Source organism: Bacillus sp. cl96 (assembly GCF_900100505.1).
Classification (GTDB): domain Bacteria; phylum Bacillota; class Bacilli; order Bacillales; family Bacillaceae_G; genus Bacillus_A; species Bacillus_A cereus.
This window is the reverse complement of record NZ_FNDM01000002.1, coordinates 337,898-394,942: the sequence shown is the minus strand read 5'-3', so window position 1 is coordinate 394,942 and position 57,045 is coordinate 337,898. Positions and strand designations below refer to the sequence as shown.

Genomic DNA, 57,045 nt, shown 5'->3' with positions numbered 1-57,045 from the left:
TTAAACGTCTTCTTTCTTTTTCAGCTTCTCGCTTCTCTTTAGACTGCACTTTCTTTTCTTGTTTATGCAATTCATAAGATAAACTAATCGCCTCTTGCGCCTTAGTAAAACGTTTAATATTTATTTCTTTTGCTGCTTGTCGTATGATACGCTTTATGTTTTTAGGACGCTGTTTTTCTTTAACTTCTACACCACATTTTGCAAAGTGCTGAAAATGCTCTAAAAGTGAACCATTCACAAACATAAGCACTTCTTCATCTGACGGTTCCGCCCCAAAAATATACCTCGCCCCATACAATTTCCCTTGTTCTTTACATGTAATGATTCCAACAAAAAATTGGCCATCGTGATATACTGTCAAATCCATTGACAGCCCCTCCTTTAAAAGATTAGAAATACAGGACATCCCGGAGGGGAAGGTTACTGACATGAAATCATGCGTCTGGACTACCAACCAGAACTGTGTTTTTGTATTTCTTTCACTATGATTATATCTTTTTTTCCATAATCTTCATATATTCAGCAATCATTTTTTTATGCGATCCTACAATATAGTCAGGTAGTTCTGTTACTGAAAAGAATTTAAGCTGAACTGCTTCTTCTTTATTCATAACAAAATCCCCTTCGTATTCGTCTGTATAATAGGCGGTTGTTACAGATTGAAATTCATCACCGTTTGCTAATTTTGTAAAGTAGTTCGCTCCAGAAAATACATTGATTAGTCGCAAGTTCTTCACTTTTATTCCTGTCTCTTCATATACTTCACGATAAGCTGTTTCTTCTGGTGATTCACTAAGCTCCATTAGCCCGCCAGGTAGCCCCCATTTTCCGTACGGCTCTGTCCGCTGCTGCAATAAAACATATCCATTTTCATTTATAATGAGTACAACAGCACCAACTAAAATTAAAGGGCGATGACCAACTATTTTTCGTAATTCTTCTACATATCCCACCGTATCGCCTCCTTTTTCGTTGTCCACACTATTGTATCATATGTTCGAAACGACAAAATGCGTATATTTTTCATTTTTTTAACAAAATATTTATTTTATGTGATTCATCTACTGTAGCTAACATAATAGATTCCACTTCTGTACTCTCCTCTAGAAATTCTCTCGCCCAAGCTTCTGTTTTTCCTAATAATGCAAGAACATCTTTCTGTATCCTCCCATCCTTTACTAATACAAAAGAAACTGGAGATTTTTTTCCCGCCACTTTAAGATCAAGCCGCGAAACTGCTTCATATTCTGGATACCGAAATATAGAAACGACACCGTTTGCTTCCCATAATGCTAATTTAATCGTTTGAATATCGCTCACATTTCGCATACGAAGTTCCGAAAACAAATATTCCACGGTAATTCTCGCCTTTTTCAAATTGCTAAAATCAATGGAACCATTATGTATAAGAATGATAGGTGCTGGCTCTAAAAAACGTCTCCATCTATCCCATTTCAGCATTAAAACTGAGCTTATAATATGAAGTACAACGAGTATGAACGTTGTAATCATCGAGCCCAGTAACCCTACTTTTTCATCAGACAATGCGTTAGAAATATTCCCACCAAGCAATAACACTAATACAACATCTAAAAAACGAAGTTGTGCGATAGACCTTTGTCCCATCGCTTTCGCAACTAATATTAAAAATATGTATGCTATAATAGCCCGAATAACCCATTCACTACTAGAAAGATGCCGTGCTCCTTCAAAAATATGCATATGCATCACTTTGCACTCCTTACCCGTCTCAAACTGCTAACCTGTTTTAGTTTGCAACGTTTATGAGCATATATGTAAAAAAGCTGGTTCGTTTAAAAACGAACCAGCTTTTTTTACTTAACTGAAAACATATATTTTTTATACGTTTTCCGTACCGATAGTATGAGCCCCATCATAATCATATTCGAGAATAAGGAACTTCCCCCATACGATAAGAAAGGTAATGCAATACCTTTTACAGGCATTAATCCAACGATCATACCGATGTTTTGGAATATTTGAACTGTTAATATACCGATCGATCCAGCGCATAATAATGTACCAAATAAATTATCAGCGGAATAACCAATAATAATTGTTCGATATAGTAGTAATAGGAACAAGAAGACAACTAAGGCTGCTACGATAAATCCACCTTCTTCGGCAATTGTAGCGAAAATAAAGTCAGTATGCTTCTCTGGGATATAGACGCTTCCTCCCCCAAACCCTTTACCTTCCATTCCTCCACTACCTACAGCTAAAATCGATTGTTGCGTTTGATAACCTTGATCTGCATTTTCAAATGGATTTAACCAACCTACAATACGCGACTGTTGGTGAGGTTTTAGTAAAGTAACTAAATTATTATAGAAAAAATCTTGATACTTAAAGAAAATAAATATTAAAGCAGATAATATGGTCAACGGAATAACTGTACATAATGCTATCAATTTCTTTTGAATACCTGACATAAATAAAATACATGCAATAGCAGCAGCATATAAGAACACCATACCTGTATCAGGTTGACTATATACAACCGCCATAGGTGGAAGTGACACTAGCATAATTTTACCTACTAGCTTTAAATCTGTTTGGAATGTCCTTGCCATATACTGTGCATTATGTTTTACTGCTATACTCGCTACTACAAGTAGCAATGCAATTTTGAAAAACTCAGACGGCTGAATTTGTCCAAATACTGGGAAAACAAACCATCTTTTTGCACCTAATTTTTCAGGTGTAAAACCTGATGGTGGTAATACTTTCAAAAGAATAAGTGAAGCAAACCCAGCAATATAAAGCGGCCAAGATAATTTTTGTAACTGATCTAAATCAATGCTTGCAACAAGAAGTAACAATACAACCCCAATTATGTAGTTAACACCTTGTTTCATAGCAAAGTTTGCAGCTCCATACTGTCCCGTTTGCTGACTGCTATATATAGCAGCTATACTCGTCACACATAGTGCACACAAAATTAAAATTAATTTTACATCTAAACTTTTTAGAAACTCGGTACTTCTTTTCATGACATCCTCCTGAAACATTGTTACGGCAAAAATAAAAAACCAGGAGTCAACATTCTTCATGTTTTGACGACTGATTACACATTATCTATAAAACACTTATATAGAATAACTCTCTTTTTCATACAATACAATATATTATACTACAGTTTCATCAGTAAGATTTGCCAAAAAAATTATTCTTTTCTTATTTTATATCCATATACCATATATCAGCAATGTATTTTCGTAAATTCCTAATACATAATCGTTTATTGTAAGATTACTGGGAAAGATATTTATACATATAGTAGGATGTAGATGAAGAAATAAGATAATAAAAAGCTCGCATAAGCGAGCTTTTTATTAATATACAGATGTATTATTTTCTGACATGTTTTCTAAAATTTCTTTAACACGCCCTAAGAACTTACCACAAATTAAACCATCAAGTACTCGGTGATCAAGTGATAAACATAAGTTAACCATGTCACGAGCACCGAACATACCATTATCCATAATTACTGGGCGCTTTACAATTGATTCAACTTGTAAAATAGCCGCTTGTGGGTAATTAATAATACCCATAGATTGAACAGAACCGAATGATCCTGTGTTATTAATTGTAAATGTTCCACCTTGCATTTCGTCTGCTTTTAACGATTTCGTACGTACTTTTCCTGCAAGTTCTGTAATTTCACGAGCGATACCTTTAATTGTTTTCTCGTCCGCTTGCTTAATTACTGGTACAAATAGTTCTTCCTCTGTTGCAACAGCGATAGAAAGGTTAATATCTTTCTTCTGAACAATTTTATCGCCAGCCCACATTGAATTAATTTGAGGATACTCTTTTAACGCTTGTGCTACTGCTTTTACGAAGAAAGCAAAGAACGTTAAGTTAAAGCCTTCACGCTTCTTAAAGTCACCTTTAATTGAGTTACGGTATGACACAAGGTTTGTCACATCTACTTCAATCATCATCCAAGCATGTGGTGCTTCATGTTTACTACGTAACATGTTTGCTGCGATTGCTTTACGCACACCTGTTACTGGAATTTCGATATCTCCAGGCATTGTAGGTACAGAAACTGGTTTCGCAGCTTCTACTTTTTGCGCTACTGGTGCTGCTTTTGGTGCTTCTGGGCGAGCTTCTACTACTGCCGCTACAGCTTCCTCTTTCTTCGCTGCACCTGCTTGCGGAATATTTCCAGATTCCACTAGCTTTAAAATATCTTTACGAGTGATACGGCCGTTTGCTCCCGTACCTTCTACTAGATCTAAATCAACGTTATGCTCACCCGCAAGTTTTAACACAGCTGGTGAAAAACGTGGTTTTCCATCAGTTGGTTGTTTTACTTTCGGTGCTTTTTCAGACGTAGCTACTTCTGCCTTTGGTTCTTCTTTCGTTTTTTCTTCAACAGCTGTTGCTGCTACTTCATCTGCGCCTTCTACTTGAATCACACAAACTACTTCACCTACAGCTAACGTATCACCTTCACCAGCGATTAACTCTTTTACAATCCCCGTGAAAGAAGATGGTACTTCAGCATTTACTTTATCAGTCATTACTTCTGCAAGCGGATCATACTTGTTTACGTGATCGCCAACATTAACGAGCCATTTACTAATTGTGCCCTCTGTAACGCTCTCCCCGAGCTGAGGCATTGTAATATTTTCTACAGCCATGTATAGTCCCCCCGATTAAAATTCCGCAAGTTCACGCATTGCTTTTTCAACTTTATCTGGATTTACCATAAAGAATTTTTCCATTGTTGGTGCATATGGCATTGCTGGAACGTCTGGACCTGCAAGACGTGCGATTGGCGCATCTAAATCAAATAGACAGTTTTCAGCAATAATTGCTGCCACTTCACTCATAATGCTTCCTTCTTTATTGTCTTCTGTTACAAGAAGAACTTTACCTGTTTTAGAAGCTGCTTCAATGATTGCTTCTTTATCTAATGGATATACAGTACGTAAATCAAGAATGTGTGCAGAGATGCCATCTTGTGCTAACTTTTCAGCCGCTTGAAGAGCAAAATGAACACATAATCCGTACGTGATAACTGTAATATCATCACCTTCACGTTTTACATCTGCTTTTCCGATTGGTAATACGTAGTCATCCTCCGGCACTTCACCTTTAATTAAACGATATGCACGTTTATGTTCGAAGAATAATACTGGATCTTCATCACGAATGGCTGCTTTTAATAAGCCTTTTGCATCATATGGTGTAGAAGGGATAACGATTTTTAAACCTGGTTGGTTTGCAAACATCGCTTCTACAGATTGTGAATGATACAATGCACCGTGAACACCCCCGCCAAATGGTGCACGAATTGTAACTGGACAAGTCCAATCATTATTAGAACGATAACGAATTTTTGCTGCCTCAGAAACAATTTGGTTTACTGCTGGCATGATGAAATCAGCAAACTGCATTTCAGCGATTGGACGCATACCATACATTGCCGCACCAATTGCTACCCCAGCAATTGCAGATTCTGCAAGCGGTGCATCAAGCGCACGATCTTCACCAAATTGATCATACAAACCGTGTGTCGCTTTAAACACGCCACCTTTTTTACCAACATCTTCTCCTAAAACGAATACTTTCTCATCGCGTTCCATTTCTTCGCGCATTGCTAATGTAATAGCATCAATATAAGACATTACAGCCATGAAACGTTCCCCCCTATTCTGCGTATACGTGCTTCAATGCATCTTCAGGTGCTGCATACGGAGCATTTTCTGCATATTCTGTTGCTTCATTTACGATATGCATAATTTCGTCTAACATTTGTTTTTCCGATTCCTCAGTTAATACACCAGCTTCTTTTAAATAAGCCGCGAATGTTATAATTGAATCTTTTTTCTTTGCTTCTTCTACTTCCTCTTTATCACGATAAACACGATCATCATCGTCACTAGAATGTGCTGTTAAACGATATGATACTGTTTCAATTAAAGTTGGGCCTTCACCACGGCGACCGCGATCTGCTGCTTCTTTTACAGCTTTATATACTGCAAGCGGATCGTTTCCGTCTATTGTATATCCAGGCATACCGTAACCAATCGCACGATCTGATACGTTTTTACATGCTAATTGTTTTTCAACTGGAATAGAGATTGCATATTTGTTATTTTCACACATAAAAATAACAGGTAGTTTGTGTACACCAGCAAAGTTTGCCCCTTCATGGAAGTCACCTTGGTTTGAAGAACCTTCTCCAAATGTAACGAACGTTACTAAATCTTTCTTCTCCATTTTTCCAGCTAATGCAATACCAACTGCATGTGGTACTTGCGTTGTTACTGGAGATGAACCTGTAACAATACGATTTTTCTTTTGACCGAAGTGACCAGGCATTTGACGACCACCAGAGTTTGGATCTCCAGCTTTCGCGAAAGCAGACAACATAAGCTCTTTAGCTGTCATACCAAATGCTAGTACAACACCCATATCACGGTAGTATGGTAATGCATAATCTTTCTCTCTATCAAGAGCGAACGCCGCTCCAACTTGTGCAGCCTCTTGTCCTTGACAAGAAATTACGAATGGAATTTTACCAGCACGGTTTAATAACCACATACGTTCGTCGATTTTACGTGCAAGTAACATCGTACGGAACATTTCTAATACTTGCTCATCACTTAAGCCAAGCTCTTCATGGCGCTTTTCTTTTACTTCTGCCATTTTTCATAACCTCCTAAATCCACATTTTTATGCGTGTAACGCTCTTCCATCTACAGCAAGTGCTGCTTCACCAATCGCCTCAGATAATGATGGATGCGGATGAATTGTATGTGCTACTTCCCAAGGTGTTGCATCAAGTACTCTTGCAAGACCCGCTTCAGAAATCATATCTGTTACATGCGGTCCAATCATATGAACACCAAGAATGTCATTTGTCTCTTCATCAACTACAAGTTTTACGAAACCATCTGATTCTCCGTATACAAGTGCTTTTCCGATTGCGCGGAATGAGAACTTACCTACTTTTAACTTATAGCCTTTTTCTTTCGCTTCTTGTTCTGTTAAACCGACAGAAGCAACTTCCGGACTGCTATATACGCATTTTGATACCATAGAGTAATCGATTGGTGTAACTTCTTTCCCTGCAATATGTTCTACTGCAGCAATTCCTTCGTGAGAAGCAACGTGAGCGAGTTGCAGGCCACCGATTACATCTCCAATTGCGTAAATATGCGATTCTTTCGTTTGATAAAACTCATTTGTTTGAATGTATCCTTTTTCCACAACGATATCTGTATTCTCTAAGCCAATATTTTGCGTATTCGCTTGTCTTCCTACAGATACAAGCATTTTTTCTGCTTTAAATTCTTTATTTTCACCGTTGTGTTCAGCTTGGATTGTTACTCCATTATCTTTTACCAATGTTTCTGGTAATACTTTTGCACCAGTTACCACTTTAATACCTTTTTTCTTGAATAGACGTTGCATTTCTTTTGAAACGTCTTGATCTTCTAGTGGTAATATCGTTTTCGCATACTCTAATACTGTAACTTCTACACCGAAGTCAGCAAGCATAGATGCCCACTCAATACCGATTACACCGCCACCAACGATAATAATCGAACTAGGAAGCGTTTCCATTTTTAGAGCATGATCTGAAGACATTACGTACTCTCCGTCTAATTCTAAACCTGGTAATGAATTTGGACGAGAACCTGTTGCAATAAGTACATTTTTTGGAATTAACATTTCATTCTCTTCTCCACTTGCAAGTTCAACTGAAATTGTCCCTGGCATCGGAGAGAAAATAGATGGGCCAAGAATACGGCCAATACCTTCAAACACATCAATTTTACCTTGTTTCATTAAATGTTGAACGCCTTTATGAAGCTGCGTTACTATCTTCTCTTTACGCTCTTGTACTTTCGCAAAGTTTAGTTCTACATTGCTTGCAATAACTCCGAACTCTTCGCTTTTTTTAGCAGTTGCATATACTTCCGCACTACGTAAAAGAGCTTTACTAGGAATACATCCTTTGTGTAAACAAGTACCACCAAGATTTTCTTTTTCGACTAGTGCAGTTTTTAACCCTAGTTGTGATGCACGAATTGCAGCAACATATCCACCAGTACCGCCGCCAACGATGACTAAATCATATTCTTTTGCCATTATCTCAACCCCTAGCTACCGTTTCTTTTTCACGTACAACGTATTCTTTTGGAGCTTCTTCTTCACGTAATACACGAAGTGCTCCTTCTGCTAACGCTTCTAACTCATCTTCGCCTGGATGTACGATAACATCTGCAATCCAGTCCACTCGCTCTTTTATTTCATCGACAAGAATTTTACTGTATGCCAGTCCACCAGTTAATACGATTGCATCGATTTTCCCGTGAAGTACAGCGCTAGCTCCGCCAATCTCTTTTGCAACTTGATATGCCATTGCTTTATAAATAAGAGTTGCTTCAGGATCACCTTTTTCAACCATTTGCTCTACTTTAATCGCATCATTTGTACCGATTAAACTTACAAGTCCACCTTGTCCGACAAGTTTTTTAATCATTTCATCACGGTAATACTCACCAGAGAAACACATTTCTACTAGTTGCCCTACTGGTACTGTACCAGCGCGCTCTGGACTAAATGGTCCTTCTCCGTTTAAACCGTTATTCACATCGATTACTCTTCCTTTTTTATGAGCACCAACTGTAATACCGCCACCCATATGTGTAACTAATAAATTTAAATCCTCGTATTTGTGATTTAACTGTTCAGCTACTTTACGAGCAACTGCTTTTTGATTTAATGCATGGAAGATACTTTTGCGTTCCATACCAGCAATGCCACTTATACGAGCAACCGGCTCCATCTCATCTACAACGACAGGATCTACAATGAATGCAGGAATGTTTAATCCAGAAGCAATTTCATATGCTAAAATGCCTCCAAGGTTTGAAGCGTGATGACCGCTAAAGCCATTTTTCAAATCTTCTAACATCGCATCGTTTACTGTATACGTACCGCCTTCGATTGGACGAAGTAATCCACCACGCCCACAAACAGCGTTTAATTTTGAAATGTTAATACCATGAGAATGTAGAACTTCTAAAATCGTTTCTTTTCGAAACTCATATTGGTCGATAATTCTCTTATATTTTCCAATCTGTTCTACGTCATGACGAATCGTTTCTTCTAGAACGGGTCTTTCATTATCAAAAACACCAATTTTTGTGGATGTACTACCTGGGTTAATAACAAGAATTCGATTTACAGACAATGTTGCTACCTCCACTAATAAATTCAAAAGGAAGTGGAAACCTCATAAGAGGTAACCACACCTTTTGTAAAAGTTATATATGAATGATTAGCGACGGCTAATAATATCGTGACCGTTGCGTAAGTAAGTGCTACGAGAATTCTTCAAGCTTGCAATGCGCTCTTCAGCTAGACGATCTGCCGCTACATAAGTTGCTATGCCATCGCGTTTTGAAATTTCGATTACTTTTGCAATCGTGTCATAAATAGACTCAACACGTTTTAGTGCACGTTCTCTATTGTATCCATATAATTCGTCTGCTACGTTAATTACGCCACCTGCATTAATTACATAATCTGGTGCGTATACAATACCCATTTCATGAATGATGTCACCATGACGATCTTCTTTTAATTGGTTATTTGCAGAACCTGCGATTACTTTTGCTTTAAGTTGTGGAATAGTTTCATCATTAACTGTTGCGCCTAGTGCACATGGTGCGTAAATATCGCATTCAACACCGTAAATTTCATTTGGTTCAACTGCTGATGCACCGAATTCTTCTACAGCACGTTGTACAGCTTCTTTATTAATATCTGTAACGATTAATTTTGCTCCTTCAGCGTGTAAATGTTTGCATAGGTGATATGCTACGTTACCAACGCCTTGAACAGCAATTACTTTTCCTTCTAAATTGTCAGTACCGAAAGCTTCTTTTGCAGCTGCTTTCATACCACGGTAAACACCGTATGCAGTTACCGGAGATGGGTTACCAGAAGAACCGAATGATGGTGAGATACCTGTTACAAAGTCAGTTTCTTCATGGATAATATCCATATCATCTACTGTTGTACCAACATCTTCAGCTGTAATGTAACGTCCGTTTAGTCCTTGGATATAACGTCCTAGTGCACGGAACATTGCTTCGCTCTTATCTTTACGAGGATCACCGATAATTACTGTTTTCGCACCACCTAAGTTTAAACCAGCTGCTGCGTTTTTGTATGTCATCCCTTTTGCAAGACGCAATGCATCTTCAATCGCCGCTTCTTCAGAATCATATGTCCACATTCTTGTTCCACCAAGAGCCGGTCCAAGTGTTGTATCATGAATTGCAATAATTGCTTTTAAACCAGATTCTTTATCTTGACAAAATACCACTTGCTCATAATCATATTTTTCTAAGTATTCGAAGATTTCTAATGTCATTGTCGTTTCCCCCTAATGTTTTACCCTTTTTGGTTTATTTTGAAGCAGTCGCAACTGCCAATGCTAATGAATATACTTTTGTTTCTGCTGAATCAGCACGAGATGTTAAAACGATCGGTGCTTTTGCGCCAGCAATCATTGCTCCTACTTTTGCATCCGCAAAGTATACGAGTGATTTATATAGCACATTTCCAGCTTCAATCGTTGGGACGAGTAAAATATCTGCCTTACCTGCTACATCACTTACTATGCCTTTATGCTCTGCTGCAATTTGTGATACTGCATTATCTAAAGCAAGTGGTCCATCAACGATACAATCTTTAATTTGTCCGCGGCGATTCATTTGTGTTAACATCGCTGCATCAATTGTCGCCTGCATCGCTGGATTCACAACTTCTACTGCTGCAATTGGTGCCACTTTTGGCAAGTCGATTCCTATTGCCCGGGCAACTTCTACAGTATTTTGTATAATAGCAGCTTTTTGTGTTACATCAGGTGCGATGTTCATCGCTGCATCTGTAACGAAAATAAGACGATCGTAATTTGGAACTTCAAATGCTGCTACATGTGAAAGTACGCTACCTTTACGTAGGCCCCACTCTTTGTTTAACACAGCCTTCAAAATATTCGCTGTTGGGATGTTCCCCTTCATAAGCACGTCTGCTTCACCATTTCTCACAGCTTTAACAGAAAGTTCTGCAGCCTCTGCACTAGACATTGCTGCAATCACTTCAACATGTTCTGAAGTTTGTAAACCATGTTCTTGTAGCATCCCCATTATTTTTTCTTGATTTCCATATAGACGAAATTGAGCTAACTGTAATTTAATTGCTTTCGCTACAGCTTCAATTACTTCATGATCTTCAGCTACTGCTACAGCTACAGTTTTTTTAGGCTGCCCTGCTGCTTGATCAATTAAGTATTCTAACTTCATATTTTGTAATCAACCCTTTCCGTCGTCCCTCGTCTATTTATAAAGCAAATACCGTGCCAACTTTTAAAAGTGGTCTTACCAATAATGAAAACGCATTCAAAATGCAGTAAAATCAATACTTTGGAAAATAACAAAAGATTCTGTCTTATTTTGTCGCTTTTTGTATACCATGCAATAAATTGCACGGTACGCAATTTATTGCATGCTATTTTTTGCATGGTCATACTTTTCTAGCTTGTAATATAAATTTCGAACGGAAATTCCTAACGCTTTTGCAGTTTGCGTTTTATTCCCATCAAATCTCTCCAAATATTCATGAATAATATTCCCTTCAAACTCTGTCACTAAATGTTCAAGTGGCTTTTCTTCTAATTCAGGTAATAAATGAGATTGCTTTGACTCCACCTGCTCTTCGTTATGTAATGGCGGTAAATGGTGTACATCAATATAGGTCTCGTTATAATTCATAAAGATAATAGCTCTTCCCAGAATATTTTCAAGTTCCCTCACATTCCCTGGCCATTCGTATGATTGTAAATATAAAATGGCTGAATCAGTGAGCCCTTCTACATTACGACCGTAATCTTGATTAATTTTTTGAATCAATCTGTCCGCAATTGTCGGTATATCTCCTTTACGTTGACGAAGAGATGGAATTTGAATTGGGATTTTATTTAATCGATAATATAAATCCTCCCTAAACTTCCCTTCTAGAATAGCCTTTTCTAAATTCACATGCGTCGCTGCAATTACTCGAACATTAATAGGTATCGCTTTCGTTCCACCAACTTTTACAATTTCTTTTTCCTGCAGTACACGAAGGAGTTTCGCTTGTGTATTTGCAGATAACTCCCCTATTTCATCTAAAAAAATACTACCGTTATTTGCTTCCTCAAAGAACCCACGTTTCCCGCCTCTTTTCGCTCCAGAAAACGCCCCTTCCTCATAACCAAATAATTCACTTTCTAACAACGTCTCCGAAATGGCCGCACAGTTTACACGGACGAACTTATTGTATTTTCGATTACTTCCATTATGGATTGCATGTGCAAACAATTCTTTACCAGTCCCAGATTCACCGCGTAACAGCACTGTTGCTGGTGTATTTGCTCCTAGCTTCGCCTGTTCGATAGCTGCCGTTGTTTCATCTGAATTCCCGACAATATCATCAAATGAATATTTCGCTTCTAATGTGCGAATAATTTGCCTTGCTCTATTCAATTCATTTGTTAACTTTTGAATTTCCGACACGTCACGGATAACGCCGACGCTTCCTTTCAATATTCCATCCACAATGACTGGTGCCACGTTTACAATTACATCGCGCTTTTTTTGCCCAATCTTCATATGTATTCCGCGCACCGCACGACGCGTTCGAAGTACTTTCATATGCATACTTTCGCCTTCTACAATATCAGTTGTAGCAGGCTTCCCAATAATATCTTCTTCTGTTAAACCCGTTAATTTCGTATATGCCGGGTTAATGACTAAACCTCTTCCTTTTTCATCCACAACCGAAATTGCTTCTTCAGATGAGTTAATAATTGCCTCTAATAGTGTTTGAATCTCCTTTAAATCTGTAACTTCTTCCGCTAAATCTACAACTTCTGTTATATCTTTAAAAATTGCAAATGCCCCTTGTACCTCTCCGCCCTCTTTTAATATCGGTATACGCGTTGTAATAATTTTCTTTCCATTCTCTAATGTTAGTTCATAATTTACTTCTATTTGTTTCGTACGTATAATGCGAAGTAATTTACTAGTTGGAATGACTTCTAAAATATATTTTCCTATCGCCTCTTCTTTTTTATATCCGATAATACGCTCTGCACTTTTATTAAAAAGACGAACTTGTCCCTCTCGATCAATTACGATCATGCCGTCATGTGTAGAATTTAAAATTAATTCTCCTTGTTGCGTTTGTTCCTCTAATCGCCCAATCAGCCCTTCCTTCTCATGCGCTAATCCTGTAACAATTTTTGCGATATCACCTGGTATAAGAAGAGTGTCTTTTTTCTTTTTTTCCAATAAAACCTTATGCACATCATCTTCACCTGTCATATCAAATATTACATCGATATGCATAGAAAGAAATGGAGTTACACTTTCTCCAATTGCAATCCCGTATTCCTTAGCAATTTGTAGTCCTTTTGCCAACGGATTTATATCAATAATCCCTATAATTTGAAATATATTCGAACTTTGTAACAGATTCAGCAGTGCGCTCCCGCCTTCACCTGCACCAACAATTAATACTTTTTGTTTCATATATCCCACTTCCTCTCGAAGTAACTCTGCAAATTTTTTCACACCTTTATCTTACTCGTTCAGCACCCTCTTGACAAACCCCCTTTCCTTATAACATCATTAAAATATACGAAATAATCTGAAAAGGAGCGTTATGTATGCAGCGTTACGTTGCTCTACTATTAGCACTCATCCCTATTTCATTAGCTGTGTTTGGTATAAAGTTAATGAGAGATACTGTATTCGGGATTCTATTTCCACCAATCTCTATACTGTGGTTACAATTTTTAATCGGCGCTCTCTGCTTCGGGCTCGGGTTTTATATCTTCGGTGGCTTCGTCTTGCACCGAGACCGTAAACGAAATAAAGTACAAGCTCGCTTTAGAAGATAGGAATGCCCCACTATTTATAAATAAAAAAATGAGACCGTTACACGCGGTCTCATTTTTTTATTGGCATTAACGTTCTGGCCGTTTCAGGGTAATCAGTAATAATCGCCGATATATTCATATCAAAATATTTACGCATAAGCGTTTCTTCATTAATTGTATAAGGGCGAACCTCTACACCACTTTCCATCGTTAGTTCGGCAATAGCATCTTGAAGGTAACGATAATTCGGATGTACTGCTGTAGCCCCCATTTTTTTCGCGTATGCCCACGGACTATGCAAACCTTCGCGATATAAAATTGCTGTTTGAATATCAGGAGCCATCATATGGCACCGTTTCATACTGTAGTGATTAAACGAAGAAAATATAACACGATCCTCTAGACTAAATTTCCGTACAAGCGTTATAACTTCTTCCTCTAAACCTCTGTATGGAATTTTATTATTTTTAAGTTCAATATTAAGTAGCAAACTCGTTTGTGCAAGCCATTCTAATACCTCTTCTAAAAGTGGTATTTTACAAAAACCTACTTTATCACCAAATTTATAACTTGCATCTAACTTGCATAAGTCCTCATATACATAATTCCGAACCGCACCTTTTCCATTTGTTGTCCGGTCCACCGTTTCATCATGAATGACGACAACTTTTCCGTCTTTCGTTAATTGAACATCAAGTTCAATTCCATCCGCTCTAAAAGACTCAGCCGCTTCAAATGAAATCATTGTATTTTCTGGGTACGTTCCAGCCGCACCACGATGTGCAAATATAAGAGTCATCCTCACTCCCCCAATCTTATGCTATACTATACGAAAAAGGAGGTACTTCTATGAGACCATTACAAATCTCTCCAGATACTGCAGTCCGCTTATCAAAAGCACTAGGTGTTCCACTTGAACAACTCATGCATATGCCGCAGCACATTTTAATTCAAAAGCTAGTTGAATTAGAAAAACAAAATAAAGACGAAGAATAATACAGTCCTGTTTTGCAGGACTTTTTATTATTTTCTATTATATCACGGATGCCTTTCCTACTAAAATCCTTTAACAGATGTACTACGATGTGATTTAGCCGTTCCTTCATCATTTAATAATGAATCACATCTTTTCTTTTTTGTTACACGTCATAAAGAAAGCAGACCATTTATTTATAAGTCCCATTACGTCCTTAAAACACGATAATAAAAAAACTAGAGAAGTCCTTTATATTATTTTTTATTGAACGTGCGGAGCATCCCCTGATTCGTATAGTTCTTTCGCTTTTTCCTCCCCGAATGTAGTTAAAATATAATGTTGCTCTTCTAACGCATCCATTGCTCTAGTTACTTTACAAACGCTATCTTCTTGAGCATCCGAGAAATAATTGTGATCTTCTACAATTTTACTAAAATCTTTTTTCGCCCATCTATCAGCAATTGCTAAAAGTTCATTTTTCTTCGTAAAGCTACTCTTATTTATAATTTCTTTTAATTTTTTAGCATTACTTTGAATCATTGGGATAGAGCCCGATTTTCGTTCTGCCACCACTTTTTGATGAGTCATGCGATGCATCGCTGTAATGACTTCGCTTTCAGTAGAATTTTCAGTAACATACACATCAACAAAGACCCCATCCACCTCTCTACCTACTATTGTTTGGTCTTCTTTTTTATCTATTTGAGCGCTCACTTCTTTATCTACTGGATTATCTGCAAGTTCTAACATTCCAAATGTAACTGCAATAGCAAGAACTCCCATAGCTGCTACTATTCCTAGCCAAGTTGAAATTTTATTTTCCATTCCCCTTCTCCCTATCTATATCTATTTTATTGCCTTATAAAAAACTCACTTACATGTAATATTACTAAAAATAGGTTTTATTTCCCATGATATCAAATAATCTCTTTTTCTCAACAAAATAAAAAGACCAACGAATTATAACATTCATTGGTCTTTCATTAAAAAGTTTATTGGCTTTAAAATTAACATCGAGCATAGCGTTCCAGCATACATCGGTTTTACTAAAACGAAAACCCATTGCTACTTCTACTCTCAGCTAGCTTTATGTTCAAGTCTCAGCTTATCCGCAACCATTGCGATAAACTCAGAGTTCGTAGGTTTTGCTTTTGACATGGATACTGTATAACCGAATAAGGACGAAATAGAATCAATATTCCCACGGCTCCAAGCTACTTCAATCGCGTGACGAATTGCGCGCTCCACACGGCTTGCTGTTGTATTATATTTCTTTGCGATATCTGGATACAATACTTTCGTAATCGATCCTAATAATTCGATATCGTTGTATACCATGGAGATTGCTTCTCGTAAATACATATATCCTTTAATATGAGCGGGTACACCAATTTCATGAATGATACTCGTAATACTCGCATCTAAGTTTTTCGGTTTTCCATCTACTGTTGTTGCTGATCGGAATGATGGTAGTGGACGTTTAATCATAGCGTTTGCTTTACCACTCACTTGACGAATATGACTCGTTAAATTCTCCATATCAAATGGTTTTAATATGAAATATGAGGCACCTAAGTCAACTGCTTTTTTCGTCACATCTTCTTGGCCAAATGCTGTCAACATAATTACGCTAGGCTGTTTTAACCTTTCAATATGTCGCATTTTCTCCAATACAGCTAAACCATCTAAGTGTGGCATAATAATGTCTAAAACGAGTACATCAGGTTGCTTATCTGTTAATAAGTTTAAACACTCTTGACCATTATAAGCAGTACCGATTACTTCCATATCATCTTGAGCGGCTACATAGCTCTCTAACATTGATACTAGTTCTTTATTATCATCCACAAGACATACTTTAATTTTCTCCACAGCTTTTCCTCCCTTACCGAATCGATTCTCCGACATGTGTATCCTTCTAGGCTACATGAATTGTTCGACAATTGTGTGAAAATTCCCTTTTAAAGTTTCTTACTTTCCGATAAAATCACAAAAAAATATGTTTATCGTTCATTTATTCCCTTTCGCAACACATTCCATCATAGAAATACAACGAAACGTTCAACCCTTTCCTTTTATTTTACAACAAAAAACACCTCTTGCGGAGCTTTTACAAAATTTCAACGAATTTTTCAACAGAAAAAGCGAGCTAATAATATATATTAGCTCGCTTTTTTCTCTTGATCATAAATATTAATTCCAGCTTGATGTAACATCCATTCAATATGAACACCATATCCTGATGTTGGATCATTTACAAATACATGTGTAACAGCACCAATTACTTTTCCATTTTGTACAATTGGACTTCCGCTCATTCCTTGTACGATACCGCCCGTTTTCGCTAATAGACGTTTATCTGTTACTTTTATTACCATACCCTTTGTGGCTGGGAATTTTTGCTGCACTGTACTAACGACTTCAATATCAAACGCTTCTACTTTATCTTGATCAATAACTGTTAATATTTTTGCCGGTCCTTCTTTTACTTGATGAGATAATGCGATAGGCATTGCTTTATCCATTATACCGTTTTTCATATTCGTATTTAATTTTCCAAAAATACCATATGGACTATTAATTGTAATATTGCCAATCACTTCACGGTCTGGTGAGAATCTTGCTAATTTCTCCCCTGGATTCCCATGACTACCTCTTTCAATTGATGTAACTGTCGAGCGCATAATTTGTCCATCTTCGACTTGAATCGGCTTTTTCGTATCATTATCAGAAATAACATGACCAAGTGCCCCATATTTCATAGAATCTGGATGAACAAATGTCATCGTTCCAATTCCAGCTGCCGAATCACGGATATACAAGCCAATTCGATAAGACGATTCACCGTTGTCTTTTTGTGGAGTTAGCTTCGTACGAATATATTTTCCATCTCTTAACAATACAAGATTAAGCGGTTCACCTGTTTCTCCACTATTATGAATAAACGGTGCTACATCACTCATTCTTTCAATTGTTTTACCATTAATTTCAGTAATCATATCTCCAATTTGTACACCTGCTGTTTCACCAGGAGATATTTTACCTTTTTCAGTTTGAATTAAATGATGGCCTACAACAAGTACACCTTTTGTATTTAATTTCACACCAATTGATTGTCCACCTGGAATCACTTTAAAATCTTTTAACACTTTCACATTTACTTTTTTTACTGGAAAACCAGCAAGCTGAAATACCATATCAGCTTCACCATTTTGATGAGAATTTACCATAAGTCCTTGTTTTTGTTCATTCGAACTCACTGTAAATACATGACGATTTGTGGATGAAGCTTTGAAAACTGGTAATGATGATATTTCTGATTGTTGTCCTTCAAAAACAACAAGTTGTTTCGGTGATGAAATAAACGTTCGAAGCGGTTTAAAACATCCAATAAAAACTAAAGAAACAAGGAGACAAAGACCTATTATTTTTCGAAATTTTTCTAATTTCAACTTGTTCACTCTCCTCGCTCCTACCCCACATTCAGCCTCTTGGCTTCACTTTTTAATCTCTCCTTGCAGTGCTTTATTTATAACCGGAAGAATTAAGAAATCGTCATTTGAGAAAAAAAGCTATCCATTACTGGATAGCCTCTGCTGTCTGTTTAAAATGATGCGCTTGCGTAAGTAATTCTTTCGCATGCTCTGTCGTTAAATCTGTGATTTCCACACCAGAAATCATTCGAGCTATTTCTGTTACTTTATCCTCCATAGTTAAAACAGTAACCGATGTAATTGTCCGATCATTCGCTACTTGTTTTCGAATAAATAAATGTGAATCTGCCATTGAAGCTACTTGAGGTAAGTGCGTAATACAAAGTACTTGCGAGTTTACTGATACTCGATAAATTTTTTCCGCAATAGCCTGTGCGACCCGGCCACTTACACCCGTATCCACTTCATCAAAAATAACAGATGCAACCCCTTGATGCTTAGAAAAAATGCTTTTTAAAGCTAAAATGATACGAGATAACTCTCCGCCAGATGCAACCTTTGAAAGTGGTTTTAGCGGCTCTCCTGGGTTCGTTGAAATATAAAATTCCACATGATCGTAACCATCCGCCGTAAGTCTTACCGGCGCACCTTCCACAAGGGGCTCTTCTACATTTCCTTCTCTCTTCATAATTCTCACTTCAAATTTCGTTTTTTCCATATATAATTCTTTTAATTCCTGATGAATTGCATTTGTAAGGTGTTCTGCAAGCTCATGACGCATATTACTTAACAACGTTGCTTCTTTCAGAATAACACTTTCTAATTCCTTCAACTGTTTCTTCGTCGTTTCAATATGAACGTCTTTATTTTCAATCGTAAAAATTTCCTGTTCAATTTTATCAGCATACGCTAAAATCTCTTCTACAGTATTTCCATATTTTCTCTTTAGCATACGAATTTCATTCAAACGTGTTTCGATTTCATCTAAACGATTTGGATCATATTCCATCATATCGAGCTTTTCTCTCAGTTGATAGGCAACCTCTTCTAATAAGTAATAGCTATTTGCAATTGAATCATGATTCTCCTGATACACTTCATCTAAATGTGTAATACTTTCCATTTGCCCCATTGCACTTCTTACATTATCTAACCCTTGTCCGTCGGCACTTAACGAACGATATGCATCACCTAACGCTTTATAAATCTTTTCAAAATTAGAAATTTGCAATCGTTCCTCAGTTAATTCATTTTCTTCATCCATCTTTAAATCCGCCTTGCGAATTTCTTCATGCTGAAATTGAATTAAATCTAAGCGATGTGCCATTTGTTGCTCATTTTCACTTAACGATTTCAATTGTTTTTTTAATTTTTCATAGTCAGCGTATACGTTTTGATATATGTCTAATTGTTTAACGATTCGATCCCCATCAAAGTGATCAAGCATAAACAGATGTCGTTCTTCATTCATTAAATCTTGCGTTTCGTGCTGTCCATGAATATCAACAAGTGTTTTCCCAATTTCTTTTAATATGCTAAGTGTAACAAGCTTCCCATTTACACGACATACACTCTTCCCGTTCGCAGCAATATCACGCTTTAAAATAATCATGCCATCTTCTATTTCTATATCTAACTCTTCTGCCTTTTCAATACATGGATGCTTCTCATCTTCAACATAAAATAGCCCTTCAATCTCAGCCTTCTCTGTTCCATATCGAACAAATTCTGCTGACCCACGGCCACCTACAAGTAAACTAATTGCATCAATAATAATCGATTTTCCGGCCCCTGTTTCACCGCTTAAAACCGTTAAACCTTTTTGAAAAGAAATATTTAATGCTTCAATAATAGCAAAGTTTCTAATCGATAATTCCGATAACAATGCCCCATTCACCTCGTTATAAAATAATCCCTTACTAAAGGATTTTCTCAGTTCTTCATTCAAATAATCATGCTATATATTTGTATGTATATACTCTTCTAACCCGCTTCATTGTACCAAACATTTGTTTTACGGGTCAATCCATCTATTTTCTAACTTTATGCAAACAAAATATTATATTACAATTGAAAATTCATATTTTTAACCAATAAAAATATCTTGTTCACTTTCCACTTTACGATGGAAAGCAAACAAGATTTTTTGTTACAACATATTTAAGAAACGATCAGAGACAACACCTGTATCGTCAGGTGTACGGCAAATAATTAAGCAAGTATCATCACCACAGATGGTTCCGATGATCTCATCCCACTCTAAATGATCAATAAGTGCTCCAAGTGAATGAGCGTTACCAGGCAATGTTTTTAGCACAAGCATATGTCCTGCCGTGTCTAATTTTACAAATGAATCCACTAGATTTCGTTTTAATTTTTGTAACGGGTTAAATCGTTGATCTGCTGGCAAGCTATATTTATAGCGCCCATCATGTAATGGCACCTTCACTAAGTGCAGTTCTTTAATATCGCGCGATACTGTTGCTTGCGTTACATTAAATCCCTCATTACGTAAAATATCAACTAATTCATCTTGTGTTTCAATTTCTTTGTTTGCAATAATTTCCCTGATTTTAATATGGCGCTGACCTTTATTCATACATTTGCACCTCACACTATCTCTTACCATAGTTTAAACATTGGTATACTTCACTTATTTATGTTAACTTATAATTCGTTTCTTGTACACAATTGTTTTTACAATCATTATACAATTACAGCAAAAAGAGGAACAACATATGTTATTCCCCTTTCCCTTTTTGTTTTAGAACTTCATGCGCTTCTGTAACAACTTGCTCTATAGAAATCGGAGAATGATTTTCGCCATTCTCACGTTCACCATGCCATTTCAGATGAATTAAAAATTCAATATTACCATCCCCACCCGTAATTGGTGAGAATGTTAAACCTTCCACATCATAGCCTTCTTTTAAAGCAAACTCGACAATCATTTCTACAACAGCTTCATGTACTTTTCTATCACGAACGATACCTTTTTTCCCAACTTGCTCTCTTCCAGCTTCAAACTGCGGTTTAATTAACGCTGCTACATCTCCGTTAGGCATAAGCATTGTTTTTAAAACTGGCAGTATAAGCTTTAATGATATAAATGAAACATCAATACTTGCAAATTGAGGTAAACCACGTTCTAAGTCTACTGGTGTCACGTAACGGAAGTTTGTTCGTTCCATTACAACAACACGCTCATCTTGACGTAATTTCCACGCTAGTTGATTGTATCCTACATCTAATGCATAAGATAATTTCGCTCCATTTTGAAGCGCGCAATCTGTAAAGCCACCAGTTGATGAACCAATATCTATCATAACTTTATCTTGTAAATCAAGATGAAATGTCTTTAATGCCTTTTCAAGTTTATAACCACCACGACTTACATACGGCATAACTTGTCCCTTCACCGTAATCTCAGTATCTTGCGAGATTTTCTCTCCTGGCTTATCAAGTCTCATCTCATTTGCATATACGAGTCCGGCCATAATGGCGCGCTTTGCTTTCTCACGCGTTTCTATAAGTCCTCGCTCTACTAATAGTACATCTACTCTTTCTTTTTTTACGCTCATTTGTTACGCCCTTTTTTGTTTTGATGGAATCATTGTATGAATACGGTCTACAACAGCATCTGTCGTTAAACCAATTTCTTCTAATAATTTTGTTACACTTCCGTGCTCTATGAAGCGATCTGGAATACCCATTCGTTCAACTAATGCACTATGGTAACCATTTTCAGATGCAAATTCAACTACTCCTGTTCCAAAACCACCGATTAAACAAGCTTCTTCAATCGTTAAAATCGGTATATTCTTTCCTAGAAGATCATGTAAATATGCTTCATCCATTGGTTTAATAAAGCGAGCATTCACTACTTTCACTGAAACCCCAGCTTTTTCAAGACGCTCAGCTGCTTCCATTGCCATTGGTATTGTCGTACCAAACGTTAAAATAGCTGCTTGTGTACCCTCTTTTAACGTCTCCCACGTACCGATTGGAATCGCCTTTAATTCTTCATCCATATGAACGCCAAGTCCATTACCGCGCGCATAACGCAATGCGATTGGTCCATCTTCATATTGCATCGCCGTATAAACTAAATGTTGACCTTCATTTTCATCTTTCGGCATCATAAGCACCATATTCGGCAAGTGACGTAAGAATGAGATATCAAATACGCCTTGATGCGTTTCACCATCTGCTCCTACTAATCCCGAACGATCTATTCCGATGAAAACATTTAAATTTTGGCGGCATATATCATGAACAACTTGGTCATATGCTCTTTGTAAAAATGTTGAATAAATCGCTAAGAATGGTTTCATTCCTTGCGTTGCCATACCTGCTGCCATTGTTGTAGCATGCTGTTCTGCAATACCTACATCAATCATACGATCTGGGAATTCTTTTTGGAATTTCTCAAGTTTTGATCCAACAGGCATTGCAGGTGTAATTGCTACGATACGCTCATCTGCTCTCGCTAGCTTAAGTACTGTTTCACTAACGACAGCACTCCATGCTGGTGCAACTTCTTTCGGCTTAACGAAGTCACCTGATTCAATTTTATAAGGTCCTGTTCCATGCCAAGTTCCAATAACGTCACTCTCAGCCGGTTTATAACCTTTTCCTTTTTTTGTAATAACGTGAACGAGTACTGGGCCTTTTGTTTTCTTTGCATATTGCAACGTTTCGAATAACTTTTCATAATCATGCCCATCGACTGGACCTAAATATGTAAAGCCTAACTCTTCGAAAAAGACACCAGATACTAGTAAATATTTAAGACTATCTTTTATTTTCTCTGCTGTCGCAGCCACTTTCCCGCCAACTGCTGGAATTTTCTTTAATATATACTCTAATTCATCTTTTACCCAGTGATATTTTCCTGCGGTACGTAAACGACCGAGCACATTATGAAGCGCACCAACGTTTGGTGCAATTGACATTTCATTATCATTCAAAATAACAATCATGTCTGTTTTTTCATGTCCAATATGGTTCAATGCCTCTAAAGCCATTCCGCCTGTTAAAGCACCATCTCCAATAATTGGTATAACATATTCTTTCGTTTTCTTTAAATCACGTGCCAGAGCCATTCCCATTGCAGCCGATAACGAAGTCGAGCTATGACCAGTTTCCCATACATCGTGCTCACTCTCACAACGTTTCGGGAAACCACATAGACCTTGATATTGCCTTAATGTGCCAAACTCTTTCGCGCGTCCAGTTAAAATTTTATGTACATAGGATTGATGTCCTACATCCCATAAAAATTTATCTTGCGGGCTATCAAATAATTTGTGCAGAGCAATTGTGAGTTCTACTACACCTAAATTAGGTGCAATATGTCCACCTGTTTGAGAGAGCTCTTCAATTAAAAACTTACGAATATCCTCACTCAATCCCTCTAGTTCACTGATAGACATATCTTTCAAAAAACTAGGGTTTTGAATTTGCGTTAGATCCACATGGATCACTCACTTTCATTTCATAATCTGTCAACATGTCAAATATTATAAAAAACATTTACACAAAACAAGAAATTCTCTTTTCTATTTTTCGTCTTGTCCCGCTATTAACCAGTCTATTGCGCCTTAATCCTATTATAAACCATATTTCTTTAGGCGATGAAAAAAATAGCCGCTAACACGAAGTGATAACGGCAATGTAATCTACATATATTTTTGCCAATAACAAGAAAAGAAAAACCTTTTCCTACATTTATATCATAAAATGATGAATGACTCAACAAATGAAAACGCTGTTATATTAGTTATTACGTTTTGCAATCAAATCGCAAATAGATAGTAAATATTCATCTTGTAATTGCAAGGAGCTAATCGCACCTTTTGCTTCTGCAATTGTTTCTTCTAAAATATCCTTTGCTCTATCTACAGTAAACAACGTCGTATATGTGCTCTTTTCATTAGAAAGATCACTACCAATCGGTTTTCCAATCTCTTCTTCAGTTCCTTCGACATCTAAAATATCATCTCGAATTTGGAAAGCTAGACCGATATATTTGGCAAACGTAAGCAACTTTTCTTCTTGCTCTTCTGTCGCATCAGAAAGTATCGCACCCGCAAGTACAGCAAATTCAAGTAGTTTTCCGGTCTTATGTTTATGGATGTACTCCAATTCATCAATCGTAAGGCGTTTCCCTTCCGCTTCCATATCTGCCACTTGTCCGCCAACCATTCCTTCTGGTCCTGCTGCTTTTGCGAGTTCAAGTACAAGTCTTACTTTTTTTTCAGCAGAAATTTCTTTTTGCTCATATGCCATAATAACTTGAAAAGCGTATGTCAATAAGCCATCTCCTGCTAAAACTGCCATCGCTTCACCAAATACTTTGTGATTTGTGGGCTTTCCTCTTCTTAAATCATCATCATCCATACAAGGTAAATCATCATGAACTAACGAATATGTATGAATCATTTCAAGAGCACAAGCTGCACCTACTCCAAGATTTCTTTCTTTCCCAAACGCTTGTAATGTTGCAAACAAAAGTAACGGGCGGAGACGTTTTCCACCCGCTTCCAAAGAATATGCCATCGCTTCACGAAGTACATTTGGACATTGTAATCCATTTGCATAGCTTACAAGTTTTTCTTCTACGAAAGTTTTACTTTCTTTCAAAAAAGTATCAAAAGCAATCGTCACTATGCTTCATCTCCTAAAGCAGTAAACGGTTCAAGCTCTCCATCTTCCCCAAGAATAACTGCCATTTGTTCTTGTACATTCTTCAACTTCTCATCACAAAGCTTAGATAATTCCATACCTTCTTTAAAATAAGAAATCGCTTCTTCTAAAGGTACGTCACCTTGTTCTAGCTTAGAAACAAGATGCTCAAGTTGCGAAATTGCCTCTTCAAAGCTTAATTTATTTTCCATTATTCAATTCACGCTCCTCTATGCCTGATACGCTACAATCTAGTATTCCATCTTGTAATTGAACTGAAACAGCATCTCCAAGGCTTACATCTTTCACACTTTTTAACACTTGCTTCTCTTCATCATATACAAGCCCGTACCCTCTCATCATTACTTTAAGCGGACTTAACGCTTCAAGTTTTTGAGCAGCTCTTACAAAGGCAAATTCTTTCGTTTGAAGTAACGTTTGCATTTCACGTTGTAATTGCTTTTGCAACGTTTCCACAGCTACCTTCGTTTGCATAATTTTTTGAGATGGGTGGTGCTTCTCTAAATAAAATGAAAGTTGCTTTAACTGATTCACCTTTTTATCAATATAGCGCTCTTTCGCTAAAACAAGCTGTTCTAGCGCTCTATCTAATTGCTCTTCCTTTTGCTCATATACTTGTCTTGGATAACGGAACGCATACGATTTTTGCAACACTTGTAGTTTTTCTTCTTTTTTATGTACTAACTCTCTCATTGCTCTTTGCAATCTCAGAGTTCTTTGTAATACCTTTTCTTGTAACTCTATAATGTTAGGTGCTGCCAACTCAGCTGCTGCGGTCGGTGTTGGCGCGCGTAAATCTGCAACAAAATCTGCAATTGTAAAATCTGTTTCATGGCCTACTGCCGAAATAATAGGAATTTCACTCTTAAAGATTGCTCTTGCAACCATTTCCTCATTGAAAGCCCATAATTCCTCAATAGAACCTCCACCACGACCAACGATTAGTACATCTATCTCTCCCATTTCATTCGCTGTACGAATCGCTTGTACAATCGAGGGAGCCGCTGACTCCCCTTGTACAAGTACCGGAAATACAATAACATTCCCAATTGGATAACGACGTTTAATCGTTGTTATAATATCACGAATCGCTGCTCCTGTTGGCGACGTAATCACACCTATTGTTTTAGCGTAAGGAGGAATCGCTTTTTTATAAACTTGAGAAAAAAGTCCTTCCTCTTCTAAACGAACTTTTAACTGTTCGTACGCTAAATGTAAATTTCCGACTCCGTCAGGCTGCATGTCTTGAATATAAATTTGATAAGAACCACTCGCCTCGTAAACAGAGATTTTTCCTTTCACGAGTACCTTCATCCCATTTTCAGGTTTGAATTTAATATTACGATTATGGCCCGCAAACATAACCGCTGCGATTCTTGCATTTTCATCTTTCAATGTAAAATACATGTGGCCACGGCTATGATTTTTAAAGTTGGAAATTTCACCTTTTAACCAAACAGACTGCAAATGCGGATCATATTCTATTTTTGTTTTTATATAGCGTGTTAACGCTGTAACGGTTAAATATTGCTTCTCCATTTCTCTCTCCTCATAGCCGACTCAAATTATTTACAAACGACACCTGCACGTTTGGCAGATTCAACAGTATTATGAAGAAGCATTGTGATTGTCATTGGACCAACACCCTTTGGCACAGGTGTAATGTAACCCGCAACATCTAACACGTTGTCAAAGTCAACATCACCACAAAGTTTTCCTGTTTCTAAACGGTTAACACCAACGTCAATTACAACCGCCCCTTCTTTAATATAATCCGCTGTTATCATTTTAGGTCGTCCAACAGCTACGATTAAAATATCAGCTAACTTCGATAACTCTTTCATATTTTGCGTCTTAGAATGACAATATGTGACAGTGGCATTTTCATTTAAAAACAATTGCCCCACTGGTTTACCGACAATATTACTTCTTCCAATTACTACTACATGTTTTCCAGAAATATCAAGATTTGTTTCTTTTACTAATTCTACAATACCATGCGGTGTACATGGAAGGAATGTATCTTGTCCCGTCATCATACGTCCCACGCTGATTGGGTGAAATCCGTCTACATCCTTTTCTGGTGAAATTCTTTCAATGATAGCTTTTTCTTCAATATGTTTTGGTAAAGGTAATTGCACTAATATGCCATTAATACGGTCATCGCCATTTAAGCGATCGATTTCAGCAAGCAAACGTTCCTCAGTAATTGTTTCAGGAAGTTCAATTAGCTCTGAGTAAATCCCTACTTGTTCACAGCCTTTTTCTTTTCCTTTCACATAAGAACGAGATGCTGGATCTTCTCCAACTAAAATAACTGCTAATCCTGGTACAATACCTTGCTCTTTCAACTTCACAACTTCTTCTGTTAATTGTGCTCGTTTTTTCTCCGCAACTTCATTTCCTTTGATGATTACTGCTACCATTTTAAGATTCCCCCTTAAAGAATTTACAGTGTATCTTTTATATTAGATAAAACGCCGTTAATAAAACGACGAGATTCCTCATCCCCAAATGTTTTAGCAATTTCAATTGCTTCGTTAATTGTTACGTTGTGTGGAATTTCTTCCATGTATTTCATTTCATACACAGCTACACGTAAAATACTGCGATCAACAATACTAATACGCTCAAGCTTCCACTTTTTTAAATTTTGACGAATCGCTTCATCGATTGCTTCTTTATTTTCTACAAAACCTACTACAAGTGACTCTAGAAACTCATTTGTTTCTTCGCCTTCATCTAGCGTGTTTTCCACTGCTACTTTCGGTTCTAATTCACCTGTAATATCCATTTGGTATAATGCTTGCATTGCTCTTTCTCTAGCCGTCCTACGTTTCATTGTAACTCTCCTTTATGCTTCAAGTCTTTCCTTATACTTTGTTATATTATTATAATTTATAAGCCGTCAATTCACTTACTCTTACAGTTTTCATTGATTTTCCAACCTTATAATACAATGATAATAACACAATTTATCGTTTCACACACGGGTTACAAGGCTGAAAAATAATAAAAAGATTAACTTCAAGTTCCATATCTTATCACAATGTACGTTTTTTGGAAAAACGACACATTTTCTTGTTTATTTCTTATTTTTTGAAATAGTATAATAATTAGAGGGTTGTAATTTGTGAAGAAATGAAACGATAAAAAAGATGCCTATGTTACTAGGCACCTTTTCATTCTTACACTGGTTCGATTTCTGTTTTTTGTGTTTCGAATGTTACGCCAACGATGTGAACATTCACTTCTTTTGGCTCAAGTCCTGTCATTGTAAAGAGTGCTTGGCGAATATTGTCTTGAATCTTTTGTGCAACAACTGGAATTGCTACACCAAAATACATTACAACATAAAGGTCAACGATAATATCTTCGTTTGCTAATTCAACCTTTACACCTTTACCATGATTTTTCTTACCTAACTTCTCAACAACATCTGTAGCAAAATTACCGCGCATTGCCGCTACACCTTCTACTTCAGCAGCTGCAATACCTGCAATTACTTCAATTACTTCTGGTGCAATTTCTACTTTACCAAGAGTTGTATCTTGACCCATATCTAACATATGTTCAGCCATGAAAAAAACCTCCTTTAATGTATCACTGCGTCACAAGTTCATGCTCTTCCAAAAATTTCGTATTAAACTCACCTTTTACAAAATCAGGATGATCTAGCAATTGCAAATGGAACGGGATTGTTGTATGTACGCCTTCAATGACAAATTCACTAAGTGCGCGCTTCATTTTTGCAATTGCCTCTTCACGTGTTTTTCCGTGAACAATTAATTTAGCAACCATCGAATCATAGAAAGGTGGGATTGAATATCCCGGATATACAGCTGAATCGACGCGAATACCAAATCCTCCTGGTGGTAAGTACATTTCTACTTTACCTGGAGATGGCATAAATTTTTTGGCAGGGTTTTCCGCATTAATTCGACATTCAATTGCCCAACCATTAAATTGTACTTCTTCTTGCTGTAACGATAACTTTTCTCCTGAAGCAACAAGAATTTGTTCTTTAATTAAGTCCATTCCTGTTACCATTTCAGTAACCGGATGCTCAACCTGAATTCTCGTATTCATCTCCATGAAGTAAAAGGTTTTCGTTTTATATTCATAAATAAACTCAACCGTACCAGCACCTGTATAATCAACCGCTACCGCCGCTTTAACTGCCGCTTCACCCATCTGCTTGCGAATCTCTTCATCAAGTGCAGGTGATGGACTTTCTTCTAATAGTTTTTGCAAACGGCGCTGAATTGTACAATCACGCTCTCCTAAATGAATGGCATTTCCGTGTGTATCTGCCATTATTTGAATCTCAACATGGCGGAAATCTTCAACGTACTTTTCTAAGTATACACCAGGGTTCCCAAAAGCGGTACTAGCTTCTTGCTGTGTAATTTGAATTCCTTTTATAAGCTCTTCTTCATGGCGTGCAACACGAATACCTTTTCCACCGCCACCTGCAGTCGCTTTAATAATAACTGGATATCCAATTTGATTAGCAAGCTCAATTGCTTCTTCGGTATTTTTAATAATCCCTTGTGAACCTGGTACAATCGGAACCCCTGCTTCTTTCATTGTATCACGAGCAACGTCTTTTGTGCCCATCTTTGAAATAGCTTCTGGACTTGGACCGATAAAAATCAAGTTACATTCACGGCATAACTCTGCGAAATCTGCATTCTCTGCTAAAAATCCGTATCCCGGATGAATAGCATCGCAGCCTGTTAACTTCGCAACGCTAATAATGTTTGTCAAATTTAAATAGCTTTCTTTCGAAATCGTTGGTCCTACACAATACGCCTCGTCTGCAATCTGTACGTGAAGTGACTCTTTATCTGCTTCTGAATAAATTGCAACTGTTTCAATATCCATTTCTTTACAAGCACGAATAATTCGTACAGCAATTTCCCCACGATTGGCTATTAATACTTTTTTTATCATCACAAAGACTCCCTTATTACGCTTTTACAAGAAATAGCGGTTGTCCATATTCAACAAGCTGTCCGTTATTAACAAGAATTTCAACAATTTCGCCCTCTACATCAGCATCAATTTCGTTAAATAACTTCATAGCCTCGACAATACATACGATAGAATCTTTCGATACTCTATCCCCAACACTTACATATGGAGGTGTATCAGGCGAAGAAGAAGAATAGAATGTACCTACCATCGGTGATGTGATTTTATGTAGGTTTTCATTTTGAACAACCTTCTTCTCTTCTTGTTTTGGCACTTCTGCTTGCGCTGCTGCTACTGTCGTTTCAACTTCAACAGGCGCTACTGGTTGCATAGCTTGTTTTGCTGCAGGTGCTTGCACAGCAACAACTTCATTACCACGCTTTTTCATTTTGATTGTTGTACCGTCTTTTTTGTATTCAAATTCATCAATATTAGAGCTATCAATTAATTTAATTAATTCACGAACTTCTTGAATTTTAAACATGTAAAATCCACTCCCATACTCTTGTTTGTCCCGTTTTTACAGATTCTCGTCACGAAAACTAGATTGACTGTAAAAATACGATGTACTCTATTAGAAAATATATTTCATTAACTAATAGAAATATTTACTATTTCCATCTTACGATAAATTTTTTAAACATTCCAATTTATATTTCTTTATAATAAATCGAAATTCCTGTAAAAATATTATTCCAATAAAAATTTAATACCTAGTAATAATACCAAGTTTCACATGAAATTGGCAAGACCACTTCTTAAAAAACATTCACTACTTTTGCAAAACGTTACAAAGCAAACATGCCATTCCCTCCTCACTCTTCACCACACCTATAGTCAATAACATATTTTTACCAAATATTATTTTTTTGTTTACACGCCGTTCATCATTCCTTCATATAAGAATAGTATGTTCAAAGTGTAGAAAATATATTGTGTTGAGGTGTGGAAATATGATATGGCTCATTCTCTTTTTACCTGCCGTAATCGTTTGGGCATGCGTTCTTTTCATCCACGTCAAATCCGGAAAAAGTAATCATCAGTACCATGAACCATTAATCTTTTACTCACAACGTGTTTCTCCATTCCGAGTTGAACATAGTAAAAATAATTACAAAGACGACATAGAAAAAAGCTATCGAAAATGATAGCTTTTTTCTATTCACACATTTACTTACATACTCTATTTTACTATTTGCATATCCTTTGCTTAGTAAAAGATAATAATCCGCAGGGAAATCCCTACGGATTAAAGTTTCACTTATTTCGCTGGTGGATCAAATTTCACACCTACATCTTTTGATCCGCCTTCACTTCTTACAAGTTGAATAATTTTATTTGCTTCTTTCTGTGAATGTTTTGCCGCTTTAACCGTTACTCTAATATCAGTGCCATCAGCTCTTACAAGAGCATCTGGATATCCTCCTTGAGATTTAATTACTGTCTCAAGTAATTCTTGCTTCGTTTCCATTGTCGTAATGGCATCAAAATTTTCTTTCGCTTTATTCTTTTCTGTTGCTGAAGCTTTTGTTGAACTCATCACTTCTTGTAATTTTGCTTTTTGTTCACTACGCTGATCTTCCATTTGCATACGTAAAGCTGTGAAATTCTCATCACTTGATTGAACTGATACATTGCCCTCTTTTTTACTTGTTTCTTTTTTTGCATTTTCTTTTTTGTCTGTTTCTTTATTTGTTGTTTCCTTGCTTGTATTTTCTTTTTTCGGAGTTTCTTTAGGCGCTTCGTTTGTTACTGCTTTATCAGTACCTTGTTTTTCTTGTCCAATCTTTTCACCTGTTGCCGGCGATGCTGTATTCATTTTGTCAGGAGTTGTCACGTAATACACAGATAGTACAACAACTAAACTTAACATCGTTAATAACCAAACTGTTTGTTTTTTTAACACTTTATTTCCTCCCTATCAATTTTTCGGTGAAACTGAAACGCGATGGGCCGGTACATCTAGCAGCCTTATCACAGCTTCTTTTACCATTGCTTTAACTTGTATATTATCCACTCCCTTTGCTACGACAAGAACACCACGTACTTTCGGCTTCTCTGTTCGTAAAACAACAGGAGTTTCTTTATCCCCTTCACGTATAATGACAGTCTTTTCATCAAGAGACTCGTCCTCTACTTCTCTCTTACCGCCTGTTTTATCTGTTTCACCTGTTGTTTGTGAGCGTTTCACTGTATTTTTTTCTAAAATTTTTTCTTCAGATGAATCTAAATTCACTTTAATCGTTACGTCTTTTACTCCTGCTATTTCTTCTAAAGCAGTTTTTAATTCTTGTTCATACGCTTTTTCATATTTTTCTACATTTGACATATTATCATTATTTTTTTGTCCAAAAGTTGGTACATCTTTTTCCTGGTTTTGAGTTTTTTGTTCTTTAAATACAGGTACTTCTTCTTTTTTACTTGAAAAAAAACTACTAGAAAACATAAGCAAAATTCCAAGTATGAGTAGGACAAGTAAGAACTTAGGTGTTACCTTTCTTCCCTTCTCATTACTTTCTTTTTCATCTCCATTCAATAAGTTTCGAAAAAATGAGAACTTCGAATTTTTATCTTTATTGTCCATTTACTCTACCTGTCCTCCCTTCCATTTGAACTTGGATTTGTTTATTCTCTAGTTGCCACCTGCTTGAAAAGAAGTCTTTCATTTCTACATTCGTTTCCTCTACTTTTTTCAGTGGTTCTTTCGTGTTAATTTCAACTGGTTTTACTGTTTCGATTGCATCATTTTTACTACGTTCTTTTTCTTTTAACGTCACAACAACAGATTGAATATCTTTCGCTGCCTTTACTTCCGCTGTGCTTTCCGCTGCGACTATTTGTATTTCAGAGACTGACATACCATACTGTTTCTCAAACTCTTTTCCTACTTCTTTTTTCATTTTGGTAGCCATCTCTTCTAAACTATATGCACGTGTTAGAGCTTGTATTTCTTTTTTCTTCGAATCTATTGAATTTTTTACAGATCCTTCTGCTACGTACTTTTCTTCATTAAAATTTGCAATTACTTCATTTACATCTGTCTGCAATAGTTTAAAAAGGGGTGTTAAAATTAATACGACTAACAAAAGACTTACAACGAATTTAACGTATTTTTGCAAATTCGAATTTGGAAGAATAAGATGAAGCATTGTCGCTAAGAGCAAAAAAACGATAATATTTCTGATCCACTCTGTAACAAATTGCATACTCTTCACCTCCTACCGCATCATAAGTGTAATATTCCCCGCAGCAATAATAATTGTAATACTTAAAAAGAACATAAATGATACGATAGCTAAGCAAGCAAATACGTAAATGATGCTTCGTCCAATAATGTCTAAGCATTGAATAATTGCTCCGCCGCCAACCGGTTGCAATACTGCTGCTGCGAATTTATAAATAAATGCGATACAGAAAATTTGAATCGCTGGAAAAGCAACAATTAAACATAAAATGACGAGCCCAATAATTCCGACTGTGTTTTTCAATAATCCTGATGCGCTAATAACAGTATCTGCCGCTTCTGTAAACATCCTTCCGACTACTGGAATGAAGTTCCCTGTTACAAATTTAGCAGTTTTCACAGCTATTCCATCAGCAACGGCTGTTGCTGTTCCTTGTACAGATAATACTCCTAAAAAAATCGTTAAGAAAATACCGATAATCCCAACGCTAACGTTTTGCAGAAGCTTGGACAATTTCGTCACTTTATATTGATCACTCATTGTACTTACAATACTTAATATCGTTGCCAGTAATAAAAGCGGTAGAACGATATAATTCATAAGAAGCCCGCTTGTATTCATTAAGAAAATGATAATCGGATGAAAGAAAGATACAGATACAACCCCGCCACCAGTCGCTATAAGCGCCAATAAAATTGGCAATAGCGCTAATATGAAATCTACCATTGTTTGTATCGTTTCTCTTGCATATGTCATAACGACATAAAAACTATTTAAAGCAAAAATAATAAGTACCATATATACAACAGCATCAGCAATTTTACTTACACTACTTTTTGAAAAAGCGGATTGCAGTGATTGCAACAATGCACTAAAGATTGTGAGCATAATGAGTGTGCCAAGCAGTTTTCCATTAGCTGCAAGCTCATGAAATAAATATTTTAATAACCCTATCATCCACTCTTTTAGAGAGAATTCTTTTTCTCCCTTTACAAACTCCATAAAACTCCCTTTTTGACTCTCTGGCAAATAGCCTCCATATTTTGTAACAAGCCCGTCCCAAAATTGCTTCACATCTTCAATTCCGAGCTTATCCAATTGTTGATCAACGACGTTTGTTTCTACAGGAGAAGCTTGTACAACAACCGGTAAAGAAAAGAAAAGGAAGCAAGCAAATAGCAGCTTAGCTCCAAACCTCCTCAACATTCACTCCCCCTTATCCCGTCGGTAAAAATCCGAGAATAGTTTCAATTACAACCGTCAAAATAGGAATTGCCATAACGAGAATTAAGATTTTCCCAGCAAGTTCAATTTTCGAAGCGATGGCACCTTGACCAGCATCTTTTGTAATTTGAGCTCCAAACTCGGCAATATAAGCAATTCCAATAATCTTTAGTAACGTTTCCACGTAGACGTTACTAACTTTCGCTTCACTCGCTACTCTCTCAATCATTTGTAAAATAGAATGAATTTGATCGATTAAAATTAGAAACATCACGCTACCTACGAACACAATAAATAAAGATGTAATACTAGATTTATGCTGGTTCAAAACAGCAGCTAAAAACGTAGCAACGAGGCCTAATCCGACAATTTGTATAATTTCGATTCGAACCGCCTCCTTTACTGGAAGAGAAAGACACTTTTAATCTTGTCGAATAGCGTATTAATTAAAAATGCAACATGAAATAAAATGACGACAAAACCGACAAGGATAACCCAATTTGCAATATCCTCACGCTTCAATTCTTTTAGTACAGTATGAATGAAAGCTAAAACAATGCCGATTCCGGCGATTTGAAATATTAATCCAACATCAATGGACATCGCCTTTCTCCCCCCTATAGCAGTAAAATTACAATTAGTAGCCCTGCTAGTACCCCTAAGCTCTTAATCATTTTTTCGTATTGCAGTTGTAAAGCTTTCGCTTCCTCTTCTTCTCTCTCCAAATGTGTAATACATAAGCGAATATGTTTTTGTTGTGATTCACGATCATGTTGCCCGAGCGTTTCACCAAATTGCTGCAGTATTTCATACTCGGTTTGTTGAAAAGCCGTCAACTTCCAATTCTCTTTCAAACTATCTATCCAAGCTTCCCTTACCGTTTGTTCTCCACTTTCTAGTTTTTTAGCGAAACTTTGAAATATCCAATTTAATGGCTTTGGCATTTGTTTAACTAATCGCTCGGCAGCCTCAGATAAAGGTGTGTGTCCATACATAATTTCTGCCTCTAATGATTGAAGTGCTGATTTTAATAACCTAAGTTGCCTCGGCCTCTCACTGTATCTTTTAGCGTACGAAAACCCGAAAAAGGTGCTGACCGCAACGATTAACACTGCACCAAATATTTTCACCATACGCCCTCAGCCTTTCTATTTGATAACACTGGTTTTCCATATTTATCTTTCACCTGCATAACCGTTCCTGGACCCCTCGCTTTTGACAACTCCACAAACCTATCAAATATACCAAGCTCTAGCACTGCCTTGAGCGATGGACGTCTCACAACATCCTCATAGGAAAATCCGTGTGCGCTTATAAAAAGCTGAACACCTGCATGCACTGCCTCCATAATTGCTTCACTATCTTCTTTACGGCCAATTTCATCTACGATCAAAATATCAGGACTCATAGAACGAATCATCATCATCATTCCTTCTGCCTTTGGACATGCGTCTAACACATCGACTCGGGTACCAAAATCATATTGCGGGATTCCTTTCACACAGCCAGCAATTTCTGAACGTTCATCAACGATCCCCACTTTACAGGAAGGAATTTCCGAAGCACTTACCCCTTGACTCATGCAACGTGCTACATCTCTTAAAAGTGTCGTTTTTCCCGTTTGGGGAGGGCCAATTACCATCGTGTTTAACCACCTTTTTTCATACAAATATGGCAAAAGCGGTTCAGCAATCCCTATTTTTTGACGAGCAATACGAATATTAAAGGAAGAGACATCACGAATCATTTTCACTGCGCTTTTTTCTGTAATGACTTTTCCTGCTAACCCGATTCTATGCCCCCCGCGAAGCGTCACATACCCACGTTTTAATTCCTCTTCCATCGTATAAATTGAGAATTGACTTAATTTATTCAATAAGTAAATAGCATCCTCTGCAGTAGTGATATAGTCATAAAAAAACACCTTTCCGTGTGCAATACACTCTAGCGGCCTTCCAATTCGAACACGAATTTCCTCTAAAGCATCGTATTGCTTACATTCTTCAATTAAGTACTTCATCGTTTTTGGTAAAACTTCTAATACCTCTTTCATCGGCTTCTCCCCACTATACTCGACTTACTATTTCAGTAATGCGATAAAAATACAGCAAATTCCAAGCGCTAGAAAAAAGAGCTTCAAGAAAGAAATTTCACTTGCTACACTCGCTATCCCAATTGTCATTGTTAAAATTAATACGGTAGGTCCAACAAACGCCAACATACCATTTATAAACAACGCTTTCTTCGCATCATTCACATAAAGCATAAGCAAAGCAGCAAATATCTCCGCACTACCTGAAAATAATCGAAGTGCCCCCATAACAAGCACGGATGTTTCCATTGCCGCTAGCCACTGTTTCATTCTTCCACCTTCTCCCGTAACAGTTACTAACTTCGTATTCTAAAAAAGAATATATTTGTACAACCATATGCAGAGGTTGTCTATTTCAGAAGTAAAAACATAATTTTTCTCTAAAGTCTGAATTGGAATCTGAATATTCATATTATTTTATGGTATATTATGGTATATTTAGTTTGAAAGGGGTTTAAACCATGCAGCACATCACTTTATTACCACTAGATTTATGCTATACAAATGTGATTTTCGAGCTATCAAGTGATCCACATATAAAAAATGCATTGGGGATAACGGTAGAAAACATCGAAGACACGAAAACATTTCTTCTTTTCGCAATAGAAGAAGAGCGTCAAAAGAAATCCTTATCGAGAATGATTGTGAATGAAGAAAATGAAATAATTGGCCTCACCACACTTAAACATATTAATAATGAAAAAAAGCAATCTCACATTGGTAGTTGGATTGGCTATCCATACTGGGGAAAAGGCTATAACGAGGCTGCTAAAAAAGAAATCTTTAAAATCGCCTTTTTAGACTTACAACTTTCCTACGTATTTGCTGGTGCTAAAACGAATAATATCCGCTCACTAAAAGCACAAGAAAAACTACCCTATATTTCATTGCATGTGGAAAACAAGTTTCCAGACGAACACGCTGCACTAGAGAAAGAAGTAAGGTCACCTTGCTCTCTGCATGTCGTGTCACGTGAAAATTTTTTAAACTGGTTGAAATTACAGAATGAGGAGGAAAAATATGAAGGCATTGAAAATTAGTTTAACCGTTGTAGTAGAATTAGCTCTTATTTATCTTTTTTCATTATTAGTCGGTTGGTCATTTATAGAGACCTTTTTCCTTGGTAGTTTAGCAATATTTGCAATTATGTGGTTAATTATTATGAGTAACCATAGAAATAACATTACAGATCACGCAATAAGCAAAACATTAACTGGCGTTGAGACTGGCGAAATAAAACCATTTAAAATTGTTTTGACTCCATCTATTATGGGTACTCTTTCACTTGTTTTAGTCAGTTTTATAGTAACAGCTATTTACTATCTACCCTATTTCCTATAAAAAAACACTCGTGAATTATCACGAGTGTTTTTTTACTATGCACGAGAAACGTATTTACCTTCACCAGTGTTGATGATAAGCATTTCGCCTTCGTTAATGAAGATTGGTACTTGTACAACAAGACCAGTTTCTAATGTAGCTGGTTTTGTTACGTTAGAAGCAGTATCACCTTTAATACCAGGCTCTGTTTCTGTAACTTGTAATTCAACTGTGTTTGGAAGTTCAACACCAAGTACTTCGCCTTGGTAAGTCATAATTGCTACTTCCATGTTTTCTTTTAGGAATTTAAGCTCGCGCTCGATTTGTTTTTCACCAAGTTCGATTTGCTCATAAGTTCCGTTATCCATAAATACGTGAGCCTCACCGCTTGCGTATAAGTATTGCATACGACGGTTTTCGATGTGTGCTTTTTCTACTTTCTCACCTGCACGGAATGTTTTCTCTTGAACAGAACCTGTGCGAAGATTACGTAGTTTAGAACGAACGAATGCAGCACCTTTACCTGGCTTTACGTGTTGGAAATCAAGTACTTGCCAAAGGGCATTGTCCACTGAAATTGTTAAACCTGTACGAAAATCGTTTACTGAAATCATGTAAAAAAATCCTCCTGTGTATTACAAAATAATAAGTTCTTTTGGTGATTTCGTAATTACTTCATTACCTTCACTTGTCACAATGATATCATCTTCAATACGTACGCCGCCAATACCTGGAATATAAATACCTGGCTCTACTGTTACAGCCATACCTGGTTCAAGTACTGTATCAGAACGGAACGCTAAACCTGGTGCTTCATGGATTTCAAGACCTATTCCATGACCAGTAGAGTGTCCAAAGTATTCACCATATCCTTTTTCCGTTATGTAGTCACGCGTTAGCGCATCAGCCTCGCGACCTGTTAAACCAGCTTTAATACCGTTCACACCACGTAGTTGTGCTTCTAAAACGATATTATAAATTTCTTTTAATTTATCAGATGGTTCACCGACTGCAATCGTACGAGTAATATCAGAACAATATCCTTTGTAATAAGCGCCGAAGTCTAATGTAACGAAATCTCCTGTTTCTATCACTTTTTCAGATGCCACGCCGTGCGGTAATGCCGAACGAAGACCTGAAGCAACGATAATATCAAACGAAGAAGATGTTGCTCCTTGTTTTCTCATGAAAAATTCAAGTTCATTTGACACTTCAATTTCAGATACTCCCGGGCGAATGAATGATAGAATATGCTCAAAGGCAGCATCTGCAATCTGTGCAGCTTCCTTTAATATCTTAATCTCTGAATCAGTCTTTATCAAGCGTAACTTTTCTACAAGTCCAGAAGTCGGGATAAATTCAGCATCAATCGCTTCCTTATGCACTGAATAAGAACTATATGTAAGAGTATCTTGCTCAAAACCAAGTTTTTGAATTCCAAGCTCTTTCACTTGCTTTGCCACTTCATCAATGATCAATCCTGCGTGCTGTACAACCTCATATCCAACCGCTTGTTTACTTGCCTGCTCGACGTAACGGAAATCTGTAATAAATTGAGCACGATCTTTTGAAATAAGAACAACGCCTGCTGTTCCTGTGAAGTTAGCCATATATCTACGACTATGTTCATTTGTTAACAAAATACCGTCAATGCCAGCCTCATCAAATGCACTTCGTAATCTTTCAATTTTCTCCATTACTTTATGCCTCCCTCAATTTCTCCATTAATGCAAATAACGCTAACTTATAGCCATAAAAACCAAATCCTACAATTTGACCTGCACAAACAGCTGCCGTCACAGATTCATGACGGAACGATTCACGCTGATGAATGTTAGAAATATGTACTTCAATAACAGGAATCGAAATGCTCGCAATGGCATCACGAATCGCATAGCTATAATGCGTAAATGCTCCCGGATTTAAAATGATCCCTTCATATATATCTTCCGCTTCATGAATAATGTCGATAATGGCACCTTCATGATTCGATTGGAAACATTCTAACTCCACTCCCATTGTTTCTGCTTCTTGCTTCATATCTGCTTCAAGTGTCGCTAGCGTGCCCTTTCCATATACATTTACCTCACGAACACCGAGGCGATTTAGGTTAGGACCGTTTACGAGGAGTAACTTTTTCATATTCTTAAAACTCCTTAATATTAAATATCTATACAATATTTTAACATAGGAGTTACTTATTTGAATAGTTCGTCTTCTCTTGCCCTTCTTGTTCTGCTTTATTGCTATTCACTGCGTAAGAAACAGAATATGCTATAAACACACCATACAATATAAAAATACATATTGTCGTCACAATTGTCTCTTTTGGTAAATGGAGCGCACTTTTAATAACAGGAGCCATTAAACCCATCCCCAAAAACAGTAGTGCCCACCAAAATAGCCCATAAATAATTCCCGCTATAATCCCTTCAAACTTCGCAAAAAATGCTTTATACAAAAAGGCGATCAAAATTGAAAGAAGTCCCATACACACTATTCCGAACACATTGCCCCATACCCCCTCTTTCCAACTTCCAAACGCAAATGGTAAAAGGAAATAATTCGGTCCCGCCTCCGTGAATGAAAATATATGAAGGAAATACCAGATCCCGCCCCAAAAGATTCCACCAAACAAACCAATCTGCACAAAATTCCTTGTTCCTAATTGTTCTTGACTCACATCGACACCTCCGCTCAATAGTATGCCCGAAACTATTTTGAAGCATGTTTAAATCCTGCGAAATTTGTCTATAAAAAGAATAAGAAATGTCCGACTCTCATAACATTTTCCCTTGTCATCTACTTGTATTTGCCGATAAAATAAAGGAAACTCGGTGATTGTCTTATTTCAAAACGACAGAACCCAGTATGACAATTGCCTCTTTTTCTACATAAGAGAGAAACAAATACAGGTTGGTGTTAACATGGCAGAAGAGTCAAAACAAATATATGGCGGGCAAGCGGTCATAGAAGGAGTTATGTTTGGCGGTAGAGAATATACTGTTACAGCGGTTCGTCGTAAAGATAAATCGATTGAATTTTATCGATTACCACGCGTTCGTAATAAAGTACTATCTACCCTAAAAAAAATTCCATTTTTACGAGGGATTGCCGCTATTGTGGATGCAAGTGCGAATGGAGCAAAGCATTTAAACTTCGCTTCAGAACGATTTGACGTCCACCCAGAAGATGATGAACAAATTGCAAATAAAAAAGAAGAACAATCAAAATTAACGATGGTATTAGGAGTTGCAGCTGTTGGCGTTTTATCTTTTATATTCGGTAAAGTCATTTTCACAGCAGTTCCTGCACTATTAGCTGAATTAACGAGACCGATTTTCCCATCTCATACTGGGCAAATCATTGTCGAAAGTGTCATTAAGCTCATGCTATTATTGAGCTATATATACTTTATTTCTTTAACCCCACTTATTAAGCGGGTATTTCAGTATCACGGTGCAGAGCATAAGGTAATCAATGCTTACGAGAATAACCTTCCTCTGACTGTAGAAAACGTTCAAAAGCAAACTCGTCTCCATTATAGATGCGGCAGTAGCTTTATTATATTTACAGTCATTATTGGAATGTTCGTTTATTTCCTAGTCCCTACAGATCCTCTTTGGGCACGAGTTATAAACAGAATTTTATTAATTCCAGTTGTACTTGGTATTTCTTTTGAAGTATTGCAATTTACAAATCGATTACGAGACATTCCCGTATTACGCGTACTTGGATATCCTGGATTATGGCTACAACTATTAACAACGAAAGAACCAACAGATGATCAAGTGGAAGTAGCAATTGCATCGTTTGAAGAATTATTACGTTTAGAGAACAAACAATAATTATTTAAAAATGGTGTTCAACTCCTTTCCTCATCGTTAATATACTAATTTCAATATATGTTTTTAGGAGGTGTCCCTTATGAACGGTCGTTCGTTTACTTTCGCTATATTTGTGCTTATTATCGGATTGGCAATATTCGGCCTTGTTTCATCTGTTATTACAAATCCCATGGGTGTATTAAGAAATATCGGGTACATGTTACTTGTTGTCGGTATCTTTTACTTGCTATACAAGATGTTTACAAATTCCAGTGGTTCCGCAAATTCGCAAAGCTCATATAAGCGTGCGGCAAAACAATCGAACCGCAAACATGGGAAACAAAATGTAGCACCCCTAGGCAATTCTTTCTTTAAGTCAAATACTTCTAATGACAAAAGTAAAAAAGGGAATTCTTCCACTTTGAAACGAAAAAGAAAACAGTCTCATTTAACTGTCATTGAAGGCAAAAAAAGCAAAAAGAAAGACCGTGCTTCCTTTTAGGAAATACGGTCTTTTTTTATACTTTGAAGCACTTCTTTTAAACTTTTCTCTCTCATACTTTCAATTCGAAGATGATGATTTTCAAACGGTAAATTCCGTGTCACATCATTAGGTACCACAACGCACGTTAATCCCGCTGCAACTGCTGCTCTCAATCCATTTAATGAGTCTTCAAATACAACAGCTTCAGATGGCTTAATTCCTAATTCTTCTATTGCAACTCGATAAAGAGCTGGATCTGGTTTTACCTTCTCAACATCTTCTCTCGTTTTAATTACTTCAAAATATTCTCGAATTTGTAGCTCTTCTAAAAAATGAATAACCCATTCTCTAGAAGAACTAGAAGCTAGTGCGATTTTTAATCCCATTTCTTTCGCTTCTTCTAAATATTCTTTTACCCCGTCACGAGCTTCTGGTATTCTCATTTTCTCTTTATGTAAAGTTGCCACTTTTTCTTTTAATACACTTTTGTTAAACTTCTCTTTTAATTGATCATTTAGATATGTATAAAGTACCTCATCTGTTGTTCCAATGCATTTCGCAAATTCCTCTAAAGGTAGTTCCCCGCCGTATTCACGAACAGCATCTCTGAAAGAGTGAAACCATATCGTTTCTGTGTCCACAATTAATCCATCAAAATCAAAAATAATTGCTTTCATAATTCTCCCATCCTTTTCGAATTGAAATAAAAAAGGAAACGCCATACGTTCCCCTTAATTACTTTTCTCTTCATTTGCTCTTTGAACACCGCGAAGTGTTTCCACTCGGACTGTATCTTGTTCAAAGTATTGCACTAAATCACCAATGCGATCAATCGCTTCCCAACTTAAATGATGTTCAATTCCTTCTACATCATTGTAAATTTTACTTTCATCCACACCGATAATACGCATAAATTGCTCTAGCAAGTCATGACGATATACGAGACGTTCTCCGATTTTTTTACCTTTTGTTGTTAATACAAGCCCTCTATATTTTTCATAAATTAGATATTCATCTTTGTCTAATTTTTGCACCATTTTTGTTACAGAGGATGGATGTACACTAAGCGCTTCAGCAATATCAGATACGCGGGCGTAACCCTTTTCATCAATCAACAAATAAATTTGTTCAATATAATCTTCCATACTAGGGGTAGGCATCGGTTTCCTCCATCCAAGTTCATTTTGCTTATTCCGTACGAAGCAATCAATAAAATGATACACCAGAAAGAATAACGTGACAAGTTGAAAACGAGCCTAAATATATAAAACAAAAAAGAATCTGTATTTGCATACAGACCCCCCTTAAGTAAAATATTGTATTTCTGCATTAGGAAAAAATTCATTTATATAACCTCTTATCGTTTCTTCCAATACTGCTGCATCATCCTTTTTATATACATATTTTCCGATGCCATATCGTCCCCATTTATACTTCCGCTTCTCTTCATCCATTTCAAGCTTCGTATTTGGATAACGCTCTTGAATAACCTTTTTCGCTGGTTTCGTAAAACGATGCTGAATTAATTCAAACGTTAAATTTGGTATCGTCATATCTTTCAGCGCATTGTACAGTCGCTCAAATAGTTCACGATATCCTTCTTCCCATCCTTCATGCATATAAAGTGGCGCGACTATAAAACCAAGTGGATAACCTGCACCTGCTACTTTACGTGCCGCCTCAATTCGCTCCTCAAATGGCGATGTCCCTGGTTCAAAATTTTTAATTACATATCGTGAATTTATACTAAATCTGAAACGAGTTTTCCCATTATGCTTTGCATCTAATAAATGATCAACGTGCGAATATTTCGTGACGAAACGTAAGCGCCCATATTCACTTTCTCCAATGAATTCAATCGCCCGCTTTAATGCATGTGTTAAATGATCAATCCCAACAATGTCTGATGTACACGCTGCTTCAAATCTTGTTATTTCAGGTGCCCTTTCATCCATATATTGCTTTGCCTTCTCAAATATTTCATCAAGATTGACATACACACGAACGTAAGGCTTACTCCCAAGTGTTGTTTGCAAATAGCAATAATGACAATGTCCCATACACCCTGTTGCGAGCGGAATTGCATATTCAGCTGACGGTTTTGACGTATCAAACTTTAGCGTCTTCCTTACTCCAACGACAAGTGTAGCCTTTGCATTACGATACTTTTGCAAATCATTTTCTCCTGGCAAATTTCTAATTTGATTATGTGATGTCGTTTCACGAATTTCTAATCCCATCTTCGTAAACTTCTCATAAAGCTCTTTTCCAAGCGGATATTCAAGTGCCTTTGGTTCAAAGTAAACGAGTTTTGGCATAAATGGTTTCATGTGCTTCCCTCCCTCTCGTTAGTATGGGAAACGTTGAAAAATTAACACGCATTAAAGTTTTCCACTTCAGTAACTTGCGTTGCAAGTTACTGAATGTTATAATTTGGATAACAGCTACCTTGCAACGCAAGTTACCTGAGTAAAAGGTGGTGAAATCATGCACAGCCAAATGTTAAAAGGTGTATTAGAAGGTTGCATCCTATACATCATTTCACAAGAAGAAGTGTACGGATATGAACTGAGCACAAAATTAAATAAACACGGATTTACATTCGTAAGCGAAGGAAGCATCTATCCGTTATTATTACGTATGCAAAAAGAAAAATTGATCGAAGGCACATTAAAAGCTTCCTCACTCGGTCCAAAGCGAAAATATTATCACATAACCGATAAAGGATTAGAGCAGCTTGAAGAATTTAAACAAAGCTGGGGAATGGTTTCAACTACGGTAAATAACTTATTACAGGGGGAGTGATAGGGATGAATGCACAAGACATGATTGAATTGAATAATAAAAAACGTGAGCTTCTAACACCTGAAAATGAAGTTGCTTATAGCGATATGTTAGTTTATCTTCGTTTATCTAACGTGCCAGAGCAACAAATGGAAGAACTGTTACTAGAAATATTAGATCACCTCATCGAAGCACAAGCAGAAAATAAAAACGCTTATGACATCTTTGGAGATAATTTAAAATCTTATTGCGATGAACTTATATCAGCTTTACCAACTCAAACAAAGTTAGAAAAAGCCTCTTTAATTGGATTTTCTATTAGCTTACTTCTTGCTATACAGTTTGGCATAAATGCAATTATTTCATTTTTTATGTTTTTCTTTGAAAAAAACAATACATTATCAAGTCCGCCTTTTAGCATCCTTGGAACTACTTTGTCTGTTTCAATAATTATACTAGGTATACTATTTATTTTATATTTATTAAAGCGTTACTCCTTTAATCAGAAAATGAATTGGAAAAGAAGAATTCTATTTGGATTCGCATTTGCTACTCCATTTTGTTCCGCTGTATTCTTAAATATTTATTTCCAAAAGCAACCTTATCTCATTTATCATCTAAACTTTTGGCAAAATGCTTTAATTGCTATCTTATTTTTTATTTTATATAAATTACTATATAAAAAATCAAATTTTTAACAGCCCTTCAAAAGGCTGTTTTTTCTTCTGTCTAATTTTACAAATTGAAAAATTTCATAAAGAAAATAAGAAAAATGCAAAATAATTAAAGTTAATTGTTGACGTGATGCTTTTATTATCGGTATCATAAATCTTCGTGAGCAATTATTTTTCGTTATACGATTTTTTTATTATTACTGAATTTTTGAGAGGAGAAATTAGATGTCAGTTAAGAAGAAAACGCAAGTACGCACCGGCAAAATGGTACGTGAACTAATGTTAGCAGACGAAGATGTAAATGCTTCGCTAATTATGGTATATAGTGAAAACGGTGTAAACGCAGAAATTAAAATCGAGGGCTTAACGCCGAAATGTAACGAAGAATTATTTTTGAGCGGAAACGTGGATTGGAACAAGAGTGTTATTTATAAAATTGTTGATTTCACTGGAAACGCTGAAGTTGGTAAAGTTACATTAACAGCGATGAACAAAAACAATGTTTCTCTAGAAATTGAACGCGTTATGTGGAGTAAAGAAAATAAAGAAGCTGCCGAGCAAGAAGAAACACAGGTAGAAGCAGCACCGAAAAAGGAAGTAGTTGTAGAAGCTCCAAAAGCAATTACGCCTGCTCCTAAGCCTGTTACGCGTGTGGAAACACCTGCTATGGCACCTAAGCCTACTCCGGTACCGACACCGAAGCCAGTAAGCGTAGAAGCAGCTGTAGAACTAGTTACTCCAGCGCCTGTGAAAAAAGCGGTCCCTACTCCAGTTACAAAGCAAGAGACAGCACCGGTTGCTCCTGCAAAACCGAAGCAGCCTGCTTTGACTGAAACAAATTCAAAACTACAAGAAAATTATGTTAAACTCGTGAAAAAGACAATTGAAGTTTGTCAAGATTACGAGCTTGGCATCGACATAGATGATTCTATTGAAAGCTTAAAAGAAGAACTACAAAGCCAAGGTATTAGCGTTACATTTGACAAAGAAATTATGGACGTTGTAAATCGCCTTCGTTCTTTACAAGATAAAGGAATCAAAGTAGAAAAAGTACTTAATTTACTATAAAAAAATAAGAGGTGGCAATTGCCATCTCTTATTTTTTATAATTCCACTCATTACTTTCATACTTTTCTTTCGCTAACGTTTGAACTTCATGTAACTGTTCTTCTGTTAATTCATATGGAACAAGTTCTACATCCAATCCTTTTTCAAAGCCAACTTCAAACGCTTTAATTAACTGTTCTATCGTAAATGTACGGTCTGTTAATTCATTAATTGCTACTGCTTTAGAAGAGAACATACTCTTCATACGTTCCTTCACACGTTCATTTGGGAATAAAAATAGATCATATAGTTCATCTAAATCAATTTCTAATGGAATCGATCCATGCTGTAAAATAACACCTTTTTGACGTGTTTGAGCACTACCAGCAATTTTTCGTCCTTCCACTACAATTTCATACCAAGATGGTGCATCAAAACATACGCCGGAACGTGGATTTTTTAAATTTTCACGATCTGCTTCTGTTTTTGGAACTGCATAATATGCTTCTAACCCTAATGCCTTAAAACCATCTAATAAACCTTGCGAAATAACACGATACGCTTCTGTAACTGTTTTCGGCATATTCGGATGATCTTCAGACACAATAACACTATACGTTAACTCTTTGTCATGTAGTACACCCCTGCCGCCTGTTTGACGACGAACGAATCCATATTTCTTTTCGTTAACTACATCCATATTAATATCTTTTTCAACACGTTGAAAATACCCAACTGTTAATGTTGGTACCTCCCATTCATAAAAACGAATTGTTGGTGGCATTTTCTTTTCACTTTGCCAATTTAATAAACATTCATCTAACGCCATATTAAATGCCGGTGAACATTGACCAGAGTTAATATAACACCATTTTTCTTTTCCCATCCTGCACCTCATATAACCAATTATTTTTCACATTCTCTAGTCTACCAAATTCGACAAAATTTGTGAAAGAATACGAAATTTCTTCTTATATGCAAATGAATCTGTTGCATAAATACATAAGGGCATTATAATATTGAAAGTAGGATAAGAAAAAAGGGAGCGATAGAATCGTGTCAACAACTTGGATTATTTTATTAGCCGTAATCGTAGCATTTATCGGCTACACTGTATGGATGTACTTCTATCAGAAAAAATTAATTAAAACTCTTACAGAAGAAGAATTTCGCGCTGGCTACCGTAAAGCACAGCTTATCGATATTCGTGAAGCAGACGAATATAACGCAGGGCATATTTTAGGTGCACGTAACATTCCGTTATCACAAATTCGCCTTCGCCATAAAGAACTTCGTCAAGATCAACCTGTTTACTTATATTGCCAAAGCGGATTCCGTACAGGTCGTGCAGCGCAATACTTAAAAAAACAAGGCTACAAAGATTTCTACCAATTACAAGGCGGATTTAAATCTTGGACAGGCAAAATTAAAAAGAAATAATAACATACAAAAAACTAGCTGAATAAATCAGCTAGTTTTTTCATTTCATCTTATTCGCAATGTATAATAAATTCTGCTTGATTACCTTTTCATCGTTCTCTTCTACATTCCGATACAGCAGTTGATATTCAATTCCTTTCTCTTTCCATATAAGCGTAGCAAATTCGTCACCACGTTCATAATCATCTTTATTTTTAAAATAAGCAGACGTTCCATTATTCAGTTTCATTTGTTCTTGAAATCGCTTCTCTTCCACAAGATCTGGAAAACTATAAGGAAAGTTCGCGACATTTAACTCAATATACTCATTTCTACCTGGTTCTTTCTGTTTATATTTAATCGTTAAGACAGTGTTCTTTTTCCCAAGCGTTCTTACTTCCCCCTTCACATCACTTGTAATATCGTACGGTAAAAACGTTGGAACTTTAAACTTCACCGGAAAATATTTTGGAAGTTCCTTTAGCGGAATAGGATCCGTAACACGATCCATAGCTCCTCCCGTTGTTCCCACAAAGTGTTTTTCTTCTTGCATCGTTTGCTGAAACGAACACGAACTAAGCACGAAACTAGAAAACACGAAACAAATGATTCTTTTTTTCAATTTGTTTCCGCCCTTTCATATCGCTCTCTTAACGAACGAAGCGTTGATATTCTCTTCATATTCGCTTTGTCACCAAACTCCACCTTTGAAAACTTTCCACGTTATTCTCACACATTTTGACAACACTTTTTGCAAACAAAAAAGACCCCTATCATTCTTACGCCCAAGTGAAAAGGTTACGCGAATAAAAAGAAGTCTTATTAATACCATAGTTTGTGAAAAGCTTTTCAGGTCAAGATTTTTTCTTTCTTATTATTTTCCCTTTATAATAAGGGAAAGAGGTGATACATATGGCCAATATAAAACAAATTGCTAAAACTGCTGGTGTATCGATATCAACTGTTTCTCGTGTCCTGAATAATCACCCTTACGTAAAAGAAGAAAAGCGTAAGCGTGTTCTAGATGCTGTTGAAGAATTAAACTACGCAAAAAATATAAATGCTGTCCATTTAATAAGAGGGAAAACATATACAATTGGCGTTATGCTTCCTTTCATTAACCTCCCCTACTTCAGTACGATTATTGAAGGAATCGGAAACGAAGCGTTATTAGCTGGGTATCATATTAATTTATGTCAAACGAATTACGATAGCATTGAAGAAATTCGTGTTCTTGAAATGATGAAAATGAAACAATTTGATGGGATGATTATTTGCTCCCGAACGAGCTCTTGGGAACAAATCGAACCTTTTGCAAAATTTGCCCCTATTATTTCATGTGAAAAAATGAAGCATCCCCTCATTTCATCCATCTACGTAGATCATTATGAAGGTTTCCGTCTTGGTACTGCCTATTTACTAAGTAGAGGCCATGAAAAAATCGGAATTTGTTTAGCAAGAAAAACAAGTGTAAATTCCATGGAGCGCGAAAAAGCGTTCGCCGATACACTTCGTAACGAAGGGAAAACGTTGCATCCTGAATGGATTTTCCACCAATGCTATACAATGCAGGACGGAGCACAAATACTCCATCGTATTTTAAATATGAAAAATCGTCCAACTGCTATTTTCACAGCGAACGATCAAGTTGCAGCTGGTTTATTAACAGAGGCTCGAAAACATGGTATTCGAGTACCTGAAGACCTTGCTATCCTTGGATTTGATAATCATGAAATTTCAAAGGCATTAGAAATTTCCACAATTGAACATCCCGGTCTCGCAATGGGCTCACATGCTTTTTCTTTATTCCATAAGCAGATCCAAAGCGAGCAAATTGTCGGCAGTGCAAAAGAACTTTCATTCCATTTAATTGAGCGAGAGACTGTCTAAAAAGAGCGTTACTTATAACGCTCTTTCTCAGATCTTCACCTATTGACATTATATTTCCCATCTCATATAATGAACCTAACGAACGGTAGGTAGGGGATGAAAATGACAGCAAACCGCATTAAAGCTGTAGCACTTTCTCATTTCGCACGCTACGGCTATGAAGGAACTTCATTGGCAAATATTGCTCAAGAAGTTGGGATTAAAAAACCATCGATTTACGCACACTTTAAAGGAAAAGAAGAGCTATATTTCATATGCTTAGAATCTGCTCTTCAAAAAGATTTGCAGAGCTTCACAGGCGATATCGAAAGCTTTTCCAATTCGTCTACTGAAGAATTGCTTTTAAAATTATTAAAAGGGTATGCAAAACGATTTGGTGAAAGTGAAGAATCAATGTTTTGGTTACGAACTTCTTATTTTCCGCCTGATGCATTTCGCGAACAAATTATTAATAAAGCAAATGTACACATTGAAAACGTCGGAAAACTTTTATTCCCTGTATTTAAAAGAGCAAGCGAACAAGATGAGCTGCATAACATTGAAGTAAAAGACGCCTTAGAGGCTTTTCTATGCTTACTCGACGGTCTTATGGTTGAACTATTATACGCAGGTTTAAATCGTTTTGAGACACGTTTAGACGCTTCTTGGAAAGTATTTTGGCGCGGACTTTCAAACTGACGGATTGCTCCTTTGCAATGCGTCGTTTTTAAGCCCTTTACCTAACGACTGGTAGGAAGGAGCAATGACATATGGCATGGATTTATGTAATCATCGCTGGTATTATTGAAATATTTTGGGTGATTGGACTAAAAAAAGCAGAGGCACCACTTGAATGGGCTGGTGTTGCTCTATTAATTACAATTAGTTTCGTCTTATTATTTAGAGCTTATAAAGATTTACCTGTCGGCACTGTATACGCAGTCTTTACAGGAATCGGAGCTGGTGGAATCGTTCTTACAGAGATTTTCATCTTCGGAGAACCTTTCTCTATCGTAAAAGTTTTATTAATCGGTTTAATCTTCTTCGGAGTAATTGGTTTAAAACGAGTAACAGAAGAAAAAGAAGCGAAGGAGGCCGCATAAAATGGCTTGGGTATTTTTAATTCTAGCTGGTATTTGTGAAATTATTGGTGTACTCTTTATGAAAGTAGCCACTGAAAAGAAAGGCTGGGCACCAAAAGTTATTTTAATCGCTAACTTCGGCGTAAGCTTCTTCTTCTTATCTCTTGCGATGAACACATTACCGATGGGAACTGCTTACGCAATTTGGACTGGAATCGGAACTGCCGGAAGTGCACTTCTAGGCATTCTCATTTTCCGAGAATCAGCGGATTGGCGTCGTCTTGCTTTCTTAAGCTGTATTCTATGCGGCGCTGTTGGCTTAAAACTATTAAGCTAACGAGAGGTGAATGTCATGTGGAAAGAACAAGGAAAGAAAATATTAGCATGGATCACACTTGGTATCGTCATTCTATTACAAATAAGTTTTCATATAATAGAATCATTGTTTCATAAAGTATTATCCATTCTCACATTCCTTCCTAACATGACAATTGAAATGATATCAATTGTTTGGTCCATTATCGCCTCCATTGCAATCGTCATTATATGGAGTATCGCCAAACTATGGAATAAGTTATTAAAAAAGGACAGTACTTCTGAAAAAGAGTAACTGTCCTTTTTTATATTCATTCAGACTTTCTGTAGAAGTTAGATGTGATAAGACAAAACAGACCAACTATGGCAATACTTATACCAACCCTTTTAGTAAACTTGGAAATAACGGTGGTATATCCGAGTAAACATTTGCTAATATGAGACCGATTGAAAATAAAAATATTCCTATTCTATATAACCATTTTCTTTTGTTCATCATTCTCCCCTCCTAACATTTTTCATACACTCCTTTCTTTTGGACATACTACCTAAAAAAAGGAGTGAATAATATGCAAAATTCTATACATAAGCAAATCCTATTTTTATTTTTCCTATTTCTTATTCTCATCATCGTTTTCAGCTTTATATTACATACTCCGAAAGATGTGCCAAATAGCGTTTCTTTTTATAAACTACTGCTCTCGTATTGTCGTTATTGAAGAAGGTGCCTTTTTGAAATTTCCCCAAGAAAAAAAGACCAACATTTTCCTGTTGGTCTTTCGTATATGTATCACTTTTCAAAGCGATCTAACATCTCGTCTCTCATTCCGAAACTTACTACTGCAATTCCTATATACATAAACAGAAGGAATGCCGGATGAACTGTGTTGTACCAGCTGCTGTCAACAATTAAGTAAATCGTTAATGCCACAACAAGAACAAACGCTAAGATAAACATATAAAAGTGTCTTGTACTACCCATGATAAACTCCTCTCTTCTCACTTCACCATTCAACAGTTTATTTTATCGAATAATTCGATATGACTCAAGGTTAACTTTCTGTTATGTAATCAAGTTCTACCTTTACAATGTCCTCACATGCTATTGAAATGATTGTTCCTTGTTTATCAATCGCCGTCACTTCTCTATTATCCATTACACGATTTGCTACTCTTTCTAACACTTTTCCTTGGTCTCGATAGCAAAATTCTTTTACATCTTTAATTGTTTCTCCATTTTCTAAATGGTATACCATTCTATAACATCGATATCCCACACTTTCACCCCCGTCTTGTTCGTTTTTTCACATATACATAAAAATGAGTAATCTTTGCCTCATCACATCTTCTTAATTTCAATAAAATTCTAACAAAAATAAATACTTTTATCAAACCGACTTTTTCAACAAAACTACCTATAAAACTACACCTTTACACCATTAGGAAACAAAAAATATATTTTTTTAACATTTTCTTCACTATTTCTGCATAAAGTGAAACTTTAATCAGTGGGGATTTTTGTTCATCCCCACTGATTATTAGTTGAACCAATCGGGCATTTACGGACAGTTTATCTCCCACCTGACTTCTTTGCACCAGCTAAGTTTTGAGTTGGAAGTTTACTGTCCGTTAATGCGGGACAAATTATCCATACAAAAAAAGAACCCGCCTCAGCGAGTTCTTCTTTTGTTATTCTAATCAAACTTGTACAGGAGCTGGCTTTGCATAACGTAAAACTGGTTTACGTGCAGCCATCGTTTCGTCTAAACGTTTAATGACTGTCGTATGCGGTGCTTCTTGTACAACTTCTGGATTTTCTTCTACTTCTTTAGCGATTTGAATCATCTTATCAATGAAACCATCTAATGTTTCTTTTGATTCTGTTTCTGTCGGCTCAATCATAATACATTCTTCCACATTTAATGGGAAGTAAATTGTTGGTGGATGGTAACCAAAATCAAGCAGACGTTTTGCAATATCTAATGTACGTACACCAAGTTTCTTTTGACGACGACCTGATAATACAAATTCATGCTTACAATGTCTATCGAATGGAAGATCATAGAATGGCGCTAATCTTCTCATCATATAGTTCGCATTTAATACAGCATACTCCGTTACTGCACGCAAACCATCTGGACCCATAGAGCGAATATACGTGTATGCACGAACGTTAATTCCGAAGTTACCATAGAATGGTTTCACACGACCAATTGCTTCTGGGCGGTCGTAGTTGAAGTGATAACCACTTTCCGTTTTCTCTAAAATCGGTTTTGGTAAGTACGGAATTAAATCAGCTTTCACACCTACTGGACCAGAACCTGGGCCACCACCGCCGTGAGGACCTGTAAATGTTTTATGAAGGTTTAAATGCACAACGTCAAATCCCATATCTCCTGGGCGTGCTTGGCTTAATACCGCATTTAAGTTTGCACCATCATAGTATAATTTACCGCCTGCATTATGGACGATTTCTGCCATTTCTAAAATATTTTCTTCGAATAGACCTAATGTATTAGGATTTGTTAACATAAGTGCTGCTGTTTCTTCGTTTACAACACGTTTTAAGTCTTCTAAGTCAACAAGGCCATTTTCATTTGATTTTACTGTAATTGTTTCAAAACCAGCTACAGTTGCAGATGCTGGGTTCGTTCCGTGAGCAGAGTCAGGTACAATTACTTTCGTACGGTTAAAGTCACCATTCGCTTCATGGTATGCACGAATTAACATTAAACCTGTCCATTCTCCGTGTGCACCAGCTGCTGGTTGTAAAGTAACAGTATCCATACCTGTAATTTCAATTAAATGCTCTTGTAAGTCGTACATTAATTCCATTGCACCTTGTACTGTCTTTTCATCTTGCAGTGGATGAATATTTGCAAATCCTGCGAAACGAGCTACACTCTCATTAATTTTCGGATTATATTTCATCGTACAAGATCCAAGTGGATAGAATCCAGAATCAACACCGTGGTTACGGTTTGAAAGTGCTGTATAGTGGCGCATAATATCAAGTTCAGATACTTCTGGTAGCTCTGCATCTTCTACTCGAATATAATCGCTCTCAAACACATCTTCTAGTTTCACTTCTTCTACATCTAATTTGGGTAAGCTATATCCTATGCGTCCTTCTTTACTCACTTCAAAGATAAGTGCTTGGTCTTGGTTCTTCATTGGATAGCCCCCATTTCGTTTACAAGTGTGTCAATTTCCTCTTTTGTACGAAGCTCAGTTACTGCTACAAGCATATGGTTTTCATGCTCTTTATAATCACGGCCTAGATCGTAACCACCGATAATATTCTTTTGTAATAATGCATCGTTTACTTCTTTCACTGGACGTTTGCAATCTACAACAAACTCATTGAAGAATGGTCCAGCAAATGTTACTGTGAAGCCTTTCGCTTCAAATTGACGTTTTGCATACTGTGCTTTAGAAATGTTTTGACGTGCCATTTCTTTCACACCTTGTTTGCCAAGTGCCGTCATTGCAACAGAAGCTGCTAATGCATTTAACGCTTGGTTTGAACAAATGTTAGATGTCGCTTTATCACGACGAATATGCTGTTCACGTGCTTGTAACGTTAATACAAATCCACGTTTACCATCTGAATCTACAGTTTGTCCAACAAGACGTCCTGGAATTTTACGCATAAATGCTTTCGTTGTTGCAAAGTAACCACAGTGCGGTCCACCAAACTGCGTTGGAATACCGAATGGTTGTGCATCACCGATTACAATATCAGCACCAAATTTCCCTGGTGGTGTTAATGCGCCTAATGATAATGGATTTGAAGAAACGATAAATAATGATTTTTGTTGATGAACGATTTTTTCAATATCAGCTAATTTTTCAACTTGTCCGAAGAAGTTTGGATATTGAACGATTACACAAGCAACTGTATCATCTACTTCACTTTGTAATACGTCTAAATCTGTTACACCATCTTTATGATTAATTTCAACAACTTCAAGATTTTGACCTTTTGCATACGTTTCAAGTACTGCTCTTGATTCTGGATGAACCGCGCTAGATACAAGAATTTTCTTTTTGCGAGTATGGCCAGCTGCTAACATTGCCGCTTCAGCTAAAGCTGTACCCCCGTCATACATAGAAGAGTTTGCTACATCCATTCCTGTTAATTCACAAATCATTGTTTGGAATTCAAAGATTGCTTGTAATTCCCCTTGTGAAATTTCCGGTTGGTATGGTGTATAAGCTGTATAAAATTCTGAGCGAGAAATAACATGATCTACAATTACTGGAGCATAATGATCGTATACGCCTGCTCCTAAGAAAGAAGCGTATTCTTTTAAGTTAGCATTTTTATTAGCCATTTGAGATAGCTCTTTTAAAAGCTCTGGCTCTGATTTTGCTTCTTTAATTTTTAAATCCCCTTTAAAACGAACACTCTCTGGAATATCAGAGAATAATTCATCGATCGTTTGAACGCCGATCGTTTGTAACATTTCTTTTTTGTCTTCTTCTGTCATTGGAAGATAACGATGCAACATGAAATCTACCCCTCTCCCCGTTACTTTGAACGTTTGTAAAATGGTGTTGGAACAACTACTGCTTTGACGCGTTTATTACGAATTTCAATTTCTACTTCTGTATCAACTGCTGCGTATTTTACATCAATTAGTGCTAAACCAATGCTTTTCTTTAACGTTGGAGATTGTGTACCACTTGTTACTTCCCCAATTTTTTCTTCACCAATAAATACAGGGTAATGCGTACGAGGAATTCCACGTTCGATTACTTCGATGCCGACTAATTTACGAGGCGCACCGTTTTCTTTTTGCTCTTTTAACGTTGCTTTTCCAAAGAAGTCTGCTTCTTTATTTGTTTTTACCGCAAAGCCAATTCCAGCCTCAATCGGTGTAATATCTTTTGATAATTCTTGTCCATAAAGTGGTAATGTTGCTTCGAATCGAAGTGTATCACGAGCACCTAAACCACATGCTTTTAAGCCCTCTTCTGCTCCAACTTCAAGAAGTTTCTCCCAAAGTTTTGCAGCATCTTCACTCTTACAGTAAATTTCGAATCCATCTTCACCTGTGTAACCTGTACGAGATACAAGTGCTGGAATTCCATCTACAAGAATATCGTTTTTAAATTTAAAGAACTTAATTTCTTTCAAATCTTCTGACACAACTTTTTGTAAAATGCCTTCTGCTTTTGGTCCTTGAATTGCAAGCTGTGCAACTTCACTAGAAACATTGACTACTGTCGCATCGCCAATTACATGACTTGCTAACCATTCGTAATCTTTCTCGATATTTGATGCATTGATTACTAATAAATAGTCTTCTTCACCACGTTTGTAGATTAATAAATCATCTACTGTACCACCATTTTCGTAGCACATAGCTGTATATTGTGCGCCCCCTACCTTTAAGGTAGATACGTCATTTGTAACAACACGTTGTAAAAATGCTAAACTATCTACACCTTTTACTTCAACTTCTCCCATATGAGACACATCGAACAAACCTGCAGCTGTACGTACAGCTTCGTGTTCTTCTTTAATGCTTGAAAATTGAACTGGTAATTCCCAACCACCGAAGTCGATTGTTTTCCCACCATACTTCGCGTATACATCAAATAACGGTGTACGTTGTAATGTAATCATGCTCTC

67 protein-coding genes and 1 pseudogene (1 of these 68 running past the window's edge) are annotated in these 57,045 nt (G+C 36.7%); 16 read left to right on the top strand and 52 right to left on the bottom strand.

What is annotated here, in order from left to right; all coding sequences use genetic code 11:
- From BLT20_RS06505 to BLT20_RS06440, 12 genes are all read right to left on the bottom strand, one after another.
- Positions 1-367, bottom strand: the 5' portion of a protein-coding gene (locus BLT20_RS06505) for a YjdF family protein (RefSeq protein ID WP_000366599.1). 41 nt of this gene lie to the left of the window's left edge; only the first 367 of its 408 coding nucleotides appear in the window; it begins with the start codon at positions 365-367; the stop codon falls past the left edge of the window.
- A 121-nt stretch (positions 368-488) separates the two neighbouring features.
- A complete protein-coding gene (locus tag BLT20_RS06500) occupies positions 489-953 on the bottom strand; it encodes an NUDIX hydrolase (RefSeq protein ID WP_000542536.1) in 465 nt (154 codons plus the stop codon).
- Positions 954-1,023: 70 nt separating this feature from the next.
- Entirely contained in the window at positions 1,024-1,728 is a 705-nt protein-coding gene (locus BLT20_RS06495; protein ID WP_000550974.1) for a DUF421 domain-containing protein, read from the bottom strand.
- Positions 1,729-1,835: 107 nt separating this feature from the next.
- A complete protein-coding gene (locus tag BLT20_RS06490; RefSeq protein ID WP_000831181.1) occupies positions 1,836-3,014 on the bottom strand; it encodes an FtsW/RodA/SpoVE family cell cycle protein in 1,179 nt (392 codons plus the stop codon).
- Between the two features lie 342 nt (positions 3,015-3,356).
- Positions 3,357-4,676 (bottom strand): dihydrolipoamide acetyltransferase family protein, encoded by a 1,320-nt coding sequence (locus BLT20_RS06480; RefSeq protein WP_000257660.1) that lies wholly within the window; start codon positions 4,674-4,676, stop codon positions 3,357-3,359.
- A gap of 15 nt (positions 4,677-4,691) precedes the next feature.
- A complete protein-coding gene (bfmBAB, locus tag BLT20_RS06475) occupies positions 4,692-5,675 on the bottom strand; it encodes a 3-methyl-2-oxobutanoate dehydrogenase subunit beta (protein WP_000290071.1) in 984 nt (327 codons plus the stop codon).
- A gap of 13 nt (positions 5,676-5,688) precedes the next feature.
- On the bottom strand, positions 5,689-6,690 hold the full coding sequence (gene bfmBAA, locus BLT20_RS06470; protein WP_000852551.1) for a 3-methyl-2-oxobutanoate dehydrogenase subunit alpha: 1,002 nt from the start codon (positions 6,688-6,690) through the stop codon (positions 5,689-5,691).
- A gap of 27 nt (positions 6,691-6,717) precedes the next feature.
- Complete coding sequence (gene lpdA, locus BLT20_RS06465; RefSeq protein ID WP_001051289.1) at positions 6,718-8,139, bottom strand: dihydrolipoyl dehydrogenase; 1,422 nt, start codon at positions 8,137-8,139, stop codon at positions 6,718-6,720.
- A gap of 4 nt (positions 8,140-8,143) precedes the next feature.
- Complete coding sequence (buk, locus tag BLT20_RS06460; RefSeq protein WP_000115781.1) at positions 8,144-9,247, bottom strand: butyrate kinase; 1,104 nt, start codon at positions 9,245-9,247, stop codon at positions 8,144-8,146.
- A gap of 87 nt (positions 9,248-9,334) precedes the next feature.
- Entirely contained in the window at positions 9,335-10,435 is a 1,101-nt protein-coding gene (locus tag BLT20_RS06455) for a leucine dehydrogenase (protein WP_000171355.1), read from the bottom strand.
- A 34-nt stretch (positions 10,436-10,469) separates the two neighbouring features.
- A complete protein-coding gene (yqiS, locus tag BLT20_RS06450; RefSeq protein ID WP_000764677.1) occupies positions 10,470-11,369 on the bottom strand; it encodes a phosphate butyryltransferase in 900 nt (299 codons plus the stop codon).
- A gap of 195 nt (positions 11,370-11,564) precedes the next feature.
- The gene (locus BLT20_RS06440) at positions 11,565-13,637 is read right to left on the bottom strand and encodes a sigma-54 interaction domain-containing protein (protein ID WP_033666632.1); all 2,073 of its coding nucleotides are present in this window, start codon (positions 13,635-13,637) and stop codon (positions 11,565-11,567) included.
- 137 nt (positions 13,638-13,774) lie between these two features.
- Between BLT20_RS06440 and BLT20_RS06435 the strand changes: the two genes are divergently transcribed.
- The gene (locus BLT20_RS06435) at positions 13,775-14,008 is read left to right on the top strand and encodes a DUF2627 domain-containing protein (protein ID WP_001190211.1); all 234 of its coding nucleotides are present in this window, start codon (positions 13,775-13,777) and stop codon (positions 14,006-14,008) included.
- Between the two features lie 49 nt (positions 14,009-14,057).
- On the opposite strand, the gene BLT20_RS06430 is transcribed toward BLT20_RS06435, so the two are convergent.
- Positions 14,058-14,786, bottom strand: a complete 729-nt coding sequence (locus tag BLT20_RS06430) for a glycerophosphodiester phosphodiesterase (RefSeq protein WP_000172575.1) — start codon at positions 14,784-14,786, stop codon at positions 14,058-14,060.
- Positions 14,787-14,836: 50 nt separating this feature from the next.
- Here BLT20_RS06430 and BLT20_RS06425 point away from each other — a divergent pair, with 50 nt between their 5' ends.
- The gene (locus BLT20_RS06425) at positions 14,837-14,983 is read left to right on the top strand and encodes a YycC family protein (protein ID WP_001247671.1); all 147 of its coding nucleotides are present in this window, start codon (positions 14,837-14,839) and stop codon (positions 14,981-14,983) included.
- 241 nt (positions 14,984-15,224) lie between these two features.
- On the opposite strand, the gene BLT20_RS06420 is transcribed toward BLT20_RS06425, so the two are convergent.
- The 15 genes from BLT20_RS06420 to accB form a co-directional block, all read right to left on the bottom strand.
- Positions 15,225-15,788 carry a PRK06770 family protein gene (locus tag BLT20_RS06420; protein ID WP_000428229.1) on the bottom strand — a complete coding sequence of 188 codons (564 nt, stop codon included), beginning with the start codon at positions 15,786-15,788 and terminating at the stop codon, positions 15,225-15,227.
- A gap of 252 nt (positions 15,789-16,040) precedes the next feature.
- A complete protein-coding gene (spo0A, locus tag BLT20_RS06415) occupies positions 16,041-16,835 on the bottom strand; it encodes a sporulation transcription factor Spo0A (protein WP_011110369.1) in 795 nt (264 codons plus the stop codon).
- A gap of 290 nt (positions 16,836-17,125) precedes the next feature.
- Positions 17,126-18,424 (bottom strand): SpoIVB peptidase, encoded by a 1,299-nt coding sequence (gene spoIVB / locus BLT20_RS06405; RefSeq protein ID WP_002000940.1) that lies wholly within the window; start codon positions 18,422-18,424, stop codon positions 17,126-17,128.
- A 118-nt stretch (positions 18,425-18,542) separates the two neighbouring features.
- On the bottom strand, positions 18,543-20,282 hold the full coding sequence (gene recN / locus BLT20_RS06400; RefSeq protein ID WP_000947768.1) for a DNA repair protein RecN: 1,740 nt from the start codon (positions 20,280-20,282) through the stop codon (positions 18,543-18,545).
- Positions 20,283-20,546: 264 nt separating this feature from the next.
- Positions 20,547-20,996, bottom strand: coding sequence for an arginine repressor ArgR (gene argR, locus BLT20_RS06395; RefSeq protein WP_001032580.1), 450 nt, complete (start codon positions 20,994-20,996; stop codon positions 20,547-20,549).
- Positions 20,997-21,138: 142 nt separating this feature from the next.
- Entirely contained in the window at positions 21,139-21,978 is an 840-nt protein-coding gene (locus BLT20_RS06390) for a TlyA family RNA methyltransferase (protein ID WP_000111878.1), read from the bottom strand.
- Positions 21,979-21,981: 3 nt separating this feature from the next.
- Positions 21,982-23,874: a 1-deoxy-D-xylulose-5-phosphate synthase gene (gene dxs / locus BLT20_RS06385; protein WP_000366452.1), complete on the bottom strand. Its 1,893-nt coding sequence runs from the start codon at positions 23,872-23,874 to the stop codon at positions 21,982-21,984.
- 301 nt (positions 23,875-24,175) lie between these two features.
- A complete protein-coding gene (ispA, locus tag BLT20_RS06380; RefSeq protein ID WP_000150380.1) occupies positions 24,176-25,066 on the bottom strand; it encodes a (2E,6E)-farnesyl diphosphate synthase in 891 nt (296 codons plus the stop codon).
- Entirely contained in the window at positions 25,066-25,296 is a 231-nt protein-coding gene (xseB, locus tag BLT20_RS06375) for an exodeoxyribonuclease VII small subunit (protein ID WP_000428423.1), read from the bottom strand. The genes ispA and xseB overlap by 1 nt, the downstream gene beginning before the upstream one ends.
- Positions 25,286-26,644, bottom strand: a complete 1,359-nt coding sequence (gene xseA, locus BLT20_RS06370; RefSeq protein WP_000415249.1) for an exodeoxyribonuclease VII large subunit — start codon at positions 26,642-26,644, stop codon at positions 25,286-25,288. Before xseA ends, xseB begins: the two co-directional genes overlap by 11 nt.
- A 26-nt stretch (positions 26,645-26,670) precedes the next feature.
- On the bottom strand, positions 26,671-27,531 hold the full coding sequence (gene folD, locus BLT20_RS06365) for a bifunctional methylenetetrahydrofolate dehydrogenase/methenyltetrahydrofolate cyclohydrolase FolD (RefSeq protein ID WP_000226732.1): 861 nt from the start codon (positions 27,529-27,531) through the stop codon (positions 26,671-26,673).
- Between the two features lie 23 nt (positions 27,532-27,554).
- The gene (gene nusB, locus BLT20_RS06360) at positions 27,555-27,947 is read right to left on the bottom strand and encodes a N utilization substance protein NusB (RefSeq protein ID WP_000830247.1); all 393 of its coding nucleotides are present in this window, start codon (positions 27,945-27,947) and stop codon (positions 27,555-27,557) included.
- 346 nt (positions 27,948-28,293) lie between these two features.
- Positions 28,294-28,686 (bottom strand): Asp23/Gls24 family envelope stress response protein, encoded by a 393-nt coding sequence (locus tag BLT20_RS06355; RefSeq protein WP_000807630.1) that lies wholly within the window; start codon positions 28,684-28,686, stop codon positions 28,294-28,296.
- 22 nt (positions 28,687-28,708) lie between these two features.
- Positions 28,709-30,061, bottom strand: a complete 1,353-nt coding sequence (gene accC / locus BLT20_RS06350) for an acetyl-CoA carboxylase biotin carboxylase subunit (RefSeq protein WP_000592871.1) — start codon at positions 30,059-30,061, stop codon at positions 28,709-28,711.
- Between the two features lie 16 nt (positions 30,062-30,077).
- On the bottom strand, positions 30,078-30,566 hold the full coding sequence (gene accB / locus BLT20_RS06345; protein ID WP_000472866.1) for an acetyl-CoA carboxylase biotin carboxyl carrier protein: 489 nt from the start codon (positions 30,564-30,566) through the stop codon (positions 30,078-30,080).
- 469 nt (positions 30,567-31,035) lie between these two features.
- Between accB and BLT20_RS06340 the strand changes: the two genes are divergently transcribed.
- Positions 31,036-31,230, top strand: coding sequence for a hypothetical protein (locus BLT20_RS06340; RefSeq protein ID WP_002179810.1), 195 nt, complete (start codon positions 31,036-31,038; stop codon positions 31,228-31,230).
- 113 nt (positions 31,231-31,343) lie between these two features.
- Here BLT20_RS06340 and BLT20_RS06335 read toward each other — a convergent pair whose 3' ends face one another.
- From BLT20_RS06335 to BLT20_RS06295, 9 genes are read right to left on the bottom strand one after another with little or no spacing between them, the layout of a single operon-like run.
- A complete protein-coding gene (locus BLT20_RS06335) occupies positions 31,344-31,988 on the bottom strand; it encodes a SpoIIIAH-like family protein (RefSeq protein WP_000914710.1) in 645 nt (214 codons plus the stop codon).
- A 15-nt stretch (positions 31,989-32,003) separates the two neighbouring features.
- A complete protein-coding gene (gene spoIIIAG / locus BLT20_RS06330; protein ID WP_000368880.1) occupies positions 32,004-32,666 on the bottom strand; it encodes a stage III sporulation protein AG in 663 nt (220 codons plus the stop codon).
- Positions 32,656-33,288 carry a stage III sporulation protein AF gene (spoIIIAF, locus tag BLT20_RS06325; RefSeq protein ID WP_001161046.1) on the bottom strand — a complete coding sequence of 211 codons (633 nt, stop codon included), beginning with the start codon at positions 33,286-33,288 and terminating at the stop codon, positions 32,656-32,658. Before spoIIIAF ends, spoIIIAG begins: the two co-directional genes overlap by 11 nt.
- Before the next feature lie 12 nt (positions 33,289-33,300).
- Entirely contained in the window at positions 33,301-34,473 is a 1,173-nt protein-coding gene (gene spoIIIAE, locus BLT20_RS06320) for a stage III sporulation protein AE (protein WP_000946110.1), read from the bottom strand.
- A 10-nt stretch (positions 34,474-34,483) separates the two neighbouring features.
- Positions 34,484-34,867 carry a stage III sporulation protein AD gene (spoIIIAD, locus tag BLT20_RS06315; protein ID WP_077393170.1) on the bottom strand — a complete coding sequence of 128 codons (384 nt, stop codon included), beginning with the start codon at positions 34,865-34,867 and terminating at the stop codon, positions 34,484-34,486.
- A 23-nt stretch (positions 34,868-34,890) separates the two neighbouring features.
- The gene (gene spoIIIAC / locus BLT20_RS06310) at positions 34,891-35,094 is read right to left on the bottom strand and encodes a stage III sporulation protein AC (protein ID WP_000020914.1); all 204 of its coding nucleotides are present in this window, start codon (positions 35,092-35,094) and stop codon (positions 34,891-34,893) included.
- A gap of 14 nt (positions 35,095-35,108) precedes the next feature.
- A complete protein-coding gene (spoIIIAB, locus tag BLT20_RS06305) occupies positions 35,109-35,624 on the bottom strand; it encodes a stage III sporulation protein SpoIIIAB (RefSeq protein WP_000238702.1) in 516 nt (171 codons plus the stop codon).
- Positions 35,618-36,544 (bottom strand): stage III sporulation protein AA, encoded by a 927-nt coding sequence (spoIIIAA, locus tag BLT20_RS06300; protein WP_000665905.1) that lies wholly within the window; start codon positions 36,542-36,544, stop codon positions 35,618-35,620. Before spoIIIAA ends, spoIIIAB begins: the two co-directional genes overlap by 7 nt.
- A 27-nt stretch (positions 36,545-36,571) precedes the next feature.
- Positions 36,572-36,853 carry a YqhV family protein gene (locus tag BLT20_RS06295; protein ID WP_000816050.1) on the bottom strand — a complete coding sequence of 94 codons (282 nt, stop codon included), beginning with the start codon at positions 36,851-36,853 and terminating at the stop codon, positions 36,572-36,574.
- Positions 36,854-37,044: 191 nt separating this feature from the next.
- Between BLT20_RS06295 and BLT20_RS06290 the strand changes: the two genes are divergently transcribed.
- Together BLT20_RS06290 and BLT20_RS06285 are read left to right on the top strand one after the other, a co-directional pair.
- Entirely contained in the window at positions 37,045-37,623 is a 579-nt protein-coding gene (locus BLT20_RS06290) for a GNAT family N-acetyltransferase (protein WP_001163837.1), read from the top strand.
- Entirely contained in the window at positions 37,604-37,924 is a 321-nt protein-coding gene (locus BLT20_RS06285) for a hypothetical protein (protein WP_000645569.1), read from the top strand. Before BLT20_RS06290 ends, BLT20_RS06285 begins: the two co-directional genes overlap by 20 nt.
- A 35-nt stretch (positions 37,925-37,959) precedes the next feature.
- Here the strand turns inward: BLT20_RS06285 and efp are convergent, their stop codons facing one another.
- From efp to BLT20_RS06265, 4 genes are read right to left on the bottom strand one after another with little or no spacing between them, the layout of a single operon-like run.
- Positions 37,960-38,517 carry an elongation factor P gene (gene efp, locus BLT20_RS06280; protein ID WP_000626516.1) on the bottom strand — a complete coding sequence of 186 codons (558 nt, stop codon included), beginning with the start codon at positions 38,515-38,517 and terminating at the stop codon, positions 37,960-37,962.
- A 21-nt stretch (positions 38,518-38,538) separates the two neighbouring features.
- On the bottom strand, positions 38,539-39,600 hold the full coding sequence (gene pepQ, locus BLT20_RS06275) for a Xaa-Pro dipeptidase (protein WP_000411040.1): 1,062 nt from the start codon (positions 39,598-39,600) through the stop codon (positions 38,539-38,541).
- Positions 39,601-39,604: 4 nt separating this feature from the next.
- The gene (gene aroQ / locus BLT20_RS06270) at positions 39,605-40,045 is read right to left on the bottom strand and encodes a type II 3-dehydroquinate dehydratase (RefSeq protein ID WP_000735140.1); all 441 of its coding nucleotides are present in this window, start codon (positions 40,043-40,045) and stop codon (positions 39,605-39,607) included.
- A gap of 52 nt (positions 40,046-40,097) precedes the next feature.
- Positions 40,098-40,586 (bottom strand): YqhR family membrane protein, encoded by a 489-nt coding sequence (locus BLT20_RS06265; protein ID WP_000076881.1) that lies wholly within the window; start codon positions 40,584-40,586, stop codon positions 40,098-40,100.
- Positions 40,587-40,830: 244 nt separating this feature from the next.
- On the opposite strand from BLT20_RS06265, the gene BLT20_RS06260 reads away from it, so the two are divergent.
- Entirely contained in the window at positions 40,831-41,751 is a 921-nt protein-coding gene (locus BLT20_RS06260; protein ID WP_000807121.1) for a DUF1385 domain-containing protein, read from the top strand.
- Between the two features lie 79 nt (positions 41,752-41,830).
- On the top strand, positions 41,831-42,232 hold the full coding sequence (locus BLT20_RS06255) for an SA1362 family protein (protein ID WP_001014463.1): 402 nt from the start codon (positions 41,831-41,833) through the stop codon (positions 42,230-42,232).
- On the opposite strand, the gene BLT20_RS06250 is transcribed toward BLT20_RS06255, so the two are convergent.
- The 3 genes from BLT20_RS06250 to splB form a co-directional block, all read right to left on the bottom strand.
- On the bottom strand, positions 42,229-42,891 hold the full coding sequence (locus BLT20_RS06250; protein WP_025687934.1) for an HAD family hydrolase: 663 nt from the start codon (positions 42,889-42,891) through the stop codon (positions 42,229-42,231). The two genes, BLT20_RS06255 and BLT20_RS06250, sit on opposite strands and share 4 nt — an antisense overlap.
- A 54-nt stretch (positions 42,892-42,945) precedes the next feature.
- Positions 42,946-43,374: a transcriptional regulator MntR gene (mntR, locus tag BLT20_RS06245; protein WP_001143085.1), complete on the bottom strand. Its 429-nt coding sequence runs from the start codon at positions 43,372-43,374 to the stop codon at positions 42,946-42,948.
- 144 nt (positions 43,375-43,518) lie between these two features.
- Positions 43,519-44,544: a spore photoproduct lyase gene (gene splB, locus BLT20_RS06240; RefSeq protein WP_000802107.1), complete on the bottom strand. Its 1,026-nt coding sequence runs from the start codon at positions 44,542-44,544 to the stop codon at positions 43,519-43,521.
- A gap of 157 nt (positions 44,545-44,701) precedes the next feature.
- On the opposite strand from splB, the gene BLT20_RS06235 reads away from it, so the two are divergent.
- The 3 genes from BLT20_RS06235 to BLT20_RS06225 all read left to right on the top strand — a co-directional run bounded on the left by BLT20_RS06235 (position 44,702) and on the right by BLT20_RS06225 (position 46,740).
- Positions 44,702-45,019 (top strand): PadR family transcriptional regulator, encoded by a 318-nt coding sequence (locus BLT20_RS06235; protein ID WP_000556078.1) that lies wholly within the window; start codon positions 44,702-44,704, stop codon positions 45,017-45,019.
- Positions 45,020-45,024: 5 nt separating this feature from the next.
- Complete coding sequence (locus tag BLT20_RS06230; RefSeq protein WP_000993578.1) at positions 45,025-45,696, top strand: DUF1129 family protein; 672 nt, start codon at positions 45,025-45,027, stop codon at positions 45,694-45,696.
- 201 nt (positions 45,697-45,897) lie between these two features.
- Positions 45,898-46,740 (top strand): hypothetical protein, encoded by an 843-nt coding sequence (locus BLT20_RS06225; RefSeq protein ID WP_000111898.1) that lies wholly within the window; start codon positions 45,898-45,900, stop codon positions 46,738-46,740.
- Between the two features lie 28 nt (positions 46,741-46,768).
- Here BLT20_RS06225 and BLT20_RS06220 read toward each other — a convergent pair whose 3' ends face one another.
- Positions 46,769-47,605, bottom strand: coding sequence for a lipoate--protein ligase family protein (locus BLT20_RS06220; RefSeq protein WP_000514081.1), 837 nt, complete (start codon positions 47,603-47,605; stop codon positions 46,769-46,771).
- Positions 47,606-47,775: 170 nt separating this feature from the next.
- Between BLT20_RS06220 and BLT20_RS06215 the strand changes: the two genes are divergently transcribed.
- On the top strand, positions 47,776-48,159 hold the full coding sequence (locus tag BLT20_RS06215; protein WP_000108653.1) for a rhodanese-like domain-containing protein: 384 nt from the start codon (positions 47,776-47,778) through the stop codon (positions 48,157-48,159).
- Positions 48,160-48,199: 40 nt separating this feature from the next.
- On the opposite strand, the gene BLT20_RS06210 is transcribed toward BLT20_RS06215, so the two are convergent.
- Positions 48,200-48,736, bottom strand: coding sequence for a hypothetical protein (locus tag BLT20_RS06210; RefSeq protein WP_033666640.1), 537 nt, complete (start codon positions 48,734-48,736; stop codon positions 48,200-48,202).
- Positions 48,737-49,050: 314 nt separating this feature from the next.
- Here BLT20_RS06210 and BLT20_RS06205 point away from each other — a divergent pair, with 314 nt between their 5' ends.
- The 5 genes from BLT20_RS06205 (at position 49,051) to BLT20_RS06185 (ending at position 51,699) form a co-directional block, all read left to right on the top strand.
- Positions 49,051-50,028 (top strand): LacI family DNA-binding transcriptional regulator, encoded by a 978-nt coding sequence (locus BLT20_RS06205; RefSeq protein WP_001273985.1) that lies wholly within the window; start codon positions 49,051-49,053, stop codon positions 50,026-50,028.
- Between the two features lie 96 nt (positions 50,029-50,124).
- Complete coding sequence (locus BLT20_RS06200) at positions 50,125-50,706, top strand: TetR/AcrR family transcriptional regulator (RefSeq protein WP_002005730.1); 582 nt, start codon at positions 50,125-50,127, stop codon at positions 50,704-50,706.
- Between the two features lie 71 nt (positions 50,707-50,777).
- A complete protein-coding gene (locus tag BLT20_RS06195) occupies positions 50,778-51,110 on the top strand; it encodes a DMT family transporter (RefSeq protein WP_000312339.1) in 333 nt (110 codons plus the stop codon).
- A gap of 1 nt (position 51,111) precedes the next feature.
- Positions 51,112-51,426 carry a DMT family transporter gene (locus BLT20_RS06190; protein WP_000312623.1) on the top strand — a complete coding sequence of 105 codons (315 nt, stop codon included), beginning with the start codon at positions 51,112-51,114 and terminating at the stop codon, positions 51,424-51,426.
- Positions 51,427-51,441: 15 nt separating this feature from the next.
- Positions 51,442-51,699 (top strand): DUF3975 family protein, encoded by a 258-nt coding sequence (locus BLT20_RS06185; RefSeq protein WP_000265429.1) that lies wholly within the window; start codon positions 51,442-51,444, stop codon positions 51,697-51,699.
- Between the two features lie 16 nt (positions 51,700-51,715).
- Here BLT20_RS06185 and BLT20_RS06180 read toward each other — a convergent pair.
- From BLT20_RS06180 to gcvT, 6 genes and pseudogenes are all read right to left on the bottom strand, one after another.
- A pseudogene (locus tag BLT20_RS06180) lies at positions 51,716-51,903 on the bottom strand (hypothetical protein).
- Between the two features lie 291 nt (positions 51,904-52,194).
- Positions 52,195-52,386, bottom strand: coding sequence for a hypothetical protein (locus BLT20_RS06170; protein WP_000535933.1), 192 nt, complete (start codon positions 52,384-52,386; stop codon positions 52,195-52,197).
- A gap of 70 nt (positions 52,387-52,456) precedes the next feature.
- Entirely contained in the window at positions 52,457-52,660 is a 204-nt protein-coding gene (locus tag BLT20_RS06165) for a DUF3929 family protein (RefSeq protein WP_000262496.1), read from the bottom strand.
- 442 nt (positions 52,661-53,102) lie between these two features.
- Complete coding sequence (gene gcvPB, locus BLT20_RS06155; protein ID WP_000795703.1) at positions 53,103-54,578, bottom strand: aminomethyl-transferring glycine dehydrogenase subunit 2; 1,476 nt, start codon at positions 54,576-54,578, stop codon at positions 53,103-53,105.
- Positions 54,575-55,918, bottom strand: a complete 1,344-nt coding sequence (gene gcvPA / locus BLT20_RS06150; RefSeq protein WP_000903228.1) for an aminomethyl-transferring glycine dehydrogenase subunit 1 — start codon at positions 55,916-55,918, stop codon at positions 54,575-54,577. The genes gcvPB and gcvPA overlap by 4 nt, the downstream gene beginning before the upstream one ends.
- 20 nt (positions 55,919-55,938) lie before the next feature.
- Positions 55,939-57,039, bottom strand: a complete 1,101-nt coding sequence (gcvT, locus tag BLT20_RS06145; RefSeq protein ID WP_000631769.1) for a glycine cleavage system aminomethyltransferase GcvT — start codon at positions 57,037-57,039, stop codon at positions 55,939-55,941.
- Between the last annotated feature and the right edge of the window lie 6 nt (positions 57,040-57,045).

Excerpts from the sequence above, each read along its gene's own strand:
- BLT20_RS06495 (WP_000550974.1), bottom strand. The coding sequence starts at position 1,728 with ATGCATATGCATATTTTTGAAGGAGCACGGCATCTTTCTAGTAGTGAA.
- BLT20_RS06490 (WP_000831181.1), bottom strand. The coding sequence starts at position 3,014 with ATGAAAAGAAGTACCGAGTTTCTAAAAAGTTTAGATGTAAAATTAATT.
- BLT20_RS06480 (WP_000257660.1), bottom strand. The coding sequence starts at position 4,676 with ATGGCTGTAGAAAATATTACAATGCCTCAGCTCGGGGAGAGCGTTACA.
- bfmBAB (WP_000290071.1), bottom strand. The coding sequence starts at position 5,675 with ATGGCTGTAATGTCTTATATTGATGCTATTACATTAGCAATGCGCGAA.
- bfmBAA (WP_000852551.1), bottom strand. The coding sequence starts at position 6,690 with ATGGCAGAAGTAAAAGAAAAGCGCCATGAAGAGCTTGGCTTAAGTGAT.
- lpdA (WP_001051289.1), bottom strand. The coding sequence starts at position 8,139 with ATGGCAAAAGAATATGATTTAGTCATCGTTGGCGGCGGTACTGGTGGA.
- BLT20_RS06455 (WP_000171355.1), bottom strand. The coding sequence starts at position 10,435 with ATGACATTAGAAATCTTCGAATACTTAGAAAAATATGATTATGAGCAA.
- yqiS (WP_000764677.1), bottom strand. The coding sequence starts at position 11,369 with ATGAAGTTAGAATACTTAATTGATCAAGCAGCAGGGCAGCCTAAAAAA.
- BLT20_RS06440 (WP_033666632.1), bottom strand. The coding sequence starts at position 13,637 with ATGAAACAAAAAGTATTAATTGTTGGTGCAGGTGAAGGCGGGAGCGCA.
- BLT20_RS06435 (WP_001190211.1), top strand. The coding sequence starts at position 13,775 with ATGCAGCGTTACGTTGCTCTACTATTAGCACTCATCCCTATTTCATTA.
- BLT20_RS06430 (WP_000172575.1), bottom strand. The coding sequence starts at position 14,786 with ATGACTCTTATATTTGCACATCGTGGTGCGGCTGGAACGTACCCAGAA.
- BLT20_RS06425 (WP_001247671.1), top strand. The coding sequence starts at position 14,837 with ATGAGACCATTACAAATCTCTCCAGATACTGCAGTCCGCTTATCAAAA.
- BLT20_RS06420 (WP_000428229.1), bottom strand. The coding sequence starts at position 15,788 with ATGGAAAATAAAATTTCAACTTGGCTAGGAATAGTAGCAGCTATGGGA.
- argR (WP_001032580.1), bottom strand. The coding sequence starts at position 20,996 with ATGAATAAAGGTCAGCGCCATATTAAAATCAGGGAAATTATTGCAAAC.
- BLT20_RS06390 (WP_000111878.1), bottom strand. The coding sequence starts at position 21,978 with ATGAGCGTAAAAAAAGAAAGAGTAGATGTACTATTAGTAGAGCGAGGA.
- xseB (WP_000428423.1), bottom strand. The coding sequence starts at position 25,296 with ATGGAAAATAAATTAAGCTTTGAAGAGGCAATTTCGCAACTTGAGCAT.
- xseA (WP_000415249.1), bottom strand. The coding sequence starts at position 26,644 with ATGGAGAAGCAATATTTAACCGTTACAGCGTTAACACGCTATATAAAA.
- folD (WP_000226732.1), bottom strand. The coding sequence starts at position 27,531 with ATGGTAGCAGTAATCATCAAAGGAAATGAAGTTGCGGAGAAAAAACGA.
- nusB (WP_000830247.1), bottom strand. The coding sequence starts at position 27,947 with ATGAAACGTAGGACGGCTAGAGAAAGAGCAATGCAAGCATTATACCAA.
- BLT20_RS06355 (WP_000807630.1), bottom strand. The coding sequence starts at position 28,686 with ATGGCTGAACATATGTTAGATATGGGTCAAGATACAACTCTTGGTAAA.
- accC (WP_000592871.1), bottom strand. The coding sequence starts at position 30,061 with ATGATAAAAAAAGTATTAATAGCCAATCGTGGGGAAATTGCTGTACGA.
- accB (WP_000472866.1), bottom strand. The coding sequence starts at position 30,566 with ATGTTTAAAATTCAAGAAGTTCGTGAATTAATTAAATTAATTGATAGC.
- BLT20_RS06340 (WP_002179810.1), top strand. The coding sequence starts at position 31,036 with ATGATATGGCTCATTCTCTTTTTACCTGCCGTAATCGTTTGGGCATGC.
- spoIIIAG (WP_000368880.1), bottom strand. The coding sequence starts at position 32,666 with ATGGACAATAAAGATAAAAATTCGAAGTTCTCATTTTTTCGAAACTTA.
- spoIIIAF (WP_001161046.1), bottom strand. The coding sequence starts at position 33,288 with ATGCAATTTGTTACAGAGTGGATCAGAAATATTATCGTTTTTTTGCTC.
- spoIIIAE (WP_000946110.1), bottom strand. The coding sequence starts at position 34,473 with ATGTTGAGGAGGTTTGGAGCTAAGCTGCTATTTGCTTGCTTCCTTTTC.
- spoIIIAC (WP_000020914.1), bottom strand. The coding sequence starts at position 35,094 with ATGTCCATTGATGTTGGATTAATATTTCAAATCGCCGGAATCGGCATT.
- spoIIIAB (WP_000238702.1), bottom strand. The coding sequence starts at position 35,624 with ATGGTGAAAATATTTGGTGCAGTGTTAATCGTTGCGGTCAGCACCTTT.
- spoIIIAA (WP_000665905.1), bottom strand. The coding sequence starts at position 36,544 with ATGAAAGAGGTATTAGAAGTTTTACCAAAAACGATGAAGTACTTAATT.
- BLT20_RS06295 (WP_000816050.1), bottom strand. The coding sequence starts at position 36,853 with ATGAAACAGTGGCTAGCGGCAATGGAAACATCCGTGCTTGTTATGGGG.
- BLT20_RS06290 (WP_001163837.1), top strand. The coding sequence starts at position 37,045 with ATGCAGCACATCACTTTATTACCACTAGATTTATGCTATACAAATGTG.
- BLT20_RS06285 (WP_000645569.1), top strand. The coding sequence starts at position 37,604 with ATGAAGGCATTGAAAATTAGTTTAACCGTTGTAGTAGAATTAGCTCTT.
- efp (WP_000626516.1), bottom strand. The coding sequence starts at position 38,517 with ATGATTTCAGTAAACGATTTTCGTACAGGTTTAACAATTTCAGTGGAC.
- pepQ (WP_000411040.1), bottom strand. The coding sequence starts at position 39,600 with ATGGAGAAAATTGAAAGATTACGAAGTGCATTTGATGAGGCTGGCATT.
- aroQ (WP_000735140.1), bottom strand. The coding sequence starts at position 40,045 with ATGAAAAAGTTACTCCTCGTAAACGGTCCTAACCTAAATCGCCTCGGT.
- BLT20_RS06260 (WP_000807121.1), top strand. The coding sequence starts at position 40,831 with ATGGCAGAAGAGTCAAAACAAATATATGGCGGGCAAGCGGTCATAGAA.
- BLT20_RS06255 (WP_001014463.1), top strand. The coding sequence starts at position 41,831 with ATGAACGGTCGTTCGTTTACTTTCGCTATATTTGTGCTTATTATCGGA.
- BLT20_RS06250 (WP_025687934.1), bottom strand. The coding sequence starts at position 42,891 with ATGAAAGCAATTATTTTTGATTTTGATGGATTAATTGTGGACACAGAA.
- mntR (WP_001143085.1), bottom strand. The coding sequence starts at position 43,374 with ATGCCTACCCCTAGTATGGAAGATTATATTGAACAAATTTATTTGTTG.
- splB (WP_000802107.1), bottom strand. The coding sequence starts at position 44,544 with ATGAAACCATTTATGCCAAAACTCGTTTACTTTGAACCAAAGGCACTT.
- BLT20_RS06235 (WP_000556078.1), top strand. The coding sequence starts at position 44,702 with ATGCACAGCCAAATGTTAAAAGGTGTATTAGAAGGTTGCATCCTATAC.
- BLT20_RS06230 (WP_000993578.1), top strand. The coding sequence starts at position 45,025 with ATGAATGCACAAGACATGATTGAATTGAATAATAAAAAACGTGAGCTT.
- BLT20_RS06225 (WP_000111898.1), top strand. The coding sequence starts at position 45,898 with ATGTCAGTTAAGAAGAAAACGCAAGTACGCACCGGCAAAATGGTACGT.
- BLT20_RS06220 (WP_000514081.1), bottom strand. The coding sequence starts at position 47,605 with ATGGGAAAAGAAAAATGGTGTTATATTAACTCTGGTCAATGTTCACCG.
- BLT20_RS06205 (WP_001273985.1), top strand. The coding sequence starts at position 49,051 with ATGGCCAATATAAAACAAATTGCTAAAACTGCTGGTGTATCGATATCA.
- BLT20_RS06200 (WP_002005730.1), top strand. The coding sequence starts at position 50,125 with ATGAAAATGACAGCAAACCGCATTAAAGCTGTAGCACTTTCTCATTTC.
- BLT20_RS06195 (WP_000312339.1), top strand. The coding sequence starts at position 50,778 with ATGGCATGGATTTATGTAATCATCGCTGGTATTATTGAAATATTTTGG.
- BLT20_RS06190 (WP_000312623.1), top strand. The coding sequence starts at position 51,112 with ATGGCTTGGGTATTTTTAATTCTAGCTGGTATTTGTGAAATTATTGGT.
- BLT20_RS06185 (WP_000265429.1), top strand. The coding sequence starts at position 51,442 with ATGTGGAAAGAACAAGGAAAGAAAATATTAGCATGGATCACACTTGGT.
- BLT20_RS06170 (WP_000535933.1), bottom strand. The coding sequence starts at position 52,386 with ATGGGTAGTACAAGACACTTTTATATGTTTATCTTAGCGTTTGTTCTT.
- BLT20_RS06165 (WP_000262496.1), bottom strand. The coding sequence starts at position 52,660 with ATGGTATACCATTTAGAAAATGGAGAAACAATTAAAGATGTAAAAGAA.
- gcvPB (WP_000795703.1), bottom strand. The coding sequence starts at position 54,578 with ATGAAGAACCAAGACCAAGCACTTATCTTTGAAGTGAGTAAAGAAGGA.
- gcvPA (WP_000903228.1), bottom strand. The coding sequence starts at position 55,918 with ATGTTGCATCGTTATCTTCCAATGACAGAAGAAGACAAAAAAGAAATG.
- gcvT (WP_000631769.1), bottom strand. The coding sequence starts at position 57,039 with ATGATTACATTACAACGTACACCGTTATTTGATGTATACGCGAAGTAT.